Here is a 55,973-nt window from a genome sequence, read left to right as displayed (position 1 = left end):
GGAGGAGACTATGAGGGGCTTCGGGGTTGGGCGATCTAGGATTGGACTTGCGCTGGCATTGGCCTGCGTCGCGGGCAGCGCACGCGCGGAGATTTCCGGCGACGTGGTCCGCGTCGGCGTGCTCAACGACATTTCCGGCATCTTCCAGGACACCAACGGCATGGGTTCGGTGGAAGCCGCGCGCATGGCCGCGGAAGATTTTGGCGGTGGCGGCAAGGGCATCAAGGTCGAGATCGTCTATGCCGATCACCAGAACAAGGCCGACGTGGGATCTGCGATCGCGCGCAAATGGCTCGATGTCGAAGGCGTCGATGCCATCGTCGACGTGCCGAACTCGGCGGTCGGGCTCGCTATCAACACCATCCTGCGCGATTCAAGGATGACGTTCCTGGCGTCGTCGACCGCGAGCTCCGATCTCACCGGTAAGGCCTGCTCGCCGAACACCATTCAATGGGTCAACGACGCCTGGGCCACCGGCAACACCACCGCGGCCGCGATGATGCAGCGTGGCGGCAAGGACTGGTACTTTGTGACCGTCGACTATGCGCTCGGCAAAGGCATTGAGGCCGAGGCGACGAACTACATCGAGAAGCACGGCGGCAAGGTGTTGGGCTCGAGCAAGCATCCGCTCGGCACCTCGGACTTCGCCTCCTTCCTGCTCCAGGCGCAGAGCTCGAAAGCAAAAGTGATCGGGCTCGCCAATGCCGGCGGCGACACCATCAACGCGGTGAAGCAGGCGGCCGAGTTCGGCATCCAGCAGGGCGGCCAGACCATGGTGGCGTTCCTGCTGTTCGTGAACGACATCCACGGCATGGGCCTGAAGGTCGCGCAGGGCCTGCAGCTGCTGGAAGCCTTCTACTGGGACATGAACGACGACACCCGCGCGTTCGCAAAGCGCTTCGCCGCGCGTCCCGGCATGAACGGCAAGATGCCGAGTGGCAACCAGGCCGGCGTCTATGCCTCGACGCTCGCCTACCTCAACGCAGTCGCCGCCACCGGCAGCGACGACGCCAAGGCGGTGGTGCCGCAGATGAAGACCTTCAAGGGCAAGGACAGACTGTTCGGCGACACCACGATCCGCCAGGACGGCCGCGTCATCCATCCGATGTATCTGTTCGAGGTGAAGAAGCCGGAGGAGTCGAAGTACCCCTACGACTATTACAAGCTGATCGCGACCATCCCGGCCGACCAGGCGTTCCGCCCGCTGGCCGATGGCGGCTGCTCACTGGTGAAGTGAGGTTGCTGCCGCGAATGCTGCTGCGCCCCCTCTCCCCTTGTGGGAGAGGGCTGGGGTGAGGGGTATCTCTCCACGCGGCGTACGGACCGGAGAGACCGCAACCCCTCACCCGGATCGCATTGCGCTTCGCTTCATGCGTTCCGGCCTCTCCCACAAGGGGAGAGGCCGACTAAGTTTGTGGCGCGCTGTTGGCGACTAACTACGCAGCCTTCGCCGCTCCGTCACCGGCCTTCACCCGCGCCAGCATCTCGGCCGCCGTCATCACATGTGCGGTTGAGAATGCGAGGATCGTCAGCGTGGCGCGGTGCACCTCCTCGGCGGACAAGGCGCCCTGGCCGACATCGGGATAGTCGAACGTGCCGGTCGCATCCGACAGGAAGACCACCTTGTAATTGTGGAACATGGCGTCTCGCGCGGTGGCGTGGCAGCAGTTCTCGGTCGTGGTCCCCGAGATGATCACCGTGGTGATGCCCCATTCGCGCAGGATGAGATCGAGATCGGTGGCGAAGAACGCGCTGTAGCGGTGCTTCTTGATGACGTGCTCGCCGGGGGCGGGCGCGAGGTCGTTGAAGATCTCGACGCCCTCGCTGCCGTCGACCAGCGACGACCGGTCGGCGATCGGCGAATAGAGATCGTCATAGAGCCCCATGTCGCTGCCGTCGCGGCGATGCACATGCGCGGTGTAAATGACGCGGATGCCCTTGTCGCGGCAGGCCTTCAGGGTCTGCGCCAGCCGCGGCACCATGGCAGCGGCCTGGGCCGAACGCAGCTTGGCGCCCTCGGCCACGAAATCGTTCTGCATGTCGACCACGATCATGACGGTTCGCGCCGGATCGATGGTTTCGCATTGGTAGCCCATATGGTGCCTCCTCTCCTGGTGGGAGATATTTTCTACACCGGCTGCGGCGGCCGTTCTTGGCTGCGCCGGCCAGTCGCTGGTCTCTGCTTGCCAGAAGGGAGGGCTGGACGCAGAATGTCCCGCTGCCGGGTTGGGCGGGAGCAAGGTCCGATGCAGACCCCAGATCACACAGTCGTCGCGCAAACGCTTGTCGCACCGGGTGACAGTTTCGACCGCTGGCATCACGTCACCTGCCGCGAATTCTCGCTGACCGAATGCCGCCGCGTCGCCGACGAGGCGTTCCAGGCGTCGATCTCGATCCGCCATCTCGGCCCGCTTGCCATCAACGACATCTGGTCTTCGACGCCGGCCGCCGACCCCATCCGGGTGATGCGCAGCGCGAGCGACGTCCGCAGGGATCCGCGCGACTATTTCATGCTGTGGCTCACGCTGCGCGGCGAGGTCAGCTTCGCGCAAGGCGGCCGCGACGTCCGCATGCGCCGGGGCGATCTGATGCTGCATGACCAGGCGCAGCCGTTCACGCTCGAATTCGCCCCGAGCGCGCGCGCGATCATGGTGTCGATCCCGCGGCCGCTGCTGCTCGCACGCCTGCCGGACGCGCAGCGCCTGACGGCGCGGCGGGTCGGCAACGCGTCGAAAGTGGGAGCGCTGGCGGGATCGCTGATCCGCCGGCTGACGCGGCTCGATGACGCGGCCGGACCTGCGGCGATACGGCTTGGCGCGGCAGCGCTCGATATTTTCGCAACGACGCTGCAGACCGAGCTGACGGACGAAGGGCCCCAGCGCGGCGACGAAAGGCTGGCGCGGGTCAAGGCCTACATGCTGGCCAATCTCGACGATCCCGGGCTCGATCTCGATGCGATCGCCACGGCGCAGAACATGGCGCCGCGCACGCTCAATCGCCTGTTCGCGCGCGAAGGCACGACGCCGATCCGCTGGCTGTGGCAGCAGCGCCTTGCCGGCGCGTATCAGGCGCTGGCCGAACGGCGCTTCAGTCATGTCACCGATGTCGCGCTGAGCTTCGGCTTCAGCGACGTCTCGCATTTCAGCCGCGCCTTCAAGGCCGCCTTCGGCCGCTCGCCGCACCAGGTGATGGGGTGAGAATGCGTACAGCGCTGAGAGGCTAAGACAGCTTGTTATCCGTCATCCTGAGGTGCGAGCCTTGCGGCGCAATTGCGGCGCTGGGCGAGCCTCGAAGGATGCACGGCCACTAGCGGGGCCGTCGATCCTTCGAGACGCGCGTGCCGCGCTCCTCCAGCGACAAAGGCGGAGCCTTTGCGCGGGGATGACGGATAACAGGTTAGCGTAGTGCCGAGTACCTACTGCGCGACCTTGCTGCTGCCTTGTGTGATCAGCCGTGCGGCGCGCTGGTCGCGGGTGTGGATCCAGAGCCAGTTCATCGCCACCGCAATCCGATGCCGCACGCCGATCAGGAAGTAGATGTGGGCGAGGCCCCAAATCCACCATGCCAGAGAGCCGCGCAGCTTGAGCCAGCCGAAATCGATCACCGCCTTCTTCTTGCCGATCTGGGCGAGGCTGCCGGCATGCTTGTAGCGGAACGGCGGCAGTGTCTTGCCGTCGAGCCGGGCCTTGATCAGTGCGGCGACATAGCGCCCCTCCTGCTTGGCGGCCGGCGCGATGCCCGGCACCGGATTGCCGTCGGGATCCTTGATCGTGACGGTGTCGCCGACGGCGAAGACATCGGGATGGCCCGGCACGGTGAGATCCGGCTCGACCTGCAGCCGATGGGCGCGATCGGCCGGCGCGTTCAGCCACTCGGCGGCGCGCGAGGCGCGCACGCCGGCGGCCCAGACGATGGTACGCGCCTCCAGCCTCTTGCCGCCGAACACCACGCCGTCGGCCGAGCATTCGGTGACCGGCTCGCCCAGCATCACCTCGACGCCGAGTTTTTCCAGCGACGCCTGCGCGTAGGCCGAGAGATCGTCGGGAAATCCTGCCAGCACGCGCGGGCCGGCCTCGATCAGCACCACGCGCGCCTTGCGCGTGTCGATGTGACGGAAGTCTTGCGGCAGCGTGTCCTTGGCGAGGTCGGCGATGGTGCCGGCCATCTCGACGCCGGTCGGCCCGGCGCCGATGATGACGAAGGTCAGCAGCGCAGCGCGCTTGTCCGGATCGGTCTCGCGCTCGGCGCGCTCGAAGGCGACCAGGATGCGCCGCCGCAGCGTCGTGGCGTCCTCCAGCGTCTTCAGGCCGGGCGCGAACGGCTCCCATTCGTCGTGGCCGAAATAGGCGTGGCGGGCGCCGGTGGCGAGGACCAGCGTGTCGTAGGGAATGCCGCCGCCGTCGTCGAGCGCTACCCGCTTCGCCGCGGCATCGACGCCGCAGACATTGGCGAACAGCGTCGTCACCTCGGGCCGGTCGCGCAAGAGATATCGGATCGGCCAGGCGATCTCGCTGGTGGCAAGCGAAGCAGTCGCGACCTGATAGAGCAGCGGCTGGAACAGATGGTGGTTGCGACGGTCGATCAGCGTGATCTCGACCGGCGCCCCTCTGAGACCGAAAGCGGCTTCCAGGCCGCCGAAGCCGGCGCCGACGATCACCACGCGATGAGGTTTGGCCGGCGCTTGCGTCATCTGATGTCGCTCCCGGTTTCGAACGGCTTCGCCGTTTGATTATGTATTCATTCGCAGCCCCATTCCAACACGAAATGCCCGATCGCCCGATAGCAAAACCCAATCGCCGCAAGCCTCACGCATCCTGCGGCGCGGCCGCGGCGACGGCCCGCCGCCGCATCGGCAGGAACAGTCCCGCGACCGCGCCGGCGAATGACAGCGTTGCGGCAAGGCTCATCGCCGACGCGAATCCGTTTGCGAAATGACCGGATGAATCGGCCGCACCGTTGGCGGAGAAGCTCGCCACCAGCGCCGCGATGCCGAACATGCCGCCGAGGAAGCGGCCCATGTTGAAGACGCCCGACGCCTTGCCCATCTCGCTGACGGCGACCGCACCCAGCACCGCGTTCTGCGCGGCCGGCATCGCCATCGACACGCCGACGCCGGCGAGCACCAGCGGCGCGACCAGCGCCGAATAGGGCACTGCGGGGCTCACGATCTCGCTGATCCAGCCGAGCCCGATCGCCTGCATCAAGAGGCCGGTGACGACCAGCGTGCGCTCGCCGAACCGGTTGACCGCGGCGCCGGCGATCGGCGCGGTGACGAACAGCGTCGCCGTCCACGGCAGCAGACGAAGCCCGGCGCCGAAGGCGTCGAAGCCGAGCGCGATCTGCAGGAACTGCGGCAGCAGGAACAGCACGCCATACATCGCGGCGTAGAACAGCACGCTTGCGGCCATGCCCGACGCAAACGGCCGTGCCGCGAACAGCCGCATCGGCACCATCGGGCTTGTGGCGCGCAGCTCCCACAGCACGAACAGCGCCGCCAGCGCGACGCCGGCGATCAGCGCGCCCGTCACTTCCGCGCTGGCCCAGCCGACGCCGTTGCCGCGCAGCAGGCCCCAGACCAGCGCCAGCGCCGCGAGCGCGACCAGCGTGAGTCCGGCGATGTCGAGCGGCGCTGGCGCCCCGAAGCTTTCGCGCAGGCGGGCGATCACGAGGGCGATCGCGACCAGGCCGATCGGCAAATTGATCCAGAAGATCCAGCGCCAGCCGAGATGTTCGGTGATGAAGCCGCCGATCGCGGGACCTATGATCAGCGCGCATCCGGTGATGCCGCTGAAAATGCCGAGCGCGCGGGCGCGCTCCTCCCGGCCGAACGCGCCGCTCAGGATCGCCATCGCCAGCGGCATCACCAGCGCCGCGCCCGCGCCCTGCAGGGCGCGGGCGGCGATCAGGGCCGCGGCGTTGCCGGCCAGCGCGCAGGCCGCCGACGCCACGACGAACAGGCCGATCCCGGCCGCGAACATCCTGCGCCGCCCGAACCGGTCGCCGAGCGCCGCGCCGGTCAGGAGCAGCACCGCGAAGGTCAGGTTGAAGGCGTTGACGGTCCATTGCAGCGTCTCCACGGCGCTTCCGAAATCGGCGCGGATGGTGGCGAAGGCCGTGGTCATGATCATGGCGTCCAGCGCCATCATGAAGGATGCCAGCGCGGTGAGGCCGAGCACCCAGCGCTGTTCGGCGCGCTCTCGAGGGGTCTGCATGGTCGTTCTCCGTTGCCGCGCCGCGAGGTTGCGGCGCGCTTCGCCGGCAAGGACGAACCGGAACGGGCAAAGGATGCGGCGAAGAACTATTTTTGAATTTACTTTTGCCGGACCGCATCCTTTGGCGGTTCGCGAACGTCCTTGGGTCTGAGGCGGCCGGTTCAGGCCGCAGAACCAGGCCAAGGAGGCTGCGATGAGACGGACCCTGATCAGGTACAAGGCGAAGCCGGAGATGGCGGAGAAGAATGCCGCGCTGGTGTCGGCCGTGTTCGCCGAGCTGAAGGCGGCGAGGCCGGACGGCGTGCGCTATCTGACCCTGCGGCTGGAGGACGACACCTTCATCCACATGGTCGAGACCGCGGCCGAAGACGGCTCGAGCCCGATCCCGAAACTGGCCGCGTTCCAGGCCTTCCAGGACGGCATCCGCGATCGTTGCGCCGAGCCGCCGCTGGTTCGAAGTGCGGTGATTGTCGGGAATTATCGTATGCTGGATGAGCCGTGAACCGACAAGCGTTGAACCGGCGGGCAGTGCACCGATCTGGCGGAGCCATCATGACGTCACCACACCAAGCGCCGGCCGCGACCGACGTCGACGCGCTCTTGGCGGCGATGCGGCCAAGGCTGCATCGCTACTGCGCCCGTATGGTCGGATCCGTCATCGACGGCGAGGATGTGCTGCAGGACGCGCTGATCAAGGCGGTGGAGGCCTTCGGGTCCGCCGCGCCGATCCAGAGTCCGCAAGCCTGGCTGTTCCGGATCGCGCACAACACCGCGCTCGATTTCCTCAGGCGGCGCAACCGTCAGGAAGCGCTTCACGCGCCGGAGGAGGTGGACATGATGGCCGGAGAGCTCGATGATTTGGGCCGCCGCGAGATCGCCGCGACCAGCCTGCGCACCTTCATGCGCCTGCCGGTGGCGCAGCGTTCCAGCGTGATCCTGATGGATGTGCTCGGCTGCTCCCTGCAGGAGATCTGCGGCATCATGGATTTCAGCCTGCCCGCGGTGAAAGCCGCGCTGCACCGTGGACGCACGCAGCTGCGCGAGTTTGCCGCCGAGCCGGACGACGCGCCGCGGCCCGGCCTGTCGCCGGCCGATCGCATCAGGCTCAACGCCTATGTCAGCCATTTCAACGCCCGCGACTTCGACGCCATCCGCGCCATGATCGCCGATGACATCAGGCTCGAGCTCGTCAACCGCACGCGGCTGAACGGCAAGGCCGAGGTGTCGCGCTACTTCGGCAATTATTCGAAGATCGACGACTGGCACCTGGTGACCGGACAGGTCGAGGGACGCCCCGCGATCCTGGTGTTCGACCCGAACGCACAGGGCGCGCCGCCGCGATCGTTCATGCTGCTCGACTGGTCGGCCGACAAGGTCGCGACGATCAGGGATTTCCGCCACGCGTCCTATGCGATCGACGGCGCCGAATGGGCGGTGGACAAGGGGTGATCGGCTTTCGCCCCAGCCTTTGGCTCAGTGATCGCGCCACAAACTCCGCGTCGTCCCGGACAAGCCAACGGGTCGGCGCGAAGCGCCGCCCGATGACAGGCTCCGCGCGATCCGGGACCCATAACCACCAATGGGAATCGTCTTGGTCGCTGGGGCCCCAGCGCTCTTCAACAATCTGATCCTGTGGTTATGGGTCCCTGCTTTCGCAGGGACGACGGCTGCTACCGCGTCTTGCCGCCGAACTCGCCGTTGGCGATCCGCGCGACGCGGCTGCCGCCTGCGGCCGGCGTACTGCGTCTTTCAAACAGACCATCGCCGGTCTCGCGCGGCGATGGCGGGGCTTCTTCGTAATAGCCGCCGCTCCGCCAGACCAGCAGGACGATGTTCATTGCGCCATTGACGGCGGCGCCGACCACCGTTTCGGTGTGCTGATAGGTCAGCGCATATTCGGGAAATCGTCCGGCAATCGCCCTGTCGAGCACGAGGAGGGCGATCCATGCCGCCATCACGCAGACCGGATCCCAGCCCATGTCGCGCACCCGCATCGATTGCAGCATGAAGCAGATGACGAGCATGCCGTAGAAGGCAATGACCAGCACGGGGTTGCTCGATGCCTGTGCCAGCAGCACGTCCATACTGCCGCTCGCCGGTGCGTTGCCGGTGACGCCGTAGACCAACATCATAAAGCCGAGGCCCACCACGAAGGTGCAGAAGAAGAAAGCCAGTCGGCCCATCCGGGCATTGAAGCCGAAGATGTAATTCAGCATGTGACGCACCCCTTTGGCGGCAGCGTCGGCCAGGGATGCTTTCCGGACCATGAAGCCCGCAGGCGCTTGCCGGCCTGTGGTTTCCGGGTGCTTTACCGGATCGTTAAAGCCTGCTGCAGTGCGGGCGTGGGTCGTTGCGGGAGGCCGGTGCCTGCGACAATCGTTGCCCACGCAACCGGCATTATATTTCTTGCCATGGTCGATTTAGACGAATTATGATGCAAGGTGCTGGGGTATGCGCCGAAGGTTCTAAGTGAGCGCCGTCGGTTCGTGCTTGCTGCAGACTTGCGATATCGCGCACAAAATACGTCACAGAACGACGCGCGCAAAGCGTGACCCCCGGGCCCTCGTGATCGAGCCTCGTGGGATCTTTGGTTGAGGAGGGGAGTGAATATGAAAAAGGCATTTTGGCTGGCAGGCGCCATGGCTGTGGCGCTGGCGCAGCCCGCGACGGCGGCTGACAGCGTCAAGATCGGCTTCGTTTCGACCTTCAGTGGTCCGACCGCTGTGATCGGCAACGACATGCGCAATTCCTTCGAGCTCGCGCTCGACCATCTCGGCCGCAAGATTGACGGCAAGCCAGTCGAGGTGATCTACGAGGACGACCAGCAGAAGCCGGATGTCGGCAAGCAGAAGACCGAGAAGCTGGTGCAGTCCGACAAGGTCGACTTCATCGTCGGCTACATCTGGTCGAACGTGCTGCTGGCGTCGCTGAAGACCGCCGTCGATTCCAAGACCTTCCTGATCTCGGCCAATGCCGGTCCGTCGCAACTCGCCGGCGAACTGTGCTCGCCTTACGTGTTCTCGACCTCCTGGCAGAATGACCAGACCCCGCAGGCGGTCGGCACCTACATGAACCAGAAGGGCGTCAAGTCGGTGTTCCTGATCGGCCCGAACTACGCCGCGGGCAAGGACATGCTGGCCGGCGTCAAGAGCACGTTCAAGGGCCAGATCGTCGGCGAGGAATATACGGTGTGGCCGAGCCAGCTCGACTTCTCCGCCGAACTCACCAAGGCGAAGAACTCCAAGGCCGAGTCGATCTTCGTGTTCTATCCGGGCGCGGCCGGCGTGCAGTTCCTGAACCAGTATGCGCAGGCCGGCATCAAGCAGCAGATTCCGCTCTACACCGCCTTCACTATCGACGAATTGTCGCTGCCGTTGCAGAAGGACAATGCGCTCGGCGTTCCCGGCGCGCAGCAATGGGTCAACGACCTGCCCAACGAGGAGAACAAGAAGTTCGTCGCCGACTACCGCAAGAAGTATCCGGGCCTGCGGCCGACCTTCTACGGCGCCCAGTCCTACGACGCTGCCAACCTGATCAACAGCGCCGTGGTCGCGGTGAAGGGCGACCTGACGAAGAAGGACGCGATGAAGGCCGAGATGGAGAAGGTGAACTTCAAATCGGTGCGCGGTCCGTTCAAGTACGGCAACAACCACATTCCGATCCAGAACTTCTATCTGCAGGACGTGGTCAAGGACGCCGAGGGCCAGCTCTCGCTGAAGACGGTCGCGACCATCGTCAAGGACGACCAGGATCGCTTCCACGACAAGTGTCCGATGAAGTGATTGTCGGGCGTCTTTTTGGCGCGCGGCTTGCTTCTCTTTACCTCGCCCCGCTCTTGCGGGGAGAGGTCAATCGCGAAGCGATTGGGTGAGGGGCTCTTTCCCGGCATTCGGTTTGCGGAAAGAGCCCCTCATCCCAACCCTCTCCCCGCAAGAGCGGGGCGAGGGAGAACCCGCAATGTGCAATGCGGCGGCGTGCTTGCGCTGCCGCTGTTTTGTTTCAGCCCGGTATGAAGGATCCATGTATCTCGTCGTCGAACAACTGCTGAACGGCCTGCAATTCGGCCTCCTGCTGTTCCTGCTGGCGGCCGGGCTGACGCTGGTGTTCGGCATCATGGACTTCGTCAATCTGGCGCACGGCTCGCTCTACATGATGGGAGCCTATTTCGCGGCGACCTTCGTGGCCTGGACCGGCAGTTTTGTCCTTGGCGCGCTGATGGCGTTAGGGGCCACCTTACTGCTCGGCATCGTGCTGGAATATGTCGCGCTCAGGCATCTCTATGGCCGCGACCATCTCGACCAGGTGCTGGCGACCTTCGGCCTGATCCTGTTCTTCAACGACGCCGTCCGGCTGATCTGGGGCCCGGCGGGCCTCGCGCTGCCGCTGCCGGCCTGGCTCACCGTGCCGGTGCAGATCATCCCCGGCGTCTACTATCCGGCCTACCGCCTCATGATCATCGTGGTGGCGCTGGCTGTCGCAGCAATGCTCTATCTCGTCGTGATGCGCACCCGCATCGGCATGCTGATCCGCGCCGGCGCCTCGAACCGCGAGATGATCGGGGCGCTCGGCATCAACATCAAGCTGCTGTTCACGCTGGTGTTCGGCCTCGGCGCGGCGCTCGCAGGGCTCGCCGGGCTGATGCAGGCGCCGATCCTCACCGTGCAGATCGGCATGGGCGAGAACATCCTGATCCTGGCCTTTGTCATCATCGTGATCGGCGGCATCGGCTCGATCCGCGGCGCGTTCATGGCCGCGATCTTCGTCGGCATCATCGACACGATGGGCCGCGCCTTCCTGCCCGACCTGCTGCGCAAGGTGCTGAGCGGGGCGGCGGCGTCCACCGCGGCGCCGGCGCTGTCCTCGATGCTGATCTACCTCCTGATGGCCATCATCCTTGTGCTGCGGCCCGAGGGGCTGTTCCCGGCGGCCAAACGATGATGCGAAAGCTCAACGTCTCCAATGCGGTCGCGGCGCTGATGTGTGCCGCCCTGATACTGCTGCCGCTCTATTCGGCGGTCACGGGCAATATCTTCATCCTCACGCTGTTCACCCGGATCGTGATCTTCGCGCTCGCCGCCGCGAGCCTCAATCTGATCATGGGCTATGGCGGCATGATGAGCTTTGGCCACGCCGCCTATCTCGGCATCGGCGGCTATGCCGTCGGCATCCTCGCCGCCGAGGGGGTCGGCTCCGGCTTCATCCAGTGGCCGGTGGCGCTCGCCGTCTCGGCGCTGTTTGCGCTGCTGATCGGCGCGCTCTCGCTGCGCACCCGCGGCGTCTACTTCATCATGATCACGCTGGCCTTTGCGCAGATGGCCTACTACATCGCCTCCGCGCTGTCGCGCTACGGCGGCGACGACGGGCTCACCGTCTACAAGCGCAGCGATTTCGCCGGTCTGATCAACCTGTCGGATCGCAACCAGTTCTATTACCTCTGCCTGGCCTGCCTGTTCGGCGGCCTTTATCTGATCTGGCGCATCGTCAATTCGCGCTTCGGCCTCGTGGTGCAGGGCGTCCGCTCCAACGAGCAGCGCATGCAGGCGATCGGTTTCCATGCCAATCGCTACCGCCTGGTCTGTTTCGTGATATCAGGCACGATCTGCGGCCTGGCCGGCGCGCTGCTGGCCAACAACACCGATTTCGTCAGCCCCGCGGTGATGTACTGGACCCGCTCCGGCGACCTCATGGTGATGGTGATCCTCGGCGGCATGGGCTCGCTGTTCGGTCCCGTCATCGGCGCGATCGTCTATCTCCTGCTCGAGGAGCTGCTGTCGCAGTTCACCGAATATTCGGGGCTGATCCTCGGTCCGGTGCTGCTCCTGATCGTGCTGTTCGCGCGCGGCGGCATCATGGGCCTGCTCGGGAGGATGCGCCGTGGTTGACTCCTTGCCTGATCCCTTGCTCCGCGTCGACAATCTGGTCCGCCGCTTCGGCGGCATCACCGCGACCGACAACCTCTCGATGGAGGTGGTGCCAGGCGAATTGCACGCCATCATCGGCCCCAACGGCGCCGGCAAGACCACGCTGATCAGCCAGCTCACCGGGCAGGTGATGCCGAACTCCGGCACCATCCGCTTTGCCGGCTGCGACGTCACGAACCTGCCGTCCTACAAGCGCAGCCGCCTCGGGCTGGCGCGCTCGTTCCAGATCACCTCGCTGCTGAAGGATTTTTCCGCGATCGACAATGTCGCGCTGGCGGCGCAGGCGCATGACGGCCACTCGTTCCGCTTCTGGGGCAATGCGCGCAAGGAGCGGCATCTGCGCGAGTCCGCGCGCGCGGCGCTGGAGCGCGTCGGCCTCGGCACGCGCGCCGATATCGTGGTGTCGCAATTGAGCCATGGCGAGCAGCGCGAGCTCGAGCTCGCGGTCGCGCTCGCCACCAGGCCGCAGCTGTTGCTGCTGGACGAGCCGATGGCCGGGCTCGGCGTCACCGAATCGGCGCGGATGGTCGCGCTGTTGAAGGAGCTGCGCAAGGAAGTCACCATCGTGCTGGTGGAGCACGACATGGAGGCGGTGTTCGCGCTGGCCGACCGCATCACGGTCTTGGTCTATGGCCGCGTCATCGCCTGCGACGTGCCGGACGCGATCCGCAAGCACGACGAGGTCAAGCGCGCCTATCTCGGCGAACAGCATGCGGTGACGCGCCATGGCTGATACCAGGATGGCTGAAACCAAAACCGCTGAAACCCTGCTTGAAGTCGACGCGATCGAGACCTGCTACGGGCTGAGCCAGGTGCTGTTCGGCCTGTCGCTCCAGATCAAGTCGGGCGAGATGGTCGCGCTGATGGGCCGCAACGGCATGGGCAAGACCACGACGATCCGCTCGATCATGGGCCTGACGCCGGCGCGATCAGGCGCCATCCGCTTCGCCGGCGAGGCGGTGCGCGGCCTGCCGTCCTACAAGATCGCAAAGCTCGGGATCGGCCTGGTGCCGGAAGGCCGCCAGATATTCCCCAACCTCACGGTGCGCGAAAATCTCGTCGCCGCGTCAGGCAATCGCTTCAGTGCCTCCGATCCGTGGACCATCGACAGGATCCACGCGCTGTTTCCGCGGCTCGCCGAACGCACGAATAATATGGGCGTCACGCTGTCCGGCGGCGAGCAGCAGATGCTGGCGATCGGCCGCGCGCTGATGACCAATCCGAAATTGCTGATCCTCGACGAGGCGACCGAGGGTCTTGCGCCCCTGATCCGCGACGAGATCTGGAGCTGCCTGTCGATGCTGAAGGAGCGCGGGCAGTCGGTGCTGGTGATCGACAAGAACGTCGGAAACCTCGCCCGCATCGCCGACCGCCATTACATCATCGAGCGCGGCCGCACCGTGTGGAGCGGCACCAGCGGGGAGCTGATCGCCGAGCCGGATCTGCAGCACAAGTATCTGGGGATTTGAGCAGCAAGCATTGCCGTATCGCCGTCATCCTGAGAGTCTGACTCATAAGTCACCCAACCTTACCAGCAGCGGCAAGTCTGCGGGTCAGGAGCCTGATGTGTGCAATCAGCAGCCAGGCAGCTTCGGTTGCCACCGTCGCCTCGAAGTCCTTGGCGAGGCGGCGGCATCTGCCGAACCAAGCGAATGTGCGTTCAACCACCCACCGCCTCGGCAGAAGCTGGAAGCCTTTGACGCCTTGAGGCCGCTCGACGATCTCGACAGTCCATGGACCGCAGTCTGAGAGCGCGTCGAGGAGTTGATTTCCGCGGTAGATCCGGTCGGCAAAGACGTGGCGCAGCCGGGGGAAGTTCATCCGCACGTTCTTCAGCAGCGGTACGGCGCCATGGCAGTCCTGAACGTTGGCCGGATGAACATGAACCCCGAGGAGGAGGCCATTGGTATCCGTCACGATATGCCGCTTGCGGCCGTAGATGCGCTTGCCTGCATCGTAGCCGCGCGGTCCGCCAGCTTGGGTGGTCGGCGCACTTTGACTGTCGATCACGGCTGCCGTCGGCTTCGGTGTCCGTCCAAGCTTTTTTCGCGCCCGTCGGACAAGCACGCTGACAATCCTCTGCCACCGGCCTGTATCCCGCCATCTATAAAAATAGCCCTGCACCGTCGAATAGGGCGGGAACTCCTGCGGCAACGCCCGCCACTGGCAGCCGGTCGAAACGATATAGAGGATCGCTTCGATCACACGACGCAGCTCCGTCTTACGCGGCCGGCCGCGCCGGTTCGCTCGCGGCAACAGGCGTCTGATCAGCGCCCACTCCGCATCGGTCATATCGCTTGCATAACGCAGATCGTCCCGCCGATATTGCTCCCGAGTGATCTTGGTCCAGGGCATCGTGCTCTCCCTCGAATCTCTGCAAATCCGATGGAATCACACCCCACTGAGATCACTCACTCATTTTTCAGTCAGGCTCTGAGGAGCCTGCGTAGCAGGCGTCTCGAAGGATCGATGGCCCGGCTGGTGGCCGTGCATCCTTCGAGACGCGCTACGCGCTCCTCAGGATGACGGATCAGAGAGGCGGGCTGCCGCGGCTTACCGTGAAGAGCCTCGCAGCAGTCGTTTCGCTGCGTCGGCCGCTGCTGCGGCATAGGCGCGATCGCCATGCACCAGCATCAGGGAGATCGCGCCCTCGGACAGCAGCCAGATCTCGCGCGCACGGCGGTGAGCGTCGCGGACACCGGCCCGCTTCAGCAGCGCGCCGAGATGGGTTTCGAGCAAGGCCTTGTGCCGGCGCGCAATTGCGCGTGCGGGATGGCCAGGGAGATCGGCCAGCTCGATGACCAGCCTGGTGAATCCCGAGCCGGCCCATCGCGGCCTGTCCGCCCAGACCGCCAGGTCGCGGAACAGACCGTCGATGATCGCCGCCGGCGAGCCGGACAGCTTGTCGCCGAACGTCGCGAACGCGGCCAAGGCCAGTTCGTTCTGGGCTTCGAGCACGAAGGCGAGCAGCTGATCCTTGCTTTGAAAATGATTGTAGAGCGTGCGCTTCGTCACCCTCGTCGCCGATGCGATTTCGTCCATGCTCACGCGGCTATATCCGCGCTGGCGAAACAGGACGTATGCGGCAGCAAGGATGCGCCGCCGTGTCGGTTCTGCAGATCGCGCCATGCAGTCACCTCTTAAATATACCGAGTAGTGAATTTACATCGGTTGAAAAACCAATTGGAATGGCTTCCGGGATTTTTCGGCCCGCGCCAGTCAGCTTCCTCGCGCTGCGAAAGCCATTGCCATGCCCGATTCGTTGACGCTCAGAGAAATCAAAGCTCGTCCGGTGGTGCTCAAGCTGAAGCGGCCCGTGGTCGCGCGCATTGTCACGATATCGGAGTGGCCGCTCGTCCTCATCGATCTGGTGACGGAGGAGGGCATTGTCGGGCGAAGCTATCTCGAGCCTTACATCGTGAAATCGCTGCGATATCTGGTTCCGGCGTTGCATGATCTCGGCGAATTGCTCAGAGGTCGGAGCGTGGCGCCTGTCGAGTTGTTCGAGGCGGCGCGCAAATCGCTTCACTTTGTCGGCTATGAGGGATTGTCGATGATCGCGGCGTCGGGCCTCGACATGGCCGCGTGGGACGCGTTGGCGAAAGCTGCAAACAAGCCGCTGTGCGTGCTGTTGGGGGCGACGGTCGGCGCCGTGAGATCCTACAATAGCAACGGCCTTTGGCTGAAGGAGCCGGCCGCCGTCGCGGCCGAGGCTTTGGAATTGCGCGACGAAGGAGGGTTCTCAGCCCTGAAATTGCGCCTCGGCAGAAGCGATCCGCGCGAGGATCTGACGACCCTCGACGCCGTTCGAAAAGCAGTCGGGGATCGGATGCATTTGATGGTGGACTACAACCAGGGGCTAAATCTCGCCGAAGCCATCGAGCGGTGCCATGCGATCGATGATTATGGCCTCGACTGGATCGAAGAGCCTGTCGTCTATGACAATCTCGACGGACACGCCCAACTGGCGGCGGAGCTGAAGACGCCGATCCAGATCGGCGAGAACTTCTATGGTCCGAGGGAGATGCATAAGGCGATCGCGAGAAAGGCCTGCGATCTGGTGATGCCGGATTTCATGCGCATCGGAGGAGTGACGGGCTGGATGCGGGCGGCTGCGATCGCCGGCGCCGCGGGCATCCCCATCTCAACGCATCTTTATCCGGAAGTCGCTGCCCACGTCATGCGCGCGACGGAGGCCGCTCACTGGTTGGAATGGCAGGACTGGGCCGATCCGATTCTCGAACGGCCGTATGAAATCAAGGATGGTCTCTTGCATATTCCCGACACGCCTGGTGTCGGTCTGGAATGGAACGAAGCGGCCGTTGCGGCTCACCTTGCAAGCGTCTAAAGCGCGATGAGATTGGGTTGAATCGTCATCGCGCTTTAGCTCTTTGTTTGACCATGATCTTTTCGGAAAACCGCTTCACACTTTTCCGTATCATGCTCTAGAGCGGCGGAGCGCCTGCGCCGACGCTTCCGTCAAAACATCTCGAAATATTCGCGGTGCTCCCAGTCCGACACCTCGGCCTGGAAGCGTTCGATCTCCGCGTTCTTGATGAAGGCGTAATAGTCCACGAACTCCGGCCCGAGCGCCTGGCGGAAGAACGGATCGTCGTTGAGCGCGAACACGGCCTCGCGCAGCGACTTCGGCAACAGCGCGGCCTTGGTCTCGTAGGGCGTGTCGGCCGACGGGCCGGGGTCGAGCTTGCGGTCGACGCCGTCGAGGCCGGAGAGGATCTGGCTTGCCATGTAGAGATAGGGATTGGCGGCGGGTTCGCCGATCCGGTTCTCCAGCCGGGTCGCCGGATCGCCGGCGCCGCCGAGCACGCGGATCATCACGCCGCGGTTGTCGCGGCCCCAGATCGCGCGGTCCGGCGCCAGCGAATAGGAGCGGTAGCGCTTGTAGCCGTTGATGGTCGGCGTCGTGAATACGGTCGAGGCCCGCGCGTGCTCGATCAGGCCGGCGAGCCAGGCGCGGCCGAGCGCGCTGAGCGGCTCGCCGGTCTCCTTGGCCATGAAGACGTTCTCGCCATTGGCGCGCGACACCAGCGACTGGTGCAGGTGCCAGCCGCTCGCGAACACGTTCGGCAGCTTCGGCCGGCACATGAAAGTCGCGTGATAGCCGTGGCGGCGCGCGATCTGTTTCACCGCCGAACGAAACAGCACCATGGTGTCGGCCGGCGCGAGCCCGACGGTCGGCGCGAAGGTGAATTCGCACTGGCTCGGGCCGAACTCGACTTCGACCGAGCGCAACGGCAGGTCGAGCGCGATGATGTCGCGGCGGATGATCTCGAGCGCCGGCTCCATCAGGTCGTAGCGCTGCTCGGTGAGGTACTGATAGCCGTGCGACAGCAGGCTGACCGACGGCGGCCGTCCGGGCTGGCCGGCATCCTCCGGCGCCATATGAGCGTCGTCGAGCTTGAACAGATGGAATTCGACCTCGAGGCCGGCGACGAAATCGTAGCCGCGGCCAGCGAGCTGATCGAGCACCTTGCGATAGAGGTTGCGGGTCGCGAACGGCACCGGCCGGCCGTCGCTGAAATGGAGGTCGCAGAGCAGCCAGCCGGTGTTGTCAGCCCAGGGAAGCACGCGGAACGTGGTGGGATCGGCGACCATCAGCACGTCGGCCGCGCCTTCCATCTCCTTCATGCCGAAGCCGCCGCCTGATGTGAACACCGGAAACACCGTCTTGTGCGAGGTGTCCTTGGCGAGCATCGTCGTGGTGATGGAGCAGCCGCTTTCCAGCGAGCGCACCGCTTCGCCGGCGATCAGCGTCTTGCCGCGCAGGATGCCGTGCTGGTCGGGGAACGACAGGCGGATGACTTCGAGGTTCTTCTCCTCGACGATGCGGCGGAGGCGTTGTGCGGCCTCCTTCTGCTCATCCGACCATAGGCCGTGACGCTCGACGAAGCTCACCGCGTCACTCCTTCACTTCTCCCTCGCCCCGCTCTTCGCGGGGAGAGGGTCGGGGTGAGGGGCTCTCTCCGCCGACTCGATATGCCGATAGACCTGTACCCCCTCACCCGGATCGCTAACGCGATCCGACCTCTCCCCGCAAGCGGGGCGAGGTGAAGGATACAATGCGGAGCCATTGATACCATCTTCACTCCGCCGCCGTCAGATGATGCACCTTGCCGGCGATCTCGCGCGGCACGGGAGCTGCCCATGGTGCGCCGCGGCGGCGCTTGACGTCGACTTCCATCCAGTAGAGCTCCCAGCCCTGGGTCGGGCCGATGCCGTCCATCGTGGCCGGGCCCTGGATACTGCGCGCGGAGGCGTCGTCGAGGAACAGCATCGGCTTCTCGCCGCCTGCAACCTTCTCGATCTCCTGCCGCAGCAGGCGGCGGTACTGCACGATCGCCTTGTCGCTCTGGCCGAGATGCTCGTTGGTGCGGTCCTGAATCGCCCCCATCGACTCCACCGCCCACTGGTCGTGGACATTGATGTCGGCGCCCATGCCGGTATAGGTCGCGGTCGCCTGCTCGTGCGGATCGAAGCCGTAGTCGTTGCTGCGGTTCTTGCGCGACTTGTAGTCCGGCAGCGTATAGAGCTCGAGCCGCTGGTCGCGCATCTTCTGCTTGTCGACCGGCGCCGCGTAGCTGGTGAAGATCGCATACCAGTAGCAATTCTCGTCATCGACCGGCACGTGCCACTGCGAGATCGTCATCTCGGTCGACATCGGGATCACGAAGCCGTGCGGGAACAGCTGGTTGGTGACGCGCACATGGGTGCGCTCCGCGTCGAGCTCGCGCAGCGCGATCAGGCGCAGGCCGTATTCGGTGTGCTCGACATTGATGATCGGCCGGTCATATTCGCGCAGGATCTTGGTCATCGGCATGTCGCTGCCGGCCGACGCGCCGCGGAATTGCTTGCCGTAGGCGGCCGAGGTGTCCTCGTCCTCGAAGAAGCGGTGCAGAAAGGAGGCGTGCGCCGGATCGATGCCGACTTCGAGCGCCTGCAGCCAGTTGCAGTTCATGTGGCCCTTGAACGCGAACGTATGGCTGCCGGGCGCGACGAAGCAGTCGAGCTCCGGAAAGGCGGGCGGGGCGCCTTCGCCGAGCCAGGCCCACAGGATGCCGCTCTTCTCGACCACGGGATAGGAGCGCTGCCTGATGCCCTTGCAGAGTTGCGAGCCGGCCGGCTCCGCCGGCGTCTCGATGCACTGGCCTGACGTGTCGAACAGCCAGCCGTGGAAGGCGCAGCGCAGCCCGCCATGCTCGAGCCGGCCGAAGGCGAGATCGGCGCCGCGATGCGCGCAGTGGCGATCGATCAGCCCGTAGCTTCCGTCCTCGCCGCGGAACAGCACCAGGTTCTCGCCGAGCAGCCGCACCGGTCGTACCGGGCGCGGCCCGTCCAATTCGTCCACCAGCGCCGCCGGCTGCCAGTAGCTCCGCATCAGCTTGCCGCACGGGTCCTTGCGCCCGGTGCGGGTGATCAGATCGTTCGCTTCCTGGCTCATCATGGCGGCGTCTCCCGGATTTGGATTTGTTCGCCTATTGAACGAATGTGCGAATTATGCCATGTCTGTTTTGGACAGCAAGCGCAATTTTTGAACCGTTCAAAGCCCCAACCTAAAACGCCATGCCCAAGCTGAAGCGGACCGACCAGGACGAGCGCGCCACCGACTTCGTCGAGGCGCTCGATCGCGGCCTGCGCCTGTTGCAGGTGTTCGGCACCGTGTCCGGCCCGGCAACGCTGAGTGATCTGGCGCGTGCCGCCGATCTGCCGCGCGCCACCGCGCGCCGCATCCTGTTCACGCTCGCGCATGGCGGTTTCGTCGCGACCGACGGCAAGCTGTTCACGCTGACCCCGCATGTGCTGACGCTCGCGGGCTCGTTCCTGCAATCCAACCAGGTGGTGACGGTGCTGCAACCGGTGCTCGATCGCATCGCGACCGCAGCGCAGGAGATCGCCTCGCTCGCACTGCTCGACGGCGACGACGTCGTGTTCGTCGCGCGCTCGAGCCCGACCCGCGTGTTCTCCGCCGGTCTCGACATCGGCTACCGGCTGCCGGCGTTCTGCACCTCGGTCGGCCGCGCGATGCTCGGCCGGCTCACTGATGCCGAACTCGCGACGCGGCTGAAGGCAATGCGCTGCGATCCGGTGACGCCGCAGACCGTCACCGATCCGAAGAAGCTGCTCGCCACCATCATCGCCGATCGCGCGCAGGGCTATTCCCTCGTCGACCGCGAGGCCGAGCCGCATTTCCGCTCGATCTCGGTGCCGGTGCGCCGCTACGACGGCACCATCGTCGCCGCCATCAACATGGGCGCGCATGTCGATCGCGTGCCGATGCAGGAATTGATCGACCGCTTCCTGCCGCTGCTGCGCGACGGTGCTGATGATGTGAAGAGCAGACTCTTGTAGGGGAGGGGCTCTCACATCATCGCATGTTTCGTCATTGCGAGGAGCGATAGCGACGAAGCAATCCATGCATCCATACGCGGAGAGATGGATTGCTTCGCTTCGCTCGCAATGACGGGGATAGTGTTTCTTTTTGTGCTGTGAGATTACAGCGCCACGCTGCGCAGCCCGAAGCTGCGCGCTTCGTTCTGCAGCACCGGCCGCACCGAATCGATCAGCCGCGCGGCGGCGGCGTCGACCGAGAGGCCGGCGGTGTCGACCACCGCCGATGCGCGGGCATAGAGCGGCTCGCGGCTGACCAGGATGTTGCGTAATTCCGCCATCGCCGAGCGGTCGTCGGCCATCGGGCGCAGATCGCCCTGGCGGCGGACGCGGGCCATGTGCTCTTCCGGCTCGGCCTTCAGCCAGATCGTGTAGAACGACGACAGGATCAGGTCGAAGGTCAGCGCCTCGGAGACGATGCCGCCGCCGGTCGCCAGCACCATCAATTCCTTCCGCGCCAGCAGCTGCGTCAGCGCGGCCTGCTCCATGCGGCGGAAGCCTTCCTGGCCGTACAGCGCGATGATCTCGGCGACCGAGAGGCCGTTCTGCGCCTCGATCTCCTTGTTGAGCTCGACAAAGCTCCAGCCGATCTTCTTCGCCAGCATCCGGCCGAGCGTGGTCTTGCCGGCGCCGCGCAGGCCGATCAGCGCAATGCCGGAGAACGAGGCGCGCCGCGGCGCCAACGGGCTGCTGCCGGCGAGCATGTCCTTGGCCTGCGCGATCTGGTTCGGCGACGCCTTGCGCAGCAGGTCGCGGATCACGGCCCAGTCCGGCACGGGCTCGCTGGAGGGGATCAGGTCCTCGAGATGCGCACCCATCGCGCCTGCGACACGGCGCAGCAGCACGATCGAGACATTGCCTTTGCCGCTTTCGAGCTGGGCGATGTAGCGTTCGGAAATGCCGGAAACCTTGGCGAGCACCTTGCGCGACATGCCGCGCAGGGCGCGCATCGTGCGCACGCGCTGGCCGAGTTGTTCAAGGAAGTCGGTTTCCGGGTCGTTGGCTGCGGTCATGATCCCTGTGCGACGCGCGGTCCTGACTGAATCAGACCGAGGTTCTAGGAAACATAGTGCCGATAAGGATTGACAGCAAGCCAACGTGGTGGCTTTGTATGAATTATAATTCTTATATTCACAGGAGAGGGAAGCGTGGCACGTCCGGGTCCGAGGAGCGGAGCATGACTTACAACGCGGTCTCCTGGCTGCTCGACCGCAACGTCGATGAAGGCCGTGGCGACAAGGTCGTGTTCGACGATACGGTGTCGCAAATCACCTATGGCCAGTTGCAGCAGCAGACCCGCCGCATCGGCAACATGCTGCGCCGGCTCGGCGTCCGCCGCGAGGAGCGGGTCGCCATGATCATGCTGGACACGGTCGACTTTCCGATCGTGTTCCTCGGCGCGATCCGCGCCGGCGTGGTGCCGGTGCCGCTCAACACGCTGCTGACCGCGGAGCAGTATGCCTACATCCTCGGTGATTGCCGCGCCCGCGTGTTGTTCGTGTCGGAAGCGCTGCTGCCGGTCGTGAAGGACATCATTGCGCGGATGCCCGACCTCGAGCATGTCGTGGTCTCCGGCAAGGACGCGCACGGCCACAAGAGGCTGTCGGACGAGATCGCGCGCGAGAGCGACGTGTTCGCCACCGCGCCGACCCATGCCGACGAGCCGGCATTCTGGCTCTATTCGTCGGGCTCCACCGGCATGCCGAAGGGCGTGCGCCATCTGCATTCCAATCTCGCGGCGACCGCGGAGACCTATGCCAAGCAGGTGCTCGGGATCCGCGAGGATGATGTCGGCCTCTCGGCGGCAAAGCTGTTCTTCGCCTACGGGCTCGGCAATGCGCTGACCTTCCCGATGTCGGTCGGCGCCACCACGGTGTTGAACTCCGAGCGGCCGACGCCGGCGGTGATGTTCGCGCTGATGAACAAATATCATCCCAGCATCTTCTTCGGCGTGCCGACCCTGTTCGCGGCGATGCTGAACGACGAGGCGACTAAGGCGCAGTCCGGCGGCAACCGTTTGCGCGTTTGCACCTCGGCCGGCGAGGCGCTGCCGGAATCTGTCGGCAATGCCTGGAAGACGCGGTTCGGCGTCGACATCCTCGATGGCGTCGGCTCGACCGAGCTGCTGCACATCTTCCTGTCGAATGCGCCCGGCGACATCAAATACGGCTCGTCCGGCCGTCCGGTGCCCGGCTACAAGGTGCGGCTGGTCAACGAGATCGGCGCCGACGTCGCGGACGGCGAGGTCGGCGAGCTCTTGGTCGATGCGCCCTCGGCCGGCGAGAGCTACTGGAATCAACGGGCCAAGAGCCGCGCCACGTTCGAGGGCGCCTGGACTCGCACCGGCGACAAATACACGCGCGATGCCGACGGCCGTTACACTTTCTGCGGCCGCGCCGACGACATGTTCAAGGTCTCCGGCATCTGGGTGTCGCCGTTCGAGGTCGAGAGCGCGCTGATCACCCATCCCGCGGTGCTGGAGGCGGCGGTCGTGCCGGAGGCCGACCCGGAAGGCCTGCTCAAGCCGAAGGCCTATGTGGTGCTGCGGCCCGACAGTTCAGCCGCCGGCCTGCACGAGGCGCTGAAGGAGCACGTCAAGCAGAAGATCGGCCCGTGGAAATATCCGCGCTGGATCGATGTGGTCGACAATCTGCCGAAGACGGCGACCGGAAAGATCCAGCGCTTCAAGCTGCGGGAACACGAGCACTAGCTCCCCGCGTCGTCCCGGCCTAGTGCGCAATTGCGCACGGGAGCCGGGACCCATACGCCGCGGCCTTCGTTTCGAGAGACGCTGTTCAACAGCTTTGCGCAACAACTAACGCCTGTGGTTATGGGTCCCGGCTTTCGCCGGGACGACGATGAGGAAGGCCTACCATGACAAACTTGAAACCCTCCGGCTTCCTCAGCATCGACGGCGCCGGTCTCGAATACCGCATGATCGGTCCCTCGCCGGACGCGGCGCCGACCATCGTGATGCTCCATGAAGGCCTCGGCTGCGTCGGGCTGTGGGGCGACTTCCCCGAGAAGCTGCAGGCGGCGACCGGCGCCGGCGTGTTCGCCTATTCGCGCGCGGGTTATGGCGCCTCGTCGCCGGCGAAGCTGCCGCGTCCGGTCGACTACATGCACCGCGAGGCGCTCGACGTGCTGCCGAAGCTGCTCGATCGGATCGGCTTTCGCCGCGGCTTGCTGCTCGGTCATTCCGACGGCGCGTCGATTGCCGCGATCTATGCCGGCGCGCATCAGGATCATCGCCTGCACGGCCTGGCGCTGCTGGCGCCGCACTTCATCGTTGAGGACATCTCGGTGAAGTCGATCGCCGAGATCAAGACGGCGTACGAGACCACCAACCTCAAGGAGAAGCTGGCGCGCTGGCACAAGGACGTCGACAACGCCTTCTATGGCTGGAACGGCGCCTGGCTCGATCCGGCATTCCGCGACTGGGATATCTCCGACTATCTCGCCTATATCCGCGTGCCCGTGCTGATCGTGCAGGGCGCGGCCGACCAGTACGGCACGATGCGGCAGGTCGAGATCGCCCAGGAGGAGTGCTACTGCCCGGTCGATGTTACGGCCATCGCCGGCGCCGGCCATTCGCCGCATCGCGAGGCGCCCGCGGTCACGCTCGAGGCGGTCGCCGAATTCGCCAAAGCGGCGCTGCGCGACGACCCGGCACTGGCGGCCTGACGGCACTGGCGGCCTGACCTTTGGTGCCGGTGCCAGGTCATTGGCCGAGCTGGCGATTTTCCTGAACATGAAACAAAATGCATGTTTTTGCGTTTTGAACTAGACCAGATCGAAAACATGCATTATTGTGCATGGAGACCTCGACGACGAACCTTCAAACGAACAACAGCAAGACAACAGATAAGGGTGGCCCATGGCTGGTGACGATCGCGTCCTTGCAGGCGGGGCGAAGTACATCGACTTCCAGACCGACCCGTCGCGCTACCGGCACTGGAAGCTCGACGTCGCGGGCGATGTCGCGACGCTGACCATGGACGTCGACGAGAACGCCGGCCTGTTCGAGGGCTATCAGCTCAAGCTGAATTCCTATGACCTCGGCGTCGACATCGAGCTTGCGGACGCCGTGCAGCGCCTGCGCTTCGAGCATCCCGAGGTCAAGGTCGTGGTGATGCGCTCGGGCAAGAACCGGGTGTTCTGCGCCGGCGCCAACATCCGCATGCTGGCGGGCTCGACCCACGCCCACAAGGTCAACTTCTGCAAATTCACCAACGAGACCCGCAACGGCTTGGAAGACTCCAGCGAGAATTCCGGGCAGAGCTTCATCACCGTCGTCAACGGCACCGCGGCCGGCGGCGGCTATGAGCTGGCGCTCGCGACCGACCACATCATGATGGCCGACGACGGCGCTGCCGCCGTCGCGCTACCGGAAGTACCGCTGCTCGCGGTGCTGCCGGGCACCGGCGGGCTCACGCGCGTCGTCGACAAGCGCAAGGTGCGCCGCGACCACGCCGACTTCTTCTGCACCATCGAGGAAGGCATCAAGGGCAAGCGCGCCGTCTCCTGGCGCCTGGTCGACGAGATCGCGCCGAACTCCAAGCTCGAGGGCAAGCTGGCCGAGCGCGTCAAGGAATTCGCCGCGAAGTCGAAGCGCAACGGCGCCGGCAAAGGCATCGCGCTTGCGCCGCTGACGCGCACCATCGACGACAGCGCGATCCGCTACGGTTTCGTCAGCGTCGACATCGATCGCGCAGCGCGCATCGCCACCATCTCGATCAAGGCGCCGGAAACCACGGCGCCCGCGGATATCGACGGCATGATCGCGCAAGGCGCTGCGTTCTGGCCGCTGCAGGTCGCCCGCGAACTCGATGACGCGATCCTGCATCTGCGCATCAACGAGCTCGAGATCGCGATGCTGGTGTTCAAGAGCCACGGCGACCGCGGCAATGTCGTGTCCTATGACGCGTTCCTGGAGGCCAACAAGGCGCACTGGCTGGTCAACGAGGTCAGGCACTACTGGAAGCGCGTGCTCAAGCGCATCGACGTCACCTCGCGCACGCTGGTGACGCTGGTCGAGCCCGGCTCCTGCTTCGTCGGCACGCTGGCCGAGCTCGTGTTCGCCGCCGACCGCTCCTACATGCTGATCGGCCAGAAGCAGGGCGACAACCGCCCGCCGCCGGCGATCGAGCTGACGGCGATGAATTTCGGGCCCTATCCGATGAGCCACGGCCTGACCCGGCTGCAATCGCGCTTCCAGGCCGATCCGTCGGATCTCGAGCGCGCGCAAGGCTCGATCGGCAAGGCGCTCGACGCGGAGGAGGCCGAGGAGCTCGGTCTCGTCACCTTCGCGCTCGACGACATCGACTGGGACGACGAGGTCCGCGTGTTCTTCGAGGAGCGCACCTCGTTCTCGCCCGACGGTCTCACCGGCATGGAAGCCAATCTGCGCTTCGTCGGCCCGGAGACCATGGAATCGAAGATCTTCTCCCGCCTCACGGCGTGGCAGAACTGGATATTCCAGCGGCCGAACGCGGTCGGTGAGGACGGCGCACTGCGCCGCTACGGCACCGGCCAGAAGGCGCAATTCGACATGACGCGAGTTTAAGGGAGCACGGCCATGAACATCATGAACGTCGATTACTCGACCAAGATTCCGAACAATGTGAATCTCGCCGAGGACCGCCAGGTGCTCAAGGCGCTGGAAGGCTGGCACCCCGGCTACATGGACTGGTGGAGCGACATGGGTCCGGACGGCTTCCAGGAATCGCTGGTCTATCTGCGCACCGCCTATTCGGTCGATCCGCGCGGCTGGGCCAAGTTCGACTATGTGCGGATGCCCGAATATCGCTGGGGCATCTTGCTCGCGCCGCAGGAAGAGAACCGCGTCATCCCGTTCGGCGAGGACTATGGCAAGCCGGCCTGGCAGGAAGTCCCCGGCGAGCACCGCGCGATGCTGCGCCGCCTGATCGTGATCCAGGGCGACACCGAGCCGGCCTCGGTCGAGCAGCAGCGCCATCTCGGCAAGACCGCGCCGTCGCTCTACGACATGCGCAACCTGTTCCAGGTCAATGTCGAGGAAGGCCGCCATCTCTGGGCGATGGTTTATCTGCTGCAGAAGTATTTCGGCCGCGACGGCCGCGAGGAGGCCGATGATTTGTTGCGCCGCCGCTCGGGCGACGCGGATAGCCCGCGCATGCTAGGGGCCTTCAACGAGGCGACGCCGGACTGGCTGTCGTTCTTCATGTTCACCTACTTCACCGACCGCGACGGCAAGATGCAGCTGCACTCGCTGGCGCAGTCGGGCTTCGATCCGCTGTCGCGCACCTGCCGCTTCATGCTGACCGAGGAAGCCCACCACATGTTCGTCGGCGAGACCGGCATCACCCGCGTCGTGCAGCGCACCTGCGATGCGATGAAGGAAGCCGGCATCATCGATCCGAACGACATCGCCAAGATCCGCGCGCTTGGCGTGATCGACCTGCCGACCATCCAGAAGAAGCTGAACCTGCACTATTCGCTGTCGCTCGATTTGTTCGGCTCGGAAGTGTCGACCAACGCGGCCAATGCCTTCAACGCCGGCATCAAAGGCCGCTACAAGGAGACCACGATCGACGACGACCACCAGCTCAAGAGCTCGACCTATCCGGTCATGAAGATGGTGGACGGCCAGATCAAGATGGTCGACGAGCCGGCGCTGACCGCGCTCAACATGCGGCTGCGCGACGACTACACGCAGGATTGCGTCAAGGGCATGCTGCGCTGGAACAAGGTGATCTCGACCGCCGGCATCGACTACAAGCTCGCGGTGCCGAACACCGCCTTCCACCGCCAGATCGGCGAGTTCAAGGACGTCCATGCGACGCCCGATGGCCTCTTGATCGACGACGCCACCTGGGCCAAGCGCAAGAACGACTGGCTGCCGTCGACCGCGGACGGCGACTTCATCGCCTCGCTGATGAAACCGGTGACCGAACCCGGCCAGTTCGCCTCCTGGATCTCGCCGCCCAAGGTCGGCATCGACAACAAGCCGGGCGACTTCGAGTATGTGAGGATCGAGAGCTGATCGGCGCGAGCATGATCCGGAAAAGTGTGAAGCGGTTTTCCGAAGAGATCATGCTCAAACAACGGATAGGTCATGATGCGAAAATCGCATCGTGACCTAACAGTTTCTTTCCGCAGGGAGAGAACAGGAAGGGGCGAGCCGAAAAGGTCCCGGGCTCGTCCCTTTCTTTTTGGTCAGATGCCGGTACGGAGGCGCGGCCTCAATCGTCATTTGTAAGTTCGTCGGGCCACATCTGCGCACCGTGAAGCACGCGCAAGATGCGAACAGTCTCACCGTGAACAAGGTACGCCGTGACATAAGGTGTGCGCGGGATGACCAACTCGCGCGTGCCGGCAACACGCCCGGGCCGACCACAGGAAAGTCGAGCAGGCGCCGCGCAGCATCGGCAATCTGTTCGTCAACATGGACCGCCGCGCGAGGATTCTCGGTCTCGATGTAGCTGAAAATGTCGTCGCGATCGGATAACGCGAAGCGCGACCAGACGAGTTTCACCGCTTACGCCTTGTCGCTTTTCGAAGCGCGGCGGCGCGGCGTTGCGCGAAATGCGCTTCGACCTCGGAATCATCGAGACCGGGGCGGGTATCCGCCAACGCCTGGTGCACCTTCTCGCGAAACCAGCTGTCGTAAGCCTGGCTGTTGCTCACGAGTTCCAGTGGAAGCATTCCTTCATTGGCCGTGCGTGTCAGCAGAATCCGCACGGCGTCGGATACCGTGAGACCCATGTTCTCCAGAACCTCGGTGGCCTTTTCCTTTACGTCCGCATCGATGCGGGTTTGGACCAGGGCATTCGAAGCCATAGCGATCTCCTTCGCCAATGTAATGCATTTGAATGACAAGCGCCAGAGGTGTCACAGCCCTATGGAAGCAGGTGAGCCAGCGACGAAAACGGCCCCGCCCTTCGGCGGAGCCGTTGCCGTAGGTCGGTCGCGCGGCTGCTTAGCCCGCGATCTCCAGCCCCGCGGTCGCGTAGACCACGCCGCCATCGACCGCGATGGTGTTGCCCACGACATAGTCGCCGGCGCGCGAGGCGAGGTAGATCGCGGTGCCCGCCATGTCCTCGTCGGTACCGACGCGCTTCGCCGGCACGCGCTTGGCGACTTCGTCGGCGTGGTCGCGCGCGGCGCGGTTCATGTCCGACTTGAAGGCGCCCGGTGCGATCGCGGTGACGTTGATGTTGTCCTTGATCAGGCGTGTCGCCATGCGGCGCGTCAGATGGATCACCGCAGCCTTGCTGGCGGCATAGGAATAGGTCTCCATCGGGTTGACGAAGATGCCGTCGATCGAGGCAATGTTGATCACCTTGCCCGGCCTGTCGTGCGTCGCCGCCGCACGCAGCGGCTTGGCCAGCGCCTTGGTCAGGAAGAAGATCGACTTGACGTTGAGGTTCATCACCTTGTCCCAGCCGCTCTCCGGAAATTCGTCGAAGTCCGCGCCCCAGGCCGCGCCGGCATTGTTGACGAGGATGTCGAGCTTCGGCTCGCGCTTGATGATCTCGCCCGCGAGCTTGTCGCAGCCCTCGACGGTCGAGATGTCGATCGGCAGCGCGATGCATTCGCCGTCATAGGCGGCGGAAAGCTCCTGCGCGGTCGCCTCGCAGGGACCTGCCTTGCGCGCGGTGATGTAGACCCTGGCGGCACCCTGCGCGAGGAAGCCGGCCGCGATCATCTTGCCGATGCCGCGCGATCCCCCGGTCACCAATGCGACGCGGCCCTTCAGCGAGAACAGATCCTTGAACATGCGCTCCTCCATTGCGTTGCCAGTGGTTCTGGGCGCGCCCGGGGAGCGAGTCAAGGAGAGGGAAGGGATCGGTAGCCCGGATGCAGCGGAGCGAAATCCGGCAAAATGCTATCCGCGGATGCGACTGTCCCGGATTGCGCTTCGCTGCATCCGGGCTACGAAGAGTAGGTTACGCCGCGTCGATGCGGCGAAAGCCGTTCCACACCGCGGTGGCGGCGCCTGATGTCAGCACCGGCAGCAGGCGCGCGTCCTGGTAATTGCCGTTCAGCGAGACACGCTGCAAGGCGGTCAAATGGTCGGCGCTTTCGGGAAACAGCATGCCCGGCCGCGTCGTCACCGCGGTCCGAAAGCCGATCGACCGGGCGAGGGCGAATTCACGCTGCCCGGCGGCGATCCGGTCGCCATAGGGATAAGCCAGATGCAATGCCGGCCGCTGCAGCGCATCCTCGATCCGCGCCCGGCTGGTCGCGAGCTCGAACGATGCGATGGTCTCGCTCTGCTTGGCGAGATTGCAATGGGTGATGGTGTGCGCACCGATCGTCACCAGCGGGTCGTCGGCAAAGCCGCGCAACTCGTCCCAGGACATGCAGAGCTCGCGCGCGATGCCGGTCTCGTCGACGCCGTGGCGGGCGCACAGCGCTGATATCTCGGCCTGCATCTCCTGCTCGCCGGGCAGTGAACGCAGCCAGTCGTGGATGCGGCCGAAAGCAGTGCGCTTGGCCTGCGGTGTCGCGGTGTCGATCCGCGTCATGGTGCCGTCGATCGGCACCTCGATCGCGGACGCCGCCGCGATCACCCGCTCCAGCGCGATCCACCACAATCTGCCGCAGCCCTCGGCGAAATCGCTCGCGACATAGACCGTGAACGGGGCGCCGAACTCGCGCATCACAGGCAGCGCGAAATCGCGGTTGTCGCGATAGCCGTCGTCGAAGGTAAAGCAGGCGAAGCGCCGCGCGAAATTCCGTTCGGCGAGACGGCGATGCGCCTCGTCGATGCTGATCACGTCGACGTCGAGCGCGCGCAGATGCGCCAGCATCGCGCGCAGGAAGTCCGGCGTGACCTCGAGATGATGGTTCGGCTGGAACGCGTCGCCGCGCCGCGGGCGGACGTGGTGCAGCATGAAGATGGCGCCGACGCCGGCGAAGATCGGCCGCAGCAGGATATGCGCACCCGAGAAATACAACGCCTCCATGCCGGCACGGATCACGGTGTTGCGGAGTTGTTTCATGTGGGCGCGGGCCGGCCGATTTGCATTCCGCGGCAAACTTAGCGAAAGACCACTGAAGAAACTGTTATCCCGGTCCGACATGGCGCCCCCGCCATGGCGCGTCATTTGGGGTTTGACAGTCAGCCAAGGGTTTGTTTTCTCTCTGGTTCCCGACCCCGCAGGACGCTGAATGCACGGACTTTTCAAGTGGAGTAGCAAGTGGTGGCCGGGGGTGATTCCACTGGTCGTGCTTTGGGGTATCGCGGCCTGGACGAGCACCACAACGGTCGAAGCGGACCTTGCCGCGCGCTCTAATGCCGCACTGAAGGACACCGTCCTCGACAAGCGCCGCATCAGCGTCGACGGCCGCGACGTGACGTTCGCGGCCAACGCCTTCTCCGAAGACGGCCGCCTCAGCGCGGTGGCGTCGGTCGAAGCCGTGCCCGGCGTGCGGCTGGTCAACGACGAGACCCGCCTTGTTCCCGAAGCCAAGCCCTTTGTCTGGTCCGCCGAACGCGACGTGGTGCGGGTCACGCTCGGCGGCAATGCGCCGCTGCCGTCGAGCAAGGGCAAGTTGACCGAGGCCGCGAAGGCCGGTCTCGGCGGCGTCGAGGTGGTGGATCAGATGGTGCTCGCCCGCGGCGCGCCGCTGCGGTTCGACGCGGCGGCGCTGCTGTTGCTCGACCAGATCGGCAAGCTGAAGGAAGGCAAGATCACGCTCACCGACAGCAAGGTTGCCCTCGCCGGCATGGCGCGCGAGCTCGGCGGACGCGAAGCGGTCGCCGCGGCGCTGAAGAACCTGCCGGAAGGCTATTCGATCGCCGCCAACGACATCAAGGCGCCGCCCTACGTGTTCCAGGCCTACAAGGACCCGGTCGCGGTGACGCTGACGCTGACCGGCTACGTGCCCGACAACAACGTGCACGCCGCGCTGGTCGCCGCCGCCGGCCGCAAGTTCTTCAGCGAGAAGGTGGTCGACAATCTCAAGGCCAGCATCGGCGCGCCGTCGGGTTTCGCGGCCGCGGTGGGGCCCGCGCTCGGCGCACTGTCGCGGCTGTCGACCGGAACGCTGGTGGTATCGGACCGCGAGGTGAAGCTGTCGGGCGATGCGCTCTACGATGCCGCCGCCGGCCAGATCCGCGACGGGCTCGGCAAGGATTTTCCGCAGGGCTGGCAGTACAAGGCCGAGGTCACGGTCAAGCCTGCGGCTGCCCCGGTCGATCCCACGGTGTGCCAGCAGCTGTTTTCCGAAATCCTCTCGAAGGGCAAGATCCGCTTCGAGTCCGGCAAGGCCGACATCGTGCCGGATTCCGCCGGCCTGCTCGACCGCCTGATCGAGACGGCGTTGCGCTGCCCCAATGCGACGATCGAGATCGCCGGCCATACCGACAGCGACGGCGAGGAGGCCGCCAACCAGGCGCTGTCGGAGCGGCGCGCGCAGGCCGTGGTGGATTACCTCGTGCGCGCCGGTCTGCCCGCCAGCCGCTTCACGCCGATCGGCTATGGCAGCACGCAGCCGCTGGCCGGCAACGAGAGTGAAGACGGCAAGGCGCAGAACCGCCGCATCGAATTCGTGGTGAAGTAGCGATGACCGTGCTCGCGACATTCTTCTGGGGTTGGCTGCTCGGCGCGGCGCTGCTCGGCTTCTGCATGGGCTGGATCGCGGTGGTGCATCGGGCGCAGGGCGTCTCGAAGGTCTGGATGCGCTGGCTGGCGCTGCTCGCCGCCGCGCTGGTGGCGACGTCGTTCGCGCGGATCGTGCCCGGCCGGTTCGGCTACTGGCTCGATCTCTTCCTGGTCATGTTCGCGCTCTATCTCGTCGGCTGCGCGATCGGCTCCTGGCTGCGCGACTGGGTGGTTTCGCGCAGCAAGCCCGCGAGCTGACCTCAACCTCTTGATCCGACAGGCCTGAGCGGCGTCGCCAAGCGCAAGGGCGCGCCGCATTCATTTTAGCGCTTGACATCAATACGTACGTACGTATTAAATCCTGTCCATGCCAAAACCCTCTCTCCGCGATGCCATCCTCGACGCCGGCCTGACGGAAATGTTCCGGACCGGCTATCACGGCACCAGCGTGCGCGACGTCACCGCCGCCGCCGGCGCGCCGCAGGGCTCGTTCACCAACCATTTCCGCTCGAAGGAGCTGTTCGCGTCCGAGGTGCTGGACCGTTACTTCCTCTATGTGCGCGGCCTCGTCGCCGAGGCGCTGGGCGACCTGACGCTGACGCCGCGCGAAAGGCTGAGAAGCTATCTCGATCTGATCACCGGCAAGCTGGCGCATGACGGTTTCACCCGCGGCTGCCTGATCGGCGATTTCAGCCTCGAGGCGTCGGGCTCGAGCGAGATGCTGCGCGAGCAGCTCGACAACATCTTCCGGGAATGGCGCGCGCCGTTTGCGGCCTGCATTGCCGAAGCGCAGGCCAAGGGCGAGATCGCGTCCGACTTCGATCCCGATCAGCTGGCCGATTTCCTGCTCGCATCGTGGCAGGGCGCGATGCTGCGCATGAAGGTCGAGCGCAGCGAAACTGCGCTGACGCGTTTCAAGACGATCGCATTCCAAACCGTGTTCAAGGAGTTGCCATGACCATATCCGCCGATATCAGCCTGCATCATCGCGCCGTGCTCGGGAGCACGATGGCCTATCGCGAGACCGGCCGCGGCGACGCGCCGCACGTGCTGTTCCTGCACGGCAATCCGACGTCATCCTACATCTGGCGTAACATCATGCCGCTGGTCGCCCCCGTCGGGTACTGCATCGCGCCCGACCTGATCGGCTACGGCCAGTCCGGCAAGCCCGACATCGGCTATCGCTTCTTCGACCAGGCGGACTATCTCGACGCGCTGATCGACGAGCTCGGCATCGCCTCGGCCTATCTCGTCGCCCAGGATTGGGGCACGGCGCTCGCCTTCCACCTCGCGGCACGCCGTCCGCAACTGGTGCGCGGGCTCGCCTTCATGGAGTTCATCCGCCCGATGCGTGATTGGTCGGACTTCCACCAGCACGACGCCGCGCGGGAGACGTTCCGGAAATTCCGCACGCCGGGCGAGGGCGAAGCGATGATCCTCGACAACAATGCGTTCGTCGAACGCGTGCTGCCTGGCTCGATCCTGCGCACGCTCGGCGAGGAGGAGATGGCCGCCTACCGCGCGCCGTTTGCGCCGCGCGAGAGCCGCAAGCCGACCTTGATGCTGCCGCGCGAGCTGCCGATCGCGGGCGAGCCGGCCGATGTCGCCGAGGCGCTCACGGTGGCGCATGCGGCGCTCGCGGCATCGACCTATCCGAAGCTGCTGTTCGCGGCGACGCCCGGGGCACTGGTGTCACCGGCCTTTGCCGCCGAATTCGCCAAGACGCTCAAGCATTGCGCGGTCGTTCAACTCGGCGCGGGCGCGCACTATCTGCAGGAGGATCATCCGGAGGCGATCGGCCGCTCTGTGGCCGGCTGGATCGCCGGCGTCGAGGCTGCCTCCGCGCAGCGCGACGCCGCATGAGGGCACGGAGCGCGTGACATGAAGAATGTCTCGATCACCTATTGCCGGCCGTGCGGCTATGAGAAGCGTGCCAAAGAGGCCGCGGCGCTGTTGCGCGAGCGCCTTGGCGTCGATGCGACGCTGATCCCCGGCAAGGGCGGCATCTTCGAGGTCAAGCTTGGCGACGAGGTTGTCGCCAGGCGCGCCAAGGGACATTTTCCCGATGCCGCCGAGATCGTCGCCGCGGTCACGGCCGCGCGGGATTGATGATCGGCGGAGCGCCTCCCGGCGGGTACCGGAAGATCATTCTCTATTCGGCCGTGCCGGTGCTTCACCGTAGTTTTCCGGATGGCCTTGCGGACCGTTCGGCGGGCTAACTGCCGCACGCGCATGTCAAGTCTTGTCGAAGGCGGCGGGAAACGCGCATATTTGTGCACCCGCTGTCATGAATCATCCGTAATATCTTGAAGATGCGCGTTTTATTGTCTTTTGACGAATTCCACTCCGGTTTAAAACGCGCTACACGGGCCAGGGCACAGCGAAGCGCCGGCGGAGTTCGCCCGGGAGCCGTCGTCGCGGGATCGCAATTCGAGGTCTAGATGCTGGAAGCAATACGCAGGGCGATGGCGTTTCTGCGCCAGAAGCAAATCCTGCATCGGCTGGGTGTTGTCATCAGCATCGCCGTCATCGGCATCGCCTGCTACGTCCTGTATCACATGCTGCGCGGCATCGACACCAACGAGGTGCTCGAGGCCATCAAGAGCACCGAGCCGCGGCAGATTGCCCTGGCGGGACTGTTCGTCGCGGCGGGCTACTTCACGTTGACCTTCTACGATCTGTTCGCGGTGCGCGCGATCGGCCACGCCCATGTGCCCTATCGCATCAACGCGCTCGCGGCCTTCACCTCCTATTCGATCGGCCACAATGTCGGCGCCAGCGTCTTCACCGGCGGCGCGGTGCGCTACCGGATCTATTCGGCGTGGGGGTTGAACGCGATCGACGTCGCCAAGATCTGCTTTCTCGCCGGGCTCACCTTCTGGCTCGGCAATGCCGCGGTGCTCGGGCTCGGCATCGCCTACCACCCCGAGGCCGCCGCCAACATCGACCAACTGCCGCCCTGGCTCAACCGGGCGCTGGCATTCGCGATCATCACCGCGCTGGTCGCCTATGTGGTCTGGGTCTGGACCCAGCCGCGGGTGGTCGGCCGCGGCCCCTGGACGGTGACCCTGCCGGGTGGCCCGCTGACGCTGCTGCAGATCGCAATCGGCATCCTCGACCTCGGCTTCTGCGCGCTGGCGATGTACGTGCTGGTGCCGGACGAGCCAAATCTCGGCTTCGTCGTGGTCGCCGTCATCTTCGTGTCGGCGACCCTGCTCGGCTTCGCCAGCCACTCCCCCGGCGGCCTCGGGGTGTTCGACGCCGCCATGCTGGTCGGCCTCTGGCAGATGGACCGCGAGGACCTGCTCGGCGGTATGCTGCTGTTCCGGCTCCTCTACTATATTGCGCCCTTCGTCATATCTGTAATCTTGCTGACGTTTCGGGAGGTTATCGTCGGCGCCCGACTCAAACGGCTGCCGCAGGCTGATTCGGGTCCCCGCGCCGAGCCGCACCATGAGGCGGTTCTGGTTCGAAAGCGCGGTGATTCCGGGGTCTGATGAAGCGGCCCGATGCCTCCCGAGGGAAGGTCGCTATGACCGCGCCTGGGCGAGACATGAACCGACGGGATGAAAGCCGCCGCGATGGCAATTGACGATTCGCATTCCTCCATCTTCTCGCCCTGGCCCGACCGGTTGCGCCACTCCGCGCTGATCCTGCTTGCCGCAGCGCTGGCCTTGAGCGTGGTGGTCGCGCTTGGCGAATTGTCGCTGGTGCGCGCCTGCGCCGTGTTCGTCTGCATCGCGGCCGCGGCGCTGGTGCCGTGGCGGCTGCATGATGCCGGAACCTCGCGCGAGGATGTCCGCGGCGTCAATCCGGTCGAGGCCGCCGCCGTCAGCGCGGTCGTCGCCGGCATGCCGGATCCGGCCGTGCTGCTCGATCGCGCCGGCCGCGTCATCCATCTCAACGCCGCCGCGGCGCAGCTCGCGCCCGCGCTGCGCAAGAACGAACTGGCGCAATTTGCCCTGCGCTCGCCGGAGATCATCACCGCGCTGCGCGAGGCGATCGCGACCACCGAGCCGCGCCGCGCCACCTACACCGACCACGTTCCGGTCGATCGCTGGATGGAATTGGTGATCACGCCGGTGCCGGTGCCGACCCAGTTCGGCGGCACCGAGAAGTGCATGCTGATGACCTTCCACGACCTGACGCCACTGCGCCGGGTCGAGGAGATGCGCGCCGATTTCGTCGCCAATGCCAGCCACGAGCTGCGCACGCCGCTCGCCGCCTTGTCCGGCTTCATCGACACGCTGCAGGGGCCGGCGCGTGAGGACGCGCGGGCGCGCGAGCGCTTCCTCGGCATCATGCACACCCAGGCGACCCGTATGGCGCGGCTGATTGACGATTTGCTGTCGCTGTCGCGGGTCGAGCTGTCGGCCCATGTGCGGCCCGAGGCCTCGATCGATATCGTGCCGATCATCCGCCAGGTCGCCGACGGGCTCGAGGCGCTGGCGAGCGAGCGCCAGGTCGAGATCGAGGTCGACCTGCCTCAGGCCCCGGTCATGATCGCCGGCGACCGCGAGGAACTGCTCCGCCTGTTCGAGAACCTGATCGAGAATGCCCTCAAATACGGCGCCTCCGGGGGCCGCGTCATAGTGTCGCTGAATCAGGCCGTTTCGGGCGCATCGGGCGAAGGGACCCCCGAAATCCGTGTCATGGTACGGGATTTCGGCCCCGGCATCGCCCCGGAGCACCTGCCACGGCTGACCGAGCGCTTCTACCGGGTCGACGTCGGCGACAGCCGCAACCAGGGCGGAACGGGCCTCGGATTATCGCTGGTGAAACATATTCTTAACCGTCATCGCGGGCGTCTTTTGATCGAGAGCGTGCCGAAGAACGGCGCCACTTTTACCGCCTGTTTTCCCCGGCCGAAGACCCCGTTACCAACTCAAAGCTGAGCGTTTTCAGCCGCTTAGCGTTGTCATCCAACTGTCATCCAACCTTCGTAAAAGCAGCACCGACCGCTCCTAGATGGACCGGCGTGAGCGCGATCGGGCGCATTCGGCGCTTCGCTCACAGGATGGAGACCACCCATGAATTTCATCAAAGCAATCGTCGCAGCCGGCATGATCGCCGCTTCGACGTCGGCCTTCGCTGCCGATATTACCGGCGCGGGCGCGACGTTTCCGTTTCCGATCTATTCGAAGTGGGCTGACGCCTACAAGAAGGAGACCGGCAACGGTCTGAACTACCAGTCGATCGGCTCCGGCGCCGGCATCAAGCAGATCCAGGCCAAGACCGTGACCTTCGGCGCCACCGACGCGCCGCTCAAGCACGAGCAGCTCGAGAAGGACGGCCTCGTCCAGTGGCCGATGGTGATGGGCGCGATCGTCCCGGTCGTGAACCTCGAAGGCATCAAGCCGGGCGACCTGATCCTGTCGGGCGAAGTGCTCGGCGACATCTATCTCGGCAAGATCACCAAGTGGAATGACGCGGCGATCGCCAAGCTCAATCCGAAGCTGCCCCTGCCGGGCGATGCCATCACCGTCGTGCGCCGTTCGGACGGTTCGGGCACCACCTTCAACTTCACCGACTATCTCTCCAAGTCGAACGCCGACTGGAAGTCCAAGGTCGGTTCCGGCACCGCGGTCGAGTGGCCGGTCGGCGTCGGCGCCAAGGGCAACGAAGGCGTTGCCGGCAACATCAGCCAGACCAAGAACGCGATCGGCTATGTCGAGTATGCCTACGCCAAGCAGAACAAGCTGACCTACACCGGGCTGGTCAACAAGGCCGGCAAGACCGTGCAGCCGACCATGGCTGCCTTCCAGGCTGCCGCCTCGAATGCCGACTGGGCCAAGGCTCCCGGCTACTACGTGATCCTGACCGACCAGCCGGGCGAAGCCTCCTGGCCGATCACCGCGGCGACCTTCATCCTGATGCACAAGGACTCGACCGACAAGGCGGCCTCGCAGGAAGCGCTCAAGTTCTTCAAGTACGCCTTCGAGAAGGGCGACAAGGCGGCCGAAGAGCTCGACTACATTCCGATGCCGGACTCGGTCGTCAAGCTGATCGAGAAGACCTGGTCGTCGGACATCAAGAGCTAAGTCCGACGCTGCGACAGGGCCTGTGCCGACAGGATCGCGGCACAGGTTGAGCGACCAAGACCCGGCCTCCATCACCGCGGCGACAAGCGCGGGATCGAGGCCGGGGTTCGCGCCTCAAGGGGCGTGGCTGGAACGACGACGCCCGGCCAAATGCGTCAGTGAAGATCGCTTCGGGGCGTAGCGGTTTGCGTGGCTTTTGCATACTAAAGAGGGGATTGGCGTGGCAGACATGGCTGTTCAGAGCGATGTGATGGAAGCCGCGGGACCTTACGATCGCGCCAAGGCCCTCAGCGCCTTCAAGCTTGGTGACCTCACCTTCTATTGGATCACCCGTATCTCGGCGATCTCGGTTCTGTTGATCCTCGGCGGCATCATCCTGTCGCTGATCGTCGGCGCCTGGCCGGCGATGAAGGAATACGGCTTCGCCTTCCTGTGGACGCAGCGCTGGGCGCCCTCGGCCGATCCGCCGGTGCTCGGCGCGCTCGGCCCGATCTACGGCACGCTGATTACCTCGGTCATCGCGATGCTGATCGCCATTCCGGTCGGCATCGGCATCGCCGTGTTCCTCACCGAGCTCTGCCCGCAAGTGCTGCGCCGCCCGATCGGCATCGCGATCGAGCTGCTCGCCGGCATCCCCTCGATCATCTACGGCATGTGGGGCTTCTTCGTGCTCGGCCCGTTCCTGGCCAACACGTTCCAGCCCTTCATGATCCGGATCTTCGAGGGCGTCCCGGTGCTGGGCGCGGTGTTCGCAGGCCCGCCGTCCTATCTCAGCCTGTTCAACGCCGCGCTGATCCTTGCGATCATGGTGCTGCCCTTCATCACCGCGATCTCGGTCGACGTGTTCAAGACCGTGCCGCCGGTGCTGAAAGAGGCCGCCTACGGCATGGGCTGCACCACCTGGGAAGTCGTTCGCAGCGTCGTGATCCCCTACACCCGCGTCGGCGTGATCGGCGGCATCATGCTGGCGCTCGGCCGCGCCCTCGGCGAGACCATGGCGGTGACCTTCATCATCGGCAACTCGTTCCGGATCTCGTCGTCGATCTTCGCGCCGGGCACCACGATCTCGGCGGCGATCGCCAGCGAATTCGCCGAGAGCGACGGCCTGCACCAGTCCGGCCTGATCCTGCTCGGCCTGCTGCTGTTCGTGCTGACCTTCTTCGTGCTCGCCGGCGCGCGGCTGATGCTGATGCGGCTTGAAAAGAAGGCGGGGAAGTAACGCCATGAACCCGATCTACAAATCCCGCCGCCGCAGCGACATCGTCATCCGCGCACTCTGTGTCGGTGCGGCGCTGTTCGGCGTCACCTGGCTGGCGCTGATCCTGATCACGCTGCTCTATAACGGCCTTGCCGGCCTCAGCGTGCAGCTGTTCACCCAGAACACGCCGCCGCCCGGCTCGACCGAAGGCGGCCTGCTCAACGCCATCGTCGGCTCGGTCATCATGACCGTGATCGGCGTCGGCATCGGCGCGCCGCTTGGCCTGTTCGCCGGCACCTACCTCGCCGAATACGGCAAGCACGACAAGCTGACCTCGGTGATCCGCTTCATCAACGACATCCTGCTCAGCGCGCCCTCGATCATCATCGGCCTGTTCATCTATGGTGCGGTGGTGGTGCCGATGCGCGGCTTCTCAGCGATCGCAGGCAGTCTTGCGCTCGCGGTGATCGTGATCCCGGTCGTGCTGCGTACCACCGAGGACATGCTGCTCTTGGTGCCCAATCCGCTGCGCGAGGCCGCCTCCGCGCTCGGCCTGCCGCGTTCGCTGGTGATCAAGCGGATCGCTTATCGTGCCGCGCGATCGGGTCTGATCACCGGTGTGCTGCTGGCGACCGCCCGCGTCGCCGGCGAGACCGCGCCGCTGCTGTTCACCGCGCTGTCGAACCAGTTCTTCAGCCTGGATCTGACCAAGACGATGGCCAACCTGCCAGTGACCATCAACAACTTCGTGCAGAGCCCCTACGCCTACTGGAAAGAGCTGGCGTGGAGCGGCGCGCTGCTCATCACATTCACCGTGCTCGCGTTGAATATCGGCGCGCGTATCCTTGGTGCCGAAAGGGCCGCAAAATGACCGAGCTTTCCGTCTCCACGACTGCCGCAGGCCACATTCCCCAGGTTCCGCTGCCGGAAGCGCCGCCGAAAGTCACGGTGCGCAACCTCAACTTCTATTACGGCGAGCACCACGCGCTGAAGAACATCAACCTGACGCTCGGCACCAACCGCGTCACGGCGTTCATCGGCCCGTCCGGCTGCGGCAAGTCGACCCTGCTGCGCATCTTCAACCGGATGTACGACCTGTATCCGGGCCAGCGCGCGGTCGGCCAGCTGATGCTGGACCAGACCAACATTCTCGACCCCAAGCTCGACCTCAACTTGCTGCGCGCGCGGGTCGGCATGGTGTTCCAGAAGCCGACGCCGTTCCCGATGACGATCTACGAGAACATCGCCTTCGGCATCCGCCTCTACGAGAAGATCTCGAAGTCCGAGATGGACGACCGGGTCGAGAAGGCGCTGCGCGGCGGCGCGCTGTGGAACGAGGTCAAGGACAAGCTGAACGCCTCCGGCCTGTCGCTCTCCGGCGGCCAGCAGCAGCGCCTGTGCATCGCGCGCACCGTGGCGGTGCGCCCCGAGGTGATCCTGTTCGACGAGCCGTGCTCGGCGCTCGACCCGATCTCGACCGCCAAGGTCGAGGAACTGATCCAGGAGCTCTCCGAGGACTACACGATCGCGATCGTCACCCACAACATGCAGCAGGCGGCGCGCGTCTCCGACAAGACCGCCTTCATGTATCTCGGCGAGCTGATCGAGTTCGACGACACCAACAAGATCTTCACCTCACCGAGCGATCGGCGCACCCAGGACTACATCACCGGCCGGTTCGGTTGACCGGCGCATGATCCGGAAAAGTGGAAACCGGTTTTCCGATCAGGTCATGCTAAAATTCAGGACACGAAGCCATGATCCCCGGGATCATGGTTGAGGGAGACAAGCGATGGCTTCTGAACATACCGCCAAGGCATTCGACAGCGACCTGCAGGAGTTGACCCGCCTGGTCGCCGAGATGGGCGGCCTGGTCGAACGAATGATTACCGAGTCGGTCGACGCGCTGATCCGTCGCGACGTCGCGCTCGGCAAGCGCGTGGTCGCCGCCGACATCGAGATCGACAATCTGCAGCGCAACATCGAAGAGCGCGCGGTGCTGACGATCGCGCGCCGCCAGCCGATGGCGATCGACCTGCGTGAGATCGTCAGCGCGATGCGCGTCGCCACCGATCTCGAGCGGATCGGCGACCTCGCCAAGAACATGGGCAAGCGCGTCGCGGCGCTGGAGAGCGATTTCCAGCCGCTGAAGCTGATCCGCGGCCTCGAGCACATGACCGACCTCGTGCTGTCGCAGGTCAAGTCGGTGCTCGACGCCTATGCCGCGCACGACCTGCCGGCGGCGATGAACGTCTGGAAGGGCGACGAGGAGGTCGATGCGATCTGCACCTCGCTGTTCCGCGAACTGCTCACCTACATGATGGAAGATCCGCGCAACATCTCGTTCTGCATCCATCTGATGTTCTGCGCCAAGAACATCGAGCGGATCGGCGATCACGCCACCAATATCGCCGAGACCGTGTTCTACATGATCGAGGGCCAGCAGATCACCGACAAGCGCCCGAAGGGGGACATGACCACTTTTGCCACCACGGTGCCGGGCAACTGAGGCATGATCGGCAAGCACGGAACCGGCAAGAGCGAAACTGGATGATCCTCGCGACAAATCGTTTCCGCGGGGACTATGCTCAAGGAAGTAAGCGTTTCGGTTTGCGTCTGGGCAACGGATCACCACAGAGAAAGAACTTAGACCGATGAGCGCACGCATTCTGGTAGTCGAAGACGAGGAAGCGCTGACGACGCTGTTGCGCTACAATCTCGATGCGGAAGGCTACGATGTCGAGACGGTGGGGCGCGGCGACGATGCGGATACACGGCTGAAGGAGCGCGTTCCCGACCTCGTGGTGCTGGACTGGATGCTGCCGGGCCTGTCCGGCATCGAACTGTGCCGCCGCCTGCGGGCGCGGCCCGAGACCAAGCAGCTTCCGATCATCATGCTGACCGCGCGCGGCGAGGAAAGCGAGCGCGTGCGCGGGCTTGCCACCGGCGCGGACGATTACATCGTCAAGCCGTTCTCGGTGCCGGAGCTGCTGGCGCGGGTGAAGGGCCTCTTGCGCCGCGCCAGCCCGGAGCGGCTTGCGACCGTGCTGACCTATGGCGACATCGAGCTCGACCGCGAGAAGCGCCGCGTGGCGCGCTCGGGCCGTCCGATCGATCTCGGGCCGACCGAGTATCGCCTGCTCGAATTCTTCCTCGAGCATCCCGGCCGCGTGTTCAGCCGCGAGCAACTGCTCGACAGCGTCTGGGGCCGCGACATCTACATCGATGAGCGCACCGTCGACGTGCATATCGGCCGCCTGCGCAAGCTGCTCAATCCGGGCCGCGAGCAGGATCCGATCCGCACCGTGCGCGGCGCCGGCTACGCGCTCGACGACCGCTTTGCCAAGGCCGAGCCACAGCCGTAACGGCCATGCGGCATTCATAAACCGCAACACGGCGTCGTCCCGGCGCAAGCCCATAGGCGCTAAGATAGTTTGATCATAGTCTGATAGTGGCGCTTATGTCTGGGTGGCTCGCGTAGATGTCGCCGGAGAGCGTGACTGGCTCTGCAGAGTAGAGCGATTGCGGGCTGTGGAATGATCGCTTGCCGTAGCGAAGCTACGAGCTGGCGCAGCAGACGCCACGTCACTGGGTGGGTCAGGCGGCGTCGGCCAAGCGGGGAGAGTCTTCGAGTTCGTCGACGAGCGGCTCGAGCAATAGAATGATCAGCAGATGAGCGAGGATATGGGGTCTGGCGGACCGCTCGTCGGTTCCGGGAGGTCCCTTCAGGCCAATCAGGCTTTTCAGCCGCTTGAAGCCGAGCTCAATGCGCCATCGCAGCCGATAGAGGGCGAGGATATCTGCAGTCGTGAAGTCCTCTGGCCTGAGTGAGGTCACCAGGATCACCCAATCTGCGGCGTCAAGTGTTTGCCTGGAGAGCTGATGACCTCCCTTTTGTGCAGTCCGGCGCGCCTTGCGTCGCGCAGCCGCAGCAGCTTGCGCCGGCTTCTTCGCGGCAACCAGACGCACTGCGAGCGGCGGCGCACCTGACTTGCGCTTTATCCAAATCGGCCGATCGATCAGGCCACGCGCCGAGGCGTTGCGCAGTTCGGCAGTGAGGTCAACAAGATTACCTTCGGCATCGAGCCAGCGCGCGCTCTTCCAGCCGGCCCGGATCACGAAGTCCGCATCGGCATCGACGAGATGCGCCATGCGCTCCGGTTGCAGATAGGCGCGATCGGCAAGACGGATCTCACCGGCAACCGCCGGTATCCGATCCAGCGTCTCGCCCGCTCGCTGATCGGTCAGTTCGAAGTGACCAAAGCGCTCCTGCGGAAGATCGAACGCGCTATGGATACGCCACACTGCGTTCTTGTTCCTGCCGCTCGTCCCAGCCTTGGGGACCGTCGTGGCGTCAACAATACGGATCAGACGACCGCGGCTCGCCTTCGGCGCCGCGGCGGCAAGCGCCTGCTCGACCAAGATTGCCAGCCAATCTCCGCACTGACGTAAGCGATACAACAGAGCCACGTTGGAGATATCGACAAGCCCAACCGACGTGGCCCATGCCGCCGTCAACCGCAGCCCTTTCTCACCAAGGCAATAAGCCAAGATCAGGCGCAGCAAGTCGACCGCATTGCTGATCTCCCGCGGACGGACAAACGCCTTCGTCTTGCGCGCGCTAATGTTCAGAGCCTCGGCTCCGCCAAGTCGGGCGACAACGCGCGCCCAATCTTTGTTCACAAGCGATTCGTGTGCCATTCCATCTTGGAATCACAAGCGAATCCAAGGCGCAAATCCTATTTTAGCGCCTATGGGCGAAAGCCAGGACCCATACGCCGCGGCCAGTGCAATCGGCACGCGGCCAGACGGCTTTCTAACAACACGCATTAGTGGTTATGGGTCCCGGCTTTCGCCGGGACGACGCCGGTGATGTAATGGGCTACGCATCACACAAAAAAATCCCCGCTTTCGCGGGGATTTGTTTTTGAGGTCTTCCGTCGTTTTCCCGAGTGCTCACTTGATCTGCGGTTTCGCCGACGGCCGGCGGCGATCGGCGGCGGGCTGGTAGGCGACGCGCGAGTGATGCGCGCAATAGGGCAGGCCGGCGAGCGCCTTGCCGCCGCAGAAGAAGAATTCCGGGCTCGAGGGATCGCCGACCGGCCAATGACAGGTGGCCTCGTTGAGCTCCAGCAGCGAGAGCCGCTGGCTCATCGGCACCACATTGTCGTAGGAGATCGGATCGGGCTCCATCTCGACCTCGAAGGCGTGCGCCAGCGCGGTGTTGCCGCGAGAGACCGGACGCGCCACCCGCATCATGTGCTGGGCCGGGCGAGCCTTGCGCTGCCGCGGCGCGGCCGTGGAGGGTGCCTTGGCGCGGCCGGAGAGGCCGAGCCGATGCACTTTGCCGATCACGGCGTTTCGCGTCACATTGCCAAGTTCCGCCGCGATCTGGCTGGCCGACAGGCCGGACTCCCAGAGTTTCTTCAGCTGCTCGACGCGATCGTCGGACCAGGTCAATACAGTCATCGCATTCTTCCCTTCGCGTAGCGCCGGCCAATCATTGGAGCGGCGCTGCGAGCCAATCTGGACAAATATCCCTGCGGCCAGAATCCCTTAGCCCTCGCCGGGCACGGTGTTGCGCCCGAACGTTTACGCGAGACACAAAGGCTACTTAGAGGGTCCAGTACCGCCGCACGAGATGTCGTACCCGACAGGCCAAACGCTACAATATGGCGTGACTCTGGCGCAAGAGTCCGCGGCCGTGCGTCCACATGTTCCCACACAGTTAAGCATTGCCATGAGGCTTTTCCACCGCACCGGAATGCTCCAGATTGCGCTCGTTTCGCATTGCAGGAAGGCCACTTCGTGGCGATTGACACTTACCGACCGCAGCATAGAATGCCCGCCACGTGCCGCCCGCAAAGGCGGCCGTTTTGTTTTCCGAAGCTGGCCGTTGCTGCGCTGGCGTCAAGGCGCAGCGGCAATTGTCGGCTTAAAAACCGTCAGTGATCGCCATGACCAACGCTGCCACGTCGCATCTGCTCCCCGTCTTCGCCAGGGTCGATCTCGGCTTCGAGCGCGGCGAGGGCGCCTGGCTGATCGCAACCAACGGCGACCGCTATCTCGATTTCACCTCGGGCGTCGCGGTCAACGCGCTCGGGCACGCGCATCCGCATCTGGTCAAGGCGCTGCAGGAACAGGCGACCAAGCTCTGGCACATGTCGAACCTGTTCAAGAGCCCGGACGGCGAGGTGCTTGCCGCACGGCTGTGCGAGCAGAGCTTTGCCGACTTCGTGTTCTTCTGCAATTCCGGCGCCGAAGCGATGGAGGGCGTGATCAAGCTGGTCCGCCACTATCACTTCTCCAAGGGCCATGGCGAGCGCTACCGCATCATCACCTTCGAGGGCGCCTTCCACGGCCGCACGCTGGGCACGCTGGCGGCGACAGGCTCGGCGAAATATCTCGAAGGCTTCGGCCCGCCGATGGACGGCTTCGACCAGGTGCCGCATGGCGACATCGAGGCGGTGAAGAAGGCGATCGGCCCGCACACCGCCGGCATCCTGATCGAGCCGGTGCAGGGCGAGGGCGGCGTGCGCTCGGCGCCGCAGGCGTTCTTCAAGGCACTGCGCGCGCTGTGTGACGAGCACGGCCTGCTGCTCGCCTTCGACGAGGTGCAGACCGGCATGGGCCGCACCGGCGAGCTGTTCGCCTACAAGCGCACCGGCGTCACGCCGGACGTGATGTCGCTGGCCAAGGCGCTCGGCGGCGGTTTTCCGATCGGCGCGGTGCTGGCGACCGCGCAGGCTGCGGCCGGCATGGCGCCCGGCTCGCACGGCTCGACCTTCGGCGGCAATCCGCTCGCGGTCGCCGCCGCCAATGCCGTGCTCGACGTCATGCTGAAACCTGGCTTCTTCGAGCATGTGCAGAAGATGTCGCTGCTGCTCAAGCAGAAGCTCGCTTCCGTCGTCGACCGCTATCCCGGCGTGCTGTCGGAGGTGCGCGGCGAGGGCCTGTTGATCGGCGTCAAGGCGGTGGTGCCGTCGGGCGACCTGATCGCAGCGCTGCGCAACGAGAAGCTGCTCACTGTCGGCGCCGGCGACAATGTGGTGCGGTTCCTGGCGCCGCTGATCGTGACCGAGCCCGAGATCGACCAGTCGATCATCGCGCTCGAGCGCGCCTGCTCTGTGCTGTCGGCGGCGCAGCCGAAGAAGGCGGCTGGATAATGAGCAAGCCGGTCCGTCACTTCCTCGATATCAACGAGCTGCCGCTCGGCGAGCTGCGCAACATGCTGTCCGCCGGAGCCGCCATGAAGGCGAAGCTGAAGGCGCATGAGAAGGGCAGGAAGCCGCTCGAAGGCAAGACGCTGGCGATGATCTTCGAGCGCCCGTCGACCCGCACAAGGGTGTCGTTCGACGTCGGCATGCGCCAGCTCGGCGGTGAATCCATCATGCTGACCGGCGCCGAGATGCAGCTCGGCCGCGGCGAGACCATCGCCGACACCGCGCGCGTGCTGTCGCGCTATGTCGATGCGATCATGATCCGCATCCTCAACCATGACGCGCTGCTCGAGCTCGCGGCGCACGCTACCGTTCCCGTCATCAACGGCCTGACCCGGCGTTCGCATCCCTGCCAGGTGATGGCCGACCTCATGACCTATGAGGAAAACCGCGGCTCGATCGAGGGCAAGACCGTGGCCTGGACCGGCGACGACAACAACGTGCTGGCCTCCTGGGCGCATGCCGCAGAGCGATTCAAGTTCCAGCTCAATGTCGCGACCCCGCCGGAGCTCTCGCCGAAAAAGCCGATGCGCGACTGGATCAAGGCGACCGGCGCGCCGATCATGCTCGGCACCGATCCGGAAGCCGCCGTGCGCGGCGCCGACTGCGTCGTCACCGACACCTGGGTGTCGATGGGCGACAAGGAGGGCGAGCACCGCCACAACGTGCTGCGGCCCTATCAGGTCAATGCCAAGCTGATGTCGCTCGCCAAGCCGGACGCACTGTTCATGCACTGCCTGCCCGCGCATCGCGGCGAGGAGGTCACCGACGAGGTGATCGACGGGCCGCAATCCGTGGTGTTCGACGAGGCGGAAAACCGCCTGCATGCGCAGAAGGGCATTCTGGCCTGGTGTTTCGACGCGGTCGCGTAGTCGTAGATCAGTAAGCGTTGTCGTCCCGGGCAAGCGAAGCGCGACCCGGGACCCATAACCACCGCTGTCAATTGTTGCGAAGGCTGGGGCACCAGCTTGATGCAGCAGCTCACATCGGTGGTTATGGGTCCCTGCTTTCGCAGGGACGACGGAGATATCCGCGTTAGTGAACCCCTTTATTTCATGGTCCGAGACCCCAGATAGAGCGCCATGGTTTCACAATCCCCCGACATCAAAATCACGCCCGAGGCGCCGGTTCGCGCGCCATCAGCGGTTCCGGTCGACGATGCCGTGCTGGCCTTCGAGGTCGGCGCGCTGGACCTGCGCGGCCGGCTGACCCGGCTCGGCCCCGCGCTCGACGAGATCCTGCACAAGCACGATTATCCGCCCGCGGTCGGCAAGCTGCTCGGCGAGGCGATCGTGCTCACCACGCTGCTCGGCTCGTCGGTCAAGTTCGAGGGCCGCTTCATCCTGCAGACCCGGACCGAAGGTCCGGTCTCGCTCCTGATCGTCGATTTCCAGGCGCCCGACCGGCTGCGCGCCTATGCGCGCTACGACGCATCGCGCCTCAAGAATGGCCAGAGTTCGGGCGAGCTGCTCGGCAAGGGCCACCTTGCGATGACCATCGATCAGGGCTCTAACACCAGCCGCTACCAGGGACTGGTCGCGCTCGACGGCGGCGGCCTGGAAGAGGCGGCCCACGAATATTTCCTGCGCTCGGAGCAGATCCCGACGCGGGTGCGGCTTGCGGTCGGCGAGGAGATGCGCGGCGGCGAAGGCGGCAAGCTGCGCTGGCGCGCCGGCGGCATCCTGCTGCAATTCCTGCCCAAGGCGCCCGAGCGCGCCAAGCAGGCCGATCTGCATCCCGGCGATGCGCCGGAAGGCACGGCCACGCATAGCGTGCCGGACGATGACGCCTGGGTCGAGGGCCAGTCGCTGATCTCGACCGTCGAGGACGTCGAGCTGATCGATCCCGATCTGTCCGGCGAGCGGCTGCTCTATCGCCTGTTCCACGAACGCGGCGTGCGCGTCTTCAACCCGCAAACGCTGCGCGCGCAATGCTCCTGCTCGCGCGACGCGGTGTCGTCGATGCTGAAGAGCTTTGCGCCGAACGACCGCGCCGAGATGGTCAAGGACGGCAAGGTCGTCGTGACCTGCGAGTTCTGCTCGTCGGTGTATGAATTCACGCCGCAGGAAGCCGGCGTGGAGTAACAGGTGACCTTCGTCATGGCCGGGCTCGACCCGGCCATCCATCATGGCAAAAGCGTTTTTGAAGCGATGGATCGCCGGGTCAAGCCCGGCGATGACGTGCATTGCTGCGCGTCAGTTCAGCACCCTTTTCCCGCCCGGGCTCGGGCTGTCCAGCGAGAATGTCGGCACGTCGATGTCGAAGCGCTCGCCGGCTTCGGTGACCATCTGATAGCTGCCGGTCATGAATCCGGAGGCGGTCGGCAGCGGCACGCCGCTCGTGTATTCGAAGCGTTCGCCGGGCGCGAGCACCGGCTGCTCGCCGACCACGCCCTCGCCGCGCACCTCCTGGCGGCGGCCGGTGGCGTCGGTGATGATCCAGTGCCGCGTCCGCAGCTGCACCGTTTCCGGGCCCGAATTGACGATCACGATCTTGTACGACCAGAAATATTCGCGCCGGTCGACCGACGAGCGCTCCGGCATGAAGTTCGGCTCGACGGTGACTTCGATCTGGCGGGTAACGGCGCGGTACATGCGGCTCAATCCGATGGTCCTGGCGCATGGTCCGTTTTCGACCGGATCATGCTCAAACAGGGCGCTATCATAGCCAATTGAACCGCCGGAACCAATCGCCTGCCAGGCCGCGAAAAGGCGGTCCAAGGGCGGCTCGTTCATCGCGGTTTCAACATAGTTCCGCTCTAAAGCGCGGCCGCATGCCGCCGCACTCCGTGCTTTGTCGGCAACTCGCGGACCGATATTATCTTTTCAGCACGGCGTGCGGGGCGTCCGCGGCCGACACGGTGTTTGATGAGCTCGATTGCCGATCCCATAGCCGGTTCGCCGGTGGCTGACGCCAAGACCGAAGTAAAGGCAGAGGCCGAGGCGAAGGTTGCTGCGCCCGCGATCACGCTGCCGGCGACCGGCGAGCGCGAGCTCCGCCTCGATCTGTTCCGCGGGCTCGCGCTGTGGCTGATCTTCATCGATCATCTGCCGACCAATCTTCTGACCTGGCTGACGATCCGCAATTACGGCTTCTCCGACGCCACCGAGATCTTCATCTTCATCTCCGGCTACACCGCGGCCTTCGTCTACGGCCGCGCCATGCTGGAGGGCGGCTTCGTGATCGCGACCGCGCGCATCCTGCGCCGGGTCTGGCAGATCTATGTCGCGCACGTCTTCCTGTTCACGATCTTCCTCGCCGAGATCTCCTATGTCGCGACCTCGTTCGAGAACCCGCTCTACAGCGAGGAAATGGGGATCATGGACTTCCTCAAGCAGCCCGACGTCACCATCGTCCAGGCGCTGCTGCTGCGCTTCCGTCCCGTCAACATGGATGTGCTGCCGCTCTATATCGTGCTGATGCTGTTCCTGCCGCTGATCCTGTGGCTGATGAAATGGAAGCCCGACGTCACCCTCGGCCTCTCGGTCGTGCTCTACGCGGTGACCTGGCAGTTCGACCTTTATCTCTCGGCCTATCCGAACGGCTTCTGGGCGTTCAATCCGTTCGCCTGGCAATTGCTGTTCGTGTTCGGCGCCTGGTGCGCGCTCGGCGGGGCGCGGCGGATGTCGCGCATCCTGTCGTCGAACATCACGATGTGGATCTGCATCGTCTATCTGGTCGCGGCGTTCTTCGTGACCCTGACCTGGTACGTGCCGCAGCTCGGCCACATCATGCCGAAGGTGATCGAGCAATGGATGTATCCGATCAACAAGACCGACCTGGACGTGTTGCGATTCGCGCACTTCCTGGCGCTCGCCGCGCTCACCGTGCGCTTCCTGCCCAAGGACTGGCCGGGCCTGAAATCGCCCTGGCTGCGACCTTTGATCCTGTGTGGCCAGCACTCGCTTGAGATATTCTGCCTCGGGGTCTTCCTCGCCTTCGCCGGTCACTTCGTGCTTGCCGAAGTATCTGGCGGTGCCGCACTGCACGCCTTGATCAGCGTCTGCGGCATCCTCATCATGTGCGGCATGGCGTGGATCATTTCGTGGTACAAACACTCCGCCGACAAAGGCGCCTCGAAAAAAGGCGCCGCCGGCAACGCCGATCTGGCGGGAGGGGGAGCATGAAGTCCGCGCGGACGATGCTGGGCCTGACGCTGCTCGCAGCCTGCCTGACGGCCGGTTTGGCGGCGGCGCCAGCGCGCGCCGGCGACACCGCGGAGCCGCCCCCGCCGCCGCCCTGCGACGTGCCCGCCTATCTGCTTACGAGCGAGAGCTCGCTGCCCAAGGTCACCGACGCCATCAAGTCCAACCGGCCGCTCAACGTGCTGGTGGTCGGCAGCCGCTCCTCGACCATCCAGGGCAACGAGGCGAGCGCCTATCCGGCCACGCTGCAGGCGGCGCTGAAGGAAGCGTTGCCGTCGTCGACGATCGATCTATCCGTAGAATTACAGGGAAAGAGCACCGCCGAGGAGACCGCGGGAACTCTTGTTAAGCTTGTTGAAGCAAAAAAGCCTACTTTGGTTATCTGGCAGACCGGAACCGTCGATGCTATGCGAGCGGTCGATCCCGACGATTTCCGTACCGCCATCAACGAAGGCGTTGTTGCGTTGCGGGACGCCGGGACCGACGTGGTGCTGGTCAATCTGCAATACAGCCCGCGTACGGAGACGATGATCTCTGCGCCGCCCTATCTCGACAACATGAAGGTGGTGGCGCAGCAGCACGACGTTCCGCTGTTCGACCGGTTCGCGATTATGAAGCAGTGGAGCGACGCCGGATATTTTGACCTGTTCAGCACCTCGCATGGTGTCGATCTGGCCAAGAAGGTTCATGCCTGTCTCGGCCGCGCACTGGCGAAATTCGTGATCGATGCGGCCCATCTGGGCCCGGTGCAGCAGAATTAAGGAAGCAGAGTAAATGCGTTTTGCCTTCCCTTTTTGTGCTTCCGCAGGGCGGAGTCTGTGCGCCGTTGCGGCGCTGGCACTGCTCGCGCCGCTCGCGGTCGCGCCATTGCGCGCGCAGACCGACCAGCATGCAGCGCTTTCGTCCGACGGCAAGACCGAGGCTGCAAAGCCTGATGCGACGCAGCCCGCTGCGACGGCTGACGCGACCAATCCGCCGCAACCCGGCGTCGCCGCGAAGGCGTTCGACAGGGTGAAGCAGGCCGCGAAATCCGCCAGCGACATCTTCCACCGCGTGCCCTGTCATCAGCCCAAGGGTGTGCCGAACAGCACCGGCTCGCTGCCGCATGTCGCGGCCAAGCTCGTCGCCGGCAAGCCGGTCGTCATCATCGCGTTCGGCTCGTCCTCGACCCAGGGCTATGGTTCGTCGGCGCCGGAATTCACCTATCCGAACCGGCTCGCCGGACAGTTGCGCCGGCAGTATCCGTCCGCCGACATCACGGTGCTCAATCGCGGCAAGGGCGGCGAGGACGCGCCCGAGATGATGGCGCGGCTGCAAACCGAGGTGATCGACGTCCATCCCGACATGGTGATCTGGCAGGTCGGCACCAACGCGGTGCTGCGCAACCTCGATCCCGCCGAGACCGCCAAGCAGGTCGAGGACGGCGTGGCGCGCCTTCAGGCGTCCGGCGCCGACGTCGTGCTGGTCGATCCGCAATATTCGCCGCGCGTCACCGAGCGCCCCGAAAGCGCGCGCGGCATGGTGAAGCTGCTCGGCCGCATCGCCGCCCTGCGTCATGTCGGCATCTTCCCGCGCTTCGAGGTGATGCGCGACTGGCACGAGAAACAGGCGATCCCGATCACCGATTTCGTCATCGCCGACGGCCTGCACATGAACGACTGGGGCTACGCCTGCTTCGCCCAACTGCTCGGCGACGACATCATCCGCTCGGTCGGTGCGATCAAGATCGGCGTCAACGTCCCCGCCGATGTCAGGACCTACCGGCCGATGTGATCGGGCTGCCCGGCCGCTCCAACCGTCATTGCGAGCGAAGCGAAGCAATCCATTCGTCCGCTTGCGCTGATGGATGGATTGCTTCGTCGCTTCGCTCCTCGCAATGACGGTTGAGGCGGTGCGCTCATTTCCATCACCGTCACCCTGAGGTGGCCGCTTCTTCAGCTGCCCTCGAAGGGTCGACGGCCCGGCTGGTGGCCGTGCATCCTTCGAGGCTCGCTCCGCTCGCACCTCAGGATGACGGGACTGATACCGTTGCGGACTCTTTCCTCGACCATCCGGCCACGCCCGCCTCCAATCTTGACCTCGCCGCGGTAATCCGCTCCCTTGACGCCTGCACCCAAGCTTTAAGGGAAACGCTCATGTCTTTCGTGCTGGCCATCGATCAGGGCACCACATCGTCGCGCGCCATGGTGTTTCGCGGCGACATCTCCATCGCCGCCGTCGCGCAGCAGGAGTTTCCGCAGCATTTCCCCGCCTCCGGCTGGGTCGAGCACGAGCCGGAGGACATCTGGACCTCGACCGTGATGGTGTGCCGCGAGGCGCTGGAGAAGGCCGGCCTCAAGGCGAAGGACATCGCCGCGATCGGCATCACCAACCAGCGCGAGACCACCGTGGTGTGGGACCGCGCCACCGGACAGGCCGTGCACCGCGCCATCGTCTGGCAGGACCGCCGCACCGCCGACATCTGCGCCAGGCTCAAGGCCGAGGGCCATGAGCCGGCGATTTCGGCCAAGACCGGCCTCATTATCGATCCTTATTTCTCGGGCACCAAAGTCGCCTGGATCCTTGATCACGTGCCGGGCGCGCGCGAGCGCGCCGAGCGCGGCGAGCTGCTGTTCGGCACCGTCGACTGCTATCTGCTGTGGCGGCTCACCGGCGGGCGAGTCCACGCCACCGACGCCACCAACGCCTCGCGCACGCTGCTGTTCAACATCCACACCGGCGCCTGGGACGACGACCTCGTCAACCTCTTGCGCGTGCCGCGCTCGATGCTTCCCGAAGTGAGGGATTCCTCCGCCCGCTTCGGCGAGAGCACCGCCGATCTGTTCGGCGGCCCGATCGCGATCTCCGGCATTGCCGGCGATCAGCAGGCCGCGACCATCGGCCAGGCCTGCTTCGAGCCCGGCATGATGAAGTCGACCTACGGCACCGGCTGCTTCGCGCTGCTCAACACCGGCACCACGCCGGTGGCCTCGAAGAACAAGCTGCTCACCACCATCGCCTACCAGCTCGGCGGCCAGCGCACCTACGCGCTCGAGGGCTCGATCTTCGTCGCCGGCAGCGCGGTGCAGTGGCTGCGCGACGGGCTCGGCATCATCAAGCACGCCGCCGAGACCGGACCGCTTGCCGACAAATCGGACTCCATGCAGAGCGTCTATTTGGTGCCCGCCTTCGTCGGCATGGGCGCGCCGTACTGGAATCCGCGCGTGCGCGGCGCGCTGTTCGGGCTCACCCGCAACACCGGCCCGGCCGAGCTCGCGCATGCGACGCTGGAGAGCGTGTGCTACCAGACCTTCGATCTGTGGGCCGCGATGCGCACCGACTGGCCGGAGGCCAACGCCGCCAACACCGTGCTGCGCGTCGACGGCGGCATGACCGCCTCGGACTGGACCATGCAGCGGCTCGCCGATCTGCTCAACGCGCCGGTCGACCGCCCGATGATCCAGGAGACCACGGCGTTAGGGGCCGCCTATCTCGCCGGTCTCGATGCCGGCGTCTATCCGGAGCCCGCGAAATTCGCCGACAATTGGCGGCTCGAGCACCGCTTCAGGCCGGCGATGAGCCAGGCGACACGCGAGCGCAAGCTCGCCGGCTGGGCCCGCGCCGTGAAGGGCGTGCTGGCGAGCGACGAGGGGGAGTAGTAATGATCTGATGCTGCGGCAAGCTCGCTGCACCTCTCCCGCTAGCGGGGTCGAGACGAGCGAAGCTCGCTCTTAGGTCGTAGCGCATCGTCAGATGCGCTACGGGTGGGGGCTCTCTCCACACCAAGCAAGCGGCGCCGCTGCGGCTGCCGCTCAATCTCGCCAAGTGCGCGCAACAACCAATAACAACCATCGGAGAACAACATGAACACGGATCTCAACCGCGTCACCAAGCTACTGACTGCCGCACTTTGCGCCGCAATACTTGCCGCTCCCGCCACCGCGCGTGAGAAGCCGAGCCCGCTCGTCGCGGCGCGCGAGGTCAAGACCGACGTCGCCGGGCTGAAGGCGCCGGGGCAGATCCTGGTCGATGTCTGGGGCATCCCGCACATCTATGCCGGCAACGAGCACGACCTGTTCTTCCTGCAGGGCTTCAACGCCGCGCGCGATCGGCTCTGGCAGATCGATCTCTGGCGCAAGCGCGGGCTCGGCCTCTTGGCGAAGGATTTTGGCCCTGCCTATGCCGAGCAGGACAAGACGCTGCGCCTGTTCCTCTATCGCGGCGACATGAATGCGGAATGGGCCGCCTATGGCCCGAAGGCGAAATCCTATGCGGAGGCGTTCGTCGCCGGCGTCAACGCCTATGTCGCCGACGTCCAGGCGGGCAAGCGCGCGCTGCCGATCGAGTTCAGGATCGCAGGCACGATGCCGGATTTGTGGTCGGCAGAGGATGTCGTGCGCGTCCGCAGCCATGGCCTGACCCGCAATGTCGCCTCCGAGGTGAAGCGCTCGCGGGTCGCCTGCGCTGCAGGCCTCGATGCCGATCGCTTCCGCGTCAAGCTGGAGCCCACCTGGACCACCAGGATCCCCGATGGGCTCGATCCCTGCAGCGTGCCGAAGGCGGTACTCGCCGCCTACGATCTTGCCACGCGGCCGGTGAAGTTCGCCGCGCCGAAGGACCAGAAGGCGGCGCTGGCGCATGATCCCGACACCTACCTCGCCGAGGCCGACCAGCAGCGCGACACCATCGGCTCCAACAACTGGGTGATCGCGGCATCGCGCACCGCGACCGGACGTCCGATCCTCGCCAACGATCCGCATCGCGAGCACTCGGTGCCGTCGCTGCGCTACATCGTCGGCCTCAATGCGCCCGGCATCTCCGTGATCGGTGCCGGCGAGCCTGCGCTGCCGGGCATCTCGATCGGCCACAACGACATCATCGCGTTCGGGCTGACCATCTTCAACGTCGATCAGGAAGACCTCTACGTCTACGAGCTCAACCCGGACAATCCGAACCAGTACCGCTACGGCAGCGGCTGGGAGGACATGCGGATCGTGCATGAGAAGGAAGCGGTGAAGGGCGAGGCCGACCGCGATCTCGAGCTGAAGTTCACCCGCCACGGCCCGGTGATCTTCGTCGACGCCGACAACAAGCATGCGTTCGCGGTGCGCTCGATCTGGTTCGAGCCGGGCACCTCGGCCTATTTCGGCTCGTCCGACTACATGACGGCGAAGAACTGGAACGGCTTCCTCGGCGCGATGCGGCGCTGGGGCGCGCCGTCGGAGAACCAGGTCTATGCCGACACGTCAGGCAATAT

51 protein-coding genes and 1 pseudogene (1 of these 52 only partly in view) are annotated in these 55,973 nt (G+C 65.0%); 36 read left to right on the top strand and 16 right to left on the bottom strand.

Annotated elements, in window-relative coordinates:
- Window positions 1-10 precede the first annotated feature (10 nt).
- Window positions 11-1,237, top strand: a complete 1,227-nt coding sequence (locus ACVW1B_RS31765; protein ID WP_456793079.1) for an ABC transporter substrate-binding protein — start codon at window positions 11-13, stop codon at window positions 1,235-1,237.
- 199 nt (window positions 1,238-1,436) lie between these two features.
- Here the strand turns inward: ACVW1B_RS31765 and ACVW1B_RS31760 are convergent, their stop codons facing one another.
- Entirely contained in the window at window positions 1,437-2,096 is a 660-nt protein-coding gene (locus tag ACVW1B_RS31760; protein WP_253606387.1) for an isochorismatase family protein, read from the bottom strand.
- A 150-nt stretch (window positions 2,097-2,246) separates the two neighbouring features.
- On the opposite strand from ACVW1B_RS31760, the gene ACVW1B_RS31755 reads away from it, so the two are divergent.
- Window positions 2,247-3,197, top strand: coding sequence for an AraC-like ligand-binding domain-containing protein (locus tag ACVW1B_RS31755; RefSeq protein WP_253606388.1), 951 nt, complete (start codon window positions 2,247-2,249; stop codon window positions 3,195-3,197).
- A gap of 218 nt (window positions 3,198-3,415) precedes the next feature.
- On the opposite strand, the gene ACVW1B_RS31750 is transcribed toward ACVW1B_RS31755, so the two are convergent.
- Both ACVW1B_RS31750 and ACVW1B_RS31745 read right to left on the bottom strand, forming a co-directional pair.
- Window positions 3,416-4,690, bottom strand: coding sequence for an NAD(P)/FAD-dependent oxidoreductase (locus ACVW1B_RS31750; protein WP_253606389.1), 1,275 nt, complete (start codon window positions 4,688-4,690; stop codon window positions 3,416-3,418).
- Window positions 4,691-4,805: 115 nt separating this feature from the next.
- Window positions 4,806-6,212 carry a DHA2 family efflux MFS transporter permease subunit gene (locus tag ACVW1B_RS31745; protein ID WP_253606390.1) on the bottom strand — a complete coding sequence of 469 codons (1,407 nt, stop codon included), beginning with the start codon at window positions 6,210-6,212 and terminating at the stop codon, window positions 4,806-4,808.
- Between the two features lie 193 nt (window positions 6,213-6,405).
- Between ACVW1B_RS31745 and ACVW1B_RS31740 the strand changes: the two genes are divergently transcribed.
- Together ACVW1B_RS31740 and ACVW1B_RS31735 are read left to right on the top strand one after the other, a co-directional pair.
- Window positions 6,406-6,714, top strand: a complete 309-nt coding sequence (locus ACVW1B_RS31740; RefSeq protein ID WP_028333780.1) for a hypothetical protein — start codon at window positions 6,406-6,408, stop codon at window positions 6,712-6,714.
- Between the two features lie 50 nt (window positions 6,715-6,764).
- Window positions 6,765-7,661, top strand: a complete 897-nt coding sequence (locus ACVW1B_RS31735) for a sigma-70 family RNA polymerase sigma factor (protein WP_253606392.1) — start codon at window positions 6,765-6,767, stop codon at window positions 7,659-7,661.
- A gap of 221 nt (window positions 7,662-7,882) precedes the next feature.
- Here the strand turns inward: ACVW1B_RS31735 and ACVW1B_RS31730 are convergent, their stop codons facing one another.
- Entirely contained in the window at window positions 7,883-8,599 is a 717-nt protein-coding gene (locus tag ACVW1B_RS31730; RefSeq protein WP_456822714.1) for a DUF805 domain-containing protein, read from the bottom strand.
- Between the two features lie 222 nt (window positions 8,600-8,821).
- Here ACVW1B_RS31730 and ACVW1B_RS31725 point away from each other — a divergent pair, with 222 nt between their 5' ends.
- The 5 genes from ACVW1B_RS31725 (at window position 8,822) to ACVW1B_RS31705 (ending at window position 13,602) form a co-directional block, all read left to right on the top strand.
- Window positions 8,822-9,994: an ABC transporter substrate-binding protein gene (locus ACVW1B_RS31725; protein ID WP_253606396.1), complete on the top strand. Its 1,173-nt coding sequence runs from the start codon at window positions 8,822-8,824 to the stop codon at window positions 9,992-9,994.
- A gap of 238 nt (window positions 9,995-10,232) precedes the next feature.
- A complete protein-coding gene (locus ACVW1B_RS31720) occupies window positions 10,233-11,150 on the top strand; it encodes a branched-chain amino acid ABC transporter permease (protein WP_018269575.1) in 918 nt (305 codons plus the stop codon).
- Entirely contained in the window at window positions 11,147-12,094 is a 948-nt protein-coding gene (locus ACVW1B_RS31715) for a branched-chain amino acid ABC transporter permease (protein ID WP_375166765.1), read from the top strand. The genes ACVW1B_RS31720 and ACVW1B_RS31715 overlap by 4 nt, the downstream gene beginning before the upstream one ends.
- 4 nt (window positions 12,095-12,098) lie before the next feature.
- Window positions 12,099-12,866, top strand: a complete 768-nt coding sequence (locus ACVW1B_RS31710; protein WP_253609872.1) for an ABC transporter ATP-binding protein — start codon at window positions 12,099-12,101, stop codon at window positions 12,864-12,866.
- 7 nt (window positions 12,867-12,873) lie between these two features.
- Window positions 12,874-13,602, top strand: coding sequence for an ABC transporter ATP-binding protein (locus ACVW1B_RS31705; protein WP_225649425.1), 729 nt, complete (start codon window positions 12,874-12,876; stop codon window positions 13,600-13,602).
- 49 nt (window positions 13,603-13,651) lie between these two features.
- On the opposite strand, the gene ACVW1B_RS31700 is transcribed toward ACVW1B_RS31705, so the two are convergent.
- Together ACVW1B_RS31700 and ACVW1B_RS31695 are read right to left on the bottom strand one after the other, a co-directional pair.
- The gene (locus tag ACVW1B_RS31700) at window positions 13,652-14,488 is read right to left on the bottom strand and encodes an IS5 family transposase (RefSeq protein WP_253605076.1); all 837 of its coding nucleotides are present in this window, start codon (window positions 14,486-14,488) and stop codon (window positions 13,652-13,654) included.
- Window positions 14,489-14,686: 198 nt separating this feature from the next.
- Window positions 14,687-15,262: a TetR/AcrR family transcriptional regulator gene (locus tag ACVW1B_RS31695; RefSeq protein ID WP_057019467.1), complete on the bottom strand. Its 576-nt coding sequence runs from the start codon at window positions 15,260-15,262 to the stop codon at window positions 14,687-14,689.
- A 121-nt stretch (window positions 15,263-15,383) separates the two neighbouring features.
- Between ACVW1B_RS31695 and ACVW1B_RS31690 the strand changes: the two genes are divergently transcribed.
- Window positions 15,384-16,481: an enolase C-terminal domain-like protein gene (locus ACVW1B_RS31690; protein ID WP_253636015.1), complete on the top strand. Its 1,098-nt coding sequence runs from the start codon at window positions 15,384-15,386 to the stop codon at window positions 16,479-16,481.
- 131 nt (window positions 16,482-16,612) lie between these two features.
- Here ACVW1B_RS31690 and ACVW1B_RS31685 read toward each other — a convergent pair whose 3' ends face one another.
- Window positions 16,613-18,049 (bottom strand): glutamine synthetase family protein, encoded by a 1,437-nt coding sequence (locus tag ACVW1B_RS31685; RefSeq protein ID WP_253606400.1) that lies wholly within the window; start codon window positions 18,047-18,049, stop codon window positions 16,613-16,615.
- Window positions 18,050-18,236: 187 nt separating this feature from the next.
- Window positions 18,237-19,595: an aromatic ring-hydroxylating dioxygenase subunit alpha gene (locus tag ACVW1B_RS31680; RefSeq protein WP_253606401.1), complete on the bottom strand. Its 1,359-nt coding sequence runs from the start codon at window positions 19,593-19,595 to the stop codon at window positions 18,237-18,239.
- 119 nt (window positions 19,596-19,714) lie between these two features.
- Between ACVW1B_RS31680 and ACVW1B_RS31675 the strand changes: the two genes are divergently transcribed.
- Window positions 19,715-20,500: an IclR family transcriptional regulator domain-containing protein gene (locus tag ACVW1B_RS31675; RefSeq protein ID WP_253606403.1), complete on the top strand. Its 786-nt coding sequence runs from the start codon at window positions 19,715-19,717 to the stop codon at window positions 20,498-20,500.
- Between the two features lie 143 nt (window positions 20,501-20,643).
- Here the strand turns inward: ACVW1B_RS31675 and ACVW1B_RS31670 are convergent, their stop codons facing one another.
- Window positions 20,644-21,636 (bottom strand): helix-turn-helix transcriptional regulator, encoded by a 993-nt coding sequence (locus tag ACVW1B_RS31670; protein WP_256521265.1) that lies wholly within the window; start codon window positions 21,634-21,636, stop codon window positions 20,644-20,646.
- A gap of 80 nt (window positions 21,637-21,716) precedes the next feature.
- On the opposite strand from ACVW1B_RS31670, the gene ACVW1B_RS31665 reads away from it, so the two are divergent.
- From ACVW1B_RS31665 to boxB, 4 genes are all read left to right on the top strand, one after another.
- A complete protein-coding gene (locus ACVW1B_RS31665) occupies window positions 21,717-23,249 on the top strand; it encodes a benzoate-CoA ligase family protein (RefSeq protein WP_253606404.1) in 1,533 nt (510 codons plus the stop codon).
- A 164-nt stretch (window positions 23,250-23,413) separates the two neighbouring features.
- A complete protein-coding gene (locus tag ACVW1B_RS31660) occupies window positions 23,414-24,223 on the top strand; it encodes an alpha/beta fold hydrolase (RefSeq protein WP_253606405.1) in 810 nt (269 codons plus the stop codon).
- Between the two features lie 193 nt (window positions 24,224-24,416).
- Window positions 24,417-26,105: a 2,3-epoxybenzoyl-CoA dihydrolase gene (gene boxC, locus ACVW1B_RS31655; RefSeq protein WP_253606406.1), complete on the top strand. Its 1,689-nt coding sequence runs from the start codon at window positions 24,417-24,419 to the stop codon at window positions 26,103-26,105.
- Between the two features lie 21 nt (window positions 26,106-26,126).
- Window positions 26,127-27,563 (top strand): benzoyl-CoA 2,3-epoxidase subunit BoxB, encoded by a 1,437-nt coding sequence (boxB, locus tag ACVW1B_RS31650; protein ID WP_200844636.1) that lies wholly within the window; start codon window positions 26,127-26,129, stop codon window positions 27,561-27,563.
- Between the two features lie 199 nt (window positions 27,564-27,762).
- On the opposite strand, the pseudogene ACVW1B_RS31645 reads toward boxB, so the two are convergent.
- From ACVW1B_RS31645 to ACVW1B_RS31630, 4 genes and pseudogenes are all read right to left on the bottom strand, one after another.
- A pseudogene (locus ACVW1B_RS31645) lies at window positions 27,763-28,055 on the bottom strand (type II toxin-antitoxin system RelE/ParE family toxin).
- Window positions 28,052-28,360 (bottom strand): type II toxin-antitoxin system RelB/DinJ family antitoxin, encoded by a 309-nt coding sequence (locus ACVW1B_RS31640; protein WP_253606407.1) that lies wholly within the window; start codon window positions 28,358-28,360, stop codon window positions 28,052-28,054. The pseudogene ACVW1B_RS31645 and the gene ACVW1B_RS31640 overlap by 4 nt, the downstream one beginning before the upstream one ends.
- 139 nt (window positions 28,361-28,499) lie before the next feature.
- Window positions 28,500-29,300: an SDR family NAD(P)-dependent oxidoreductase gene (locus ACVW1B_RS31635; RefSeq protein WP_253606409.1), complete on the bottom strand. Its 801-nt coding sequence runs from the start codon at window positions 29,298-29,300 to the stop codon at window positions 28,500-28,502.
- Between the two features lie 169 nt (window positions 29,301-29,469).
- Complete coding sequence (locus ACVW1B_RS31630) at window positions 29,470-30,528, bottom strand: polysaccharide deacetylase family protein (RefSeq protein ID WP_253606411.1); 1,059 nt, start codon at window positions 30,526-30,528, stop codon at window positions 29,470-29,472.
- A gap of 169 nt (window positions 30,529-30,697) precedes the next feature.
- Between ACVW1B_RS31630 and ACVW1B_RS31625 the strand changes: the two genes are divergently transcribed.
- From ACVW1B_RS31625 to phoB, 13 genes are all read left to right on the top strand, one after another.
- The gene (locus ACVW1B_RS31625; RefSeq protein WP_253606413.1) at window positions 30,698-32,092 is read left to right on the top strand and encodes an OmpA family protein; all 1,395 of its coding nucleotides are present in this window, start codon (window positions 30,698-30,700) and stop codon (window positions 32,090-32,092) included.
- Between the two features lie 2 nt (window positions 32,093-32,094).
- Complete coding sequence (locus tag ACVW1B_RS31620; protein WP_016844056.1) at window positions 32,095-32,391, top strand: hypothetical protein; 297 nt, start codon at window positions 32,095-32,097, stop codon at window positions 32,389-32,391.
- A gap of 109 nt (window positions 32,392-32,500) precedes the next feature.
- Window positions 32,501-33,091, top strand: coding sequence for a TetR/AcrR family transcriptional regulator (locus tag ACVW1B_RS31615; protein WP_253606415.1), 591 nt, complete (start codon window positions 32,501-32,503; stop codon window positions 33,089-33,091).
- Window positions 33,088-33,996: a haloalkane dehalogenase gene (locus ACVW1B_RS31610; RefSeq protein WP_253606417.1), complete on the top strand. Its 909-nt coding sequence runs from the start codon at window positions 33,088-33,090 to the stop codon at window positions 33,994-33,996. Before ACVW1B_RS31615 ends, ACVW1B_RS31610 begins: the two co-directional genes overlap by 4 nt.
- Before the next feature lie 18 nt (window positions 33,997-34,014).
- A complete protein-coding gene (locus ACVW1B_RS31605; RefSeq protein ID WP_253606419.1) occupies window positions 34,015-34,242 on the top strand; it encodes a SelT/SelW/SelH family protein in 228 nt (75 codons plus the stop codon).
- 332 nt (window positions 34,243-34,574) lie between these two features.
- Window positions 34,575-35,630: a putative bifunctional lysylphosphatidylglycerol flippase/synthetase gene (locus ACVW1B_RS31600; protein WP_026192163.1), complete on the top strand. Its 1,056-nt coding sequence runs from the start codon at window positions 34,575-34,577 to the stop codon at window positions 35,628-35,630.
- Window positions 35,631-35,714: 84 nt separating this feature from the next.
- Window positions 35,715-37,028 (top strand): ATP-binding protein, encoded by a 1,314-nt coding sequence (locus ACVW1B_RS31595; RefSeq protein WP_092079263.1) that lies wholly within the window; start codon window positions 35,715-35,717, stop codon window positions 37,026-37,028.
- Between the two features lie 135 nt (window positions 37,029-37,163).
- Complete coding sequence (gene pstS, locus ACVW1B_RS31590) at window positions 37,164-38,174, top strand: phosphate ABC transporter substrate-binding protein PstS (RefSeq protein WP_253606421.1); 1,011 nt, start codon at window positions 37,164-37,166, stop codon at window positions 38,172-38,174.
- A 229-nt stretch (window positions 38,175-38,403) separates the two neighbouring features.
- Window positions 38,404-39,393, top strand: coding sequence for a phosphate ABC transporter permease subunit PstC (gene pstC, locus ACVW1B_RS31585; protein WP_016844063.1), 990 nt, complete (start codon window positions 38,404-38,406; stop codon window positions 39,391-39,393).
- A 4-nt stretch (window positions 39,394-39,397) separates the two neighbouring features.
- Window positions 39,398-40,243 carry a phosphate ABC transporter permease PstA gene (gene pstA, locus ACVW1B_RS31580; protein WP_050386784.1) on the top strand — a complete coding sequence of 282 codons (846 nt, stop codon included), beginning with the start codon at window positions 39,398-39,400 and terminating at the stop codon, window positions 40,241-40,243.
- Window positions 40,240-41,058: a phosphate ABC transporter ATP-binding protein PstB gene (pstB, locus tag ACVW1B_RS31575; RefSeq protein WP_074131128.1), complete on the top strand. Its 819-nt coding sequence runs from the start codon at window positions 40,240-40,242 to the stop codon at window positions 41,056-41,058. Before pstA ends, pstB begins: the two co-directional genes overlap by 4 nt.
- A 106-nt stretch (window positions 41,059-41,164) precedes the next feature.
- A complete protein-coding gene (gene phoU / locus ACVW1B_RS31570; RefSeq protein ID WP_016844066.1) occupies window positions 41,165-41,881 on the top strand; it encodes a phosphate signaling complex protein PhoU in 717 nt (238 codons plus the stop codon).
- Between the two features lie 145 nt (window positions 41,882-42,026).
- The gene (gene phoB / locus ACVW1B_RS31565; RefSeq protein WP_016844067.1) at window positions 42,027-42,737 is read left to right on the top strand and encodes a phosphate regulon transcriptional regulator PhoB; all 711 of its coding nucleotides are present in this window, start codon (window positions 42,027-42,029) and stop codon (window positions 42,735-42,737) included.
- A 232-nt stretch (window positions 42,738-42,969) separates the two neighbouring features.
- On the opposite strand, the gene ACVW1B_RS31560 is transcribed toward phoB, so the two are convergent.
- A complete protein-coding gene (locus ACVW1B_RS31560; protein WP_076824845.1) occupies window positions 42,970-44,073 on the bottom strand; it encodes an IS4 family transposase in 1,104 nt (367 codons plus the stop codon).
- A gap of 255 nt (window positions 44,074-44,328) precedes the next feature.
- On the bottom strand, window positions 44,329-44,841 hold the full coding sequence (locus ACVW1B_RS31555; protein ID WP_018269585.1) for a GcrA family cell cycle regulator: 513 nt from the start codon (window positions 44,839-44,841) through the stop codon (window positions 44,329-44,331).
- 488 nt (window positions 44,842-45,329) lie between these two features.
- Between ACVW1B_RS31555 and ACVW1B_RS31550 the strand changes: the two genes are divergently transcribed.
- The 3 genes from ACVW1B_RS31550 (at window position 45,330) to ACVW1B_RS31540 (ending at window position 48,676) form a co-directional block, all read left to right on the top strand.
- The gene (locus ACVW1B_RS31550; RefSeq protein ID WP_253606422.1) at window positions 45,330-46,538 is read left to right on the top strand and encodes an aspartate aminotransferase family protein; all 1,209 of its coding nucleotides are present in this window, start codon (window positions 45,330-45,332) and stop codon (window positions 46,536-46,538) included.
- The gene (gene argF / locus ACVW1B_RS31545; protein ID WP_028342316.1) at window positions 46,538-47,464 is read left to right on the top strand and encodes an ornithine carbamoyltransferase; all 927 of its coding nucleotides are present in this window, start codon (window positions 46,538-46,540) and stop codon (window positions 47,462-47,464) included. Before ACVW1B_RS31550 ends, argF begins: the two co-directional genes overlap by 1 nt.
- Window positions 47,465-47,674: 210 nt before the next feature.
- Window positions 47,675-48,676 (top strand): Hsp33 family molecular chaperone, encoded by a 1,002-nt coding sequence (locus tag ACVW1B_RS31540; protein WP_253606424.1) that lies wholly within the window; start codon window positions 47,675-47,677, stop codon window positions 48,674-48,676.
- Between the two features lie 111 nt (window positions 48,677-48,787).
- On the opposite strand, the gene apaG is transcribed toward ACVW1B_RS31540, so the two are convergent.
- A complete protein-coding gene (gene apaG, locus ACVW1B_RS31535) occupies window positions 48,788-49,186 on the bottom strand; it encodes a Co2+/Mg2+ efflux protein ApaG (RefSeq protein WP_028333747.1) in 399 nt (132 codons plus the stop codon).
- 273 nt (window positions 49,187-49,459) lie between these two features.
- Here apaG and ACVW1B_RS31530 point away from each other — a divergent pair, with 273 nt between their 5' ends.
- The 5 genes from ACVW1B_RS31530 to ACVW1B_RS31510 form a co-directional block, all read left to right on the top strand.
- On the top strand, window positions 49,460-50,719 hold the full coding sequence (locus ACVW1B_RS31530) for an OpgC domain-containing protein (protein ID WP_253606426.1): 1,260 nt from the start codon (window positions 49,460-49,462) through the stop codon (window positions 50,717-50,719).
- Window positions 50,716-51,498, top strand: coding sequence for an SGNH/GDSL hydrolase family protein (locus tag ACVW1B_RS31525; protein WP_152977610.1), 783 nt, complete (start codon window positions 50,716-50,718; stop codon window positions 51,496-51,498). Before ACVW1B_RS31530 ends, ACVW1B_RS31525 begins: the two co-directional genes overlap by 4 nt.
- Window positions 51,499-51,511: 13 nt before the next feature.
- Window positions 51,512-52,510 (top strand): SGNH/GDSL hydrolase family protein, encoded by a 999-nt coding sequence (locus ACVW1B_RS31520; protein ID WP_253606428.1) that lies wholly within the window; start codon window positions 51,512-51,514, stop codon window positions 52,508-52,510.
- A 362-nt stretch (window positions 52,511-52,872) separates the two neighbouring features.
- A complete protein-coding gene (glpK, locus tag ACVW1B_RS31515; protein ID WP_253606430.1) occupies window positions 52,873-54,375 on the top strand; it encodes a glycerol kinase GlpK in 1,503 nt (500 codons plus the stop codon).
- 204 nt (window positions 54,376-54,579) lie between these two features.
- On the top strand, window positions 54,580-55,973 hold the 5' portion of the coding sequence (locus ACVW1B_RS31510; protein ID WP_253606432.1) for a penicillin acylase family protein. Its footprint extends 1,051 nt past the window's final position; only the first 1,394 of its 2,445 coding nucleotides appear in the window; it begins with the start codon at window positions 54,580-54,582; its stop codon lies off the right edge, out of view.

It is taken from the genome of Bradyrhizobium sp. USDA 4502, assembly GCF_054063355.1.
Note: the sequence above shows the minus strand (reverse complement) of the source record. Positions and strands in the feature narration are given on the sequence as shown.

Bases quoted from the DNA above. Each gene is read 5' to 3' on its own strand.
- ACVW1B_RS31765 (WP_456793079.1), top strand. From the start codon at position 11: ATGAGGGGCTTCGGGGTTGGGCGATCTAGGATTGGACTTGCGCTGGCA.
- ACVW1B_RS31760 (WP_253606387.1), bottom strand. From the start codon at position 2,096: ATGGGCTACCAATGCGAAACCATCGATCCGGCGCGAACCGTCATGATC.
- ACVW1B_RS31755 (WP_253606388.1), top strand. From the start codon at position 2,247: ATGCAGACCCCAGATCACACAGTCGTCGCGCAAACGCTTGTCGCACCG.
- ACVW1B_RS31750 (WP_253606389.1), bottom strand. From the start codon at position 4,690: ATGACGCAAGCGCCGGCCAAACCTCATCGCGTGGTGATCGTCGGCGCC.
- ACVW1B_RS31745 (WP_253606390.1), bottom strand. From the start codon at position 6,212: ATGCAGACCCCTCGAGAGCGCGCCGAACAGCGCTGGGTGCTCGGCCTC.
- ACVW1B_RS31740 (WP_028333780.1), top strand. From the start codon at position 6,406: ATGAGACGGACCCTGATCAGGTACAAGGCGAAGCCGGAGATGGCGGAG.
- ACVW1B_RS31735 (WP_253606392.1), top strand. From the start codon at position 6,765: ATGACGTCACCACACCAAGCGCCGGCCGCGACCGACGTCGACGCGCTC.
- ACVW1B_RS31725 (WP_253606396.1), top strand. From the start codon at position 8,822: ATGAAAAAGGCATTTTGGCTGGCAGGCGCCATGGCTGTGGCGCTGGCG.
- ACVW1B_RS31720 (WP_018269575.1), top strand. From the start codon at position 10,233: ATGTATCTCGTCGTCGAACAACTGCTGAACGGCCTGCAATTCGGCCTC.
- ACVW1B_RS31715 (WP_375166765.1), top strand. From the start codon at position 11,147: ATGATGCGAAAGCTCAACGTCTCCAATGCGGTCGCGGCGCTGATGTGT.
- ACVW1B_RS31705 (WP_225649425.1), top strand. From the start codon at position 12,874: ATGGCTGAAACCAAAACCGCTGAAACCCTGCTTGAAGTCGACGCGATC.
- ACVW1B_RS31700 (WP_253605076.1), bottom strand. From the start codon at position 14,488: ATGCCCTGGACCAAGATCACTCGGGAGCAATATCGGCGGGACGATCTG.
- ACVW1B_RS31695 (WP_057019467.1), bottom strand. From the start codon at position 15,262: ATGGCGCGATCTGCAGAACCGACACGGCGGCGCATCCTTGCTGCCGCA.
- ACVW1B_RS31690 (WP_253636015.1), top strand. From the start codon at position 15,384: ATGCCCGATTCGTTGACGCTCAGAGAAATCAAAGCTCGTCCGGTGGTG.
- ACVW1B_RS31680 (WP_253606401.1), bottom strand. From the start codon at position 19,595: ATGATGAGCCAGGAAGCGAACGATCTGATCACCCGCACCGGGCGCAAG.
- ACVW1B_RS31675 (WP_253606403.1), top strand. From the start codon at position 19,715: ATGCCCAAGCTGAAGCGGACCGACCAGGACGAGCGCGCCACCGACTTC.
- ACVW1B_RS31665 (WP_253606404.1), top strand. From the start codon at position 21,717: ATGACTTACAACGCGGTCTCCTGGCTGCTCGACCGCAACGTCGATGAA.
- ACVW1B_RS31660 (WP_253606405.1), top strand. From the start codon at position 23,414: ATGACAAACTTGAAACCCTCCGGCTTCCTCAGCATCGACGGCGCCGGT.
- boxC (WP_253606406.1), top strand. From the start codon at position 24,417: ATGGCTGGTGACGATCGCGTCCTTGCAGGCGGGGCGAAGTACATCGAC.
- boxB (WP_200844636.1), top strand. From the start codon at position 26,127: ATGAACGTCGATTACTCGACCAAGATTCCGAACAATGTGAATCTCGCC.
- ACVW1B_RS31640 (WP_253606407.1), bottom strand. From the start codon at position 28,360: ATGGCTTCGAATGCCCTGGTCCAAACCCGCATCGATGCGGACGTAAAG.
- ACVW1B_RS31635 (WP_253606409.1), bottom strand. From the start codon at position 29,300: ATGTTCAAGGATCTGTTCTCGCTGAAGGGCCGCGTCGCATTGGTGACC.
- ACVW1B_RS31630 (WP_253606411.1), bottom strand. From the start codon at position 30,528: ATGAAACAACTCCGCAACACCGTGATCCGTGCCGGCATGGAGGCGTTG.
- ACVW1B_RS31625 (WP_253606413.1), top strand. From the start codon at position 30,698: ATGCACGGACTTTTCAAGTGGAGTAGCAAGTGGTGGCCGGGGGTGATT.
- ACVW1B_RS31620 (WP_016844056.1), top strand. From the start codon at position 32,095: ATGACCGTGCTCGCGACATTCTTCTGGGGTTGGCTGCTCGGCGCGGCG.
- ACVW1B_RS31615 (WP_253606415.1), top strand. From the start codon at position 32,501: ATGCCAAAACCCTCTCTCCGCGATGCCATCCTCGACGCCGGCCTGACG.
- ACVW1B_RS31610 (WP_253606417.1), top strand. From the start codon at position 33,088: ATGACCATATCCGCCGATATCAGCCTGCATCATCGCGCCGTGCTCGGG.
- ACVW1B_RS31605 (WP_253606419.1), top strand. From the start codon at position 34,015: ATGAAGAATGTCTCGATCACCTATTGCCGGCCGTGCGGCTATGAGAAG.
- ACVW1B_RS31600 (WP_026192163.1), top strand. From the start codon at position 34,575: ATGCTGGAAGCAATACGCAGGGCGATGGCGTTTCTGCGCCAGAAGCAA.
- ACVW1B_RS31595 (WP_092079263.1), top strand. From the start codon at position 35,715: ATGGCAATTGACGATTCGCATTCCTCCATCTTCTCGCCCTGGCCCGAC.
- pstS (WP_253606421.1), top strand. From the start codon at position 37,164: ATGAATTTCATCAAAGCAATCGTCGCAGCCGGCATGATCGCCGCTTCG.
- pstC (WP_016844063.1), top strand. From the start codon at position 38,404: ATGGCTGTTCAGAGCGATGTGATGGAAGCCGCGGGACCTTACGATCGC.
- pstA (WP_050386784.1), top strand. From the start codon at position 39,398: ATGAACCCGATCTACAAATCCCGCCGCCGCAGCGACATCGTCATCCGC.
- pstB (WP_074131128.1), top strand. From the start codon at position 40,240: ATGACCGAGCTTTCCGTCTCCACGACTGCCGCAGGCCACATTCCCCAG.
- phoU (WP_016844066.1), top strand. From the start codon at position 41,165: ATGGCTTCTGAACATACCGCCAAGGCATTCGACAGCGACCTGCAGGAG.
- phoB (WP_016844067.1), top strand. From the start codon at position 42,027: ATGAGCGCACGCATTCTGGTAGTCGAAGACGAGGAAGCGCTGACGACG.
- ACVW1B_RS31560 (WP_076824845.1), bottom strand. From the start codon at position 44,073: ATGGCACACGAATCGCTTGTGAACAAAGATTGGGCGCGCGTTGTCGCC.
- ACVW1B_RS31555 (WP_018269585.1), bottom strand. From the start codon at position 44,841: ATGACTGTATTGACCTGGTCCGACGATCGCGTCGAGCAGCTGAAGAAA.
- ACVW1B_RS31550 (WP_253606422.1), top strand. From the start codon at position 45,330: ATGACCAACGCTGCCACGTCGCATCTGCTCCCCGTCTTCGCCAGGGTC.
- argF (WP_028342316.1), top strand. From the start codon at position 46,538: ATGAGCAAGCCGGTCCGTCACTTCCTCGATATCAACGAGCTGCCGCTC.
- ACVW1B_RS31540 (WP_253606424.1), top strand. From the start codon at position 47,675: ATGGTTTCACAATCCCCCGACATCAAAATCACGCCCGAGGCGCCGGTT.
- apaG (WP_028333747.1), bottom strand. From the start codon at position 49,186: ATGTACCGCGCCGTTACCCGCCAGATCGAAGTCACCGTCGAGCCGAAC.
- ACVW1B_RS31530 (WP_253606426.1), top strand. From the start codon at position 49,460: ATGAGCTCGATTGCCGATCCCATAGCCGGTTCGCCGGTGGCTGACGCC.
- ACVW1B_RS31525 (WP_152977610.1), top strand. From the start codon at position 50,716: ATGAAGTCCGCGCGGACGATGCTGGGCCTGACGCTGCTCGCAGCCTGC.
- ACVW1B_RS31520 (WP_253606428.1), top strand. From the start codon at position 51,512: ATGCGTTTTGCCTTCCCTTTTTGTGCTTCCGCAGGGCGGAGTCTGTGC.
- glpK (WP_253606430.1), top strand. From the start codon at position 52,873: ATGTCTTTCGTGCTGGCCATCGATCAGGGCACCACATCGTCGCGCGCC.